Annotated in this window: 51 protein-coding genes; 25 read left to right on the top strand and 26 right to left on the bottom strand. The window is 37.1% G+C overall.

Features of this window, described 5'->3' with window-relative positions; translation table 11 throughout:
* The first annotated feature begins 56 nt into the window (after nucleotides 1-56).
* The 9 genes from rfbC (at nucleotide 57) to JXQ92_RS11730 (ending at nucleotide 9876) form a co-directional block, all read left to right on the top strand.
* Nucleotides 57-602, top strand: coding sequence for a dTDP-4-dehydrorhamnose 3,5-epimerase (gene rfbC / locus JXQ92_RS11770; protein ID WP_421986816.1), 546 nt, complete (start codon nucleotides 57-59; stop codon nucleotides 600-602).
* Complete coding sequence (locus JXQ92_RS11765; protein WP_421986815.1) at nucleotides 599-1339, top strand: tyrosine-protein phosphatase; 741 nt, start codon at nucleotides 599-601, stop codon at nucleotides 1337-1339. Before rfbC ends, JXQ92_RS11765 begins: the two co-directional genes overlap by 4 nt.
* Nucleotides 1340-1349: 10 nt before the next feature.
* Nucleotides 1350-2336: an NAD-dependent epimerase/dehydratase family protein gene (locus JXQ92_RS11760; RefSeq protein ID WP_421986814.1), complete on the top strand. Its 987-nt coding sequence runs from the start codon at nucleotides 1350-1352 to the stop codon at nucleotides 2334-2336.
* Nucleotides 2337-2470: 134 nt separating this feature from the next.
* A complete protein-coding gene (locus JXQ92_RS11755; protein ID WP_421986813.1) occupies nucleotides 2471-3874 on the top strand; it encodes a tetratricopeptide repeat protein in 1404 nt (467 codons plus the stop codon).
* Complete coding sequence (locus JXQ92_RS11750; RefSeq protein WP_421986812.1) at nucleotides 3875-4642, top strand: phosphosulfolactate synthase; 768 nt, start codon at nucleotides 3875-3877, stop codon at nucleotides 4640-4642. It begins immediately after the preceding gene.
* Between the two features lies 1 nt (nucleotide 4643).
* A complete protein-coding gene (locus JXQ92_RS11745; protein ID WP_421986811.1) occupies nucleotides 4644-5579 on the top strand; it encodes a DUF368 domain-containing protein in 936 nt (311 codons plus the stop codon).
* Nucleotide 5580: 1 nt separating this feature from the next.
* A complete protein-coding gene (locus tag JXQ92_RS11740; RefSeq protein ID WP_421986810.1) occupies nucleotides 5581-6324 on the top strand; it encodes a shikimate dehydrogenase family protein in 744 nt (247 codons plus the stop codon).
* Nucleotides 6325-6372: 48 nt separating this feature from the next.
* Nucleotides 6373-8397 carry an excinuclease ABC subunit UvrB gene (gene uvrB / locus JXQ92_RS11735; RefSeq protein ID WP_421986809.1) on the top strand — a complete coding sequence of 675 codons (2025 nt, stop codon included), beginning with the start codon at nucleotides 6373-6375 and terminating at the stop codon, nucleotides 8395-8397.
* A gap of 135 nt (nucleotides 8398-8532) precedes the next feature.
* Nucleotides 8533-9876 (top strand): ammonium transporter, encoded by a 1344-nt coding sequence (locus JXQ92_RS11730; protein ID WP_421986808.1) that lies wholly within the window; start codon nucleotides 8533-8535, stop codon nucleotides 9874-9876.
* Nucleotides 9877-9942: 66 nt separating this feature from the next.
* On the opposite strand, the gene JXQ92_RS11725 is transcribed toward JXQ92_RS11730, so the two are convergent.
* The 9 genes from JXQ92_RS11725 to JXQ92_RS11685 all read right to left on the bottom strand — a co-directional run bounded on the left by JXQ92_RS11725 (nucleotide 9943) and on the right by JXQ92_RS11685 (nucleotide 19505).
* Nucleotides 9943-11061: a 6-bladed beta-propeller gene (locus JXQ92_RS11725; RefSeq protein WP_421986807.1), complete on the bottom strand. Its 1119-nt coding sequence runs from the start codon at nucleotides 11059-11061 to the stop codon at nucleotides 9943-9945.
* Between the two features lie 23 nt (nucleotides 11062-11084).
* Entirely contained in the window at nucleotides 11085-11438 is a 354-nt protein-coding gene (locus tag JXQ92_RS11720) for a hypothetical protein (RefSeq protein ID WP_421986806.1), read from the bottom strand.
* 19 nt (nucleotides 11439-11457) lie between these two features.
* Nucleotides 11458-11742, bottom strand: coding sequence for a hypothetical protein (locus tag JXQ92_RS11715; protein ID WP_421986805.1), 285 nt, complete (start codon nucleotides 11740-11742; stop codon nucleotides 11458-11460).
* 336 nt (nucleotides 11743-12078) lie between these two features.
* Entirely contained in the window at nucleotides 12079-12417 is a 339-nt protein-coding gene (locus JXQ92_RS11710; RefSeq protein WP_421986804.1) for a hypothetical protein, read from the bottom strand.
* Nucleotides 12418-12520: 103 nt separating this feature from the next.
* Nucleotides 12521-14410 (bottom strand): DUF3857 domain-containing protein, encoded by a 1890-nt coding sequence (locus JXQ92_RS11705; RefSeq protein WP_421986803.1) that lies wholly within the window; start codon nucleotides 14408-14410, stop codon nucleotides 12521-12523.
* A 30-nt stretch (nucleotides 14411-14440) separates the two neighbouring features.
* Entirely contained in the window at nucleotides 14441-16345 is a 1905-nt protein-coding gene (locus JXQ92_RS11700) for a DUF3857 domain-containing protein (protein ID WP_421986802.1), read from the bottom strand.
* Entirely contained in the window at nucleotides 16342-18288 is a 1947-nt protein-coding gene (locus JXQ92_RS11695) for a DUF3857 domain-containing protein (RefSeq protein WP_421986801.1), read from the bottom strand. Before JXQ92_RS11695 ends, JXQ92_RS11700 begins: the two co-directional genes overlap by 4 nt.
* Nucleotides 18289-18415: 127 nt before the next feature.
* On the bottom strand, nucleotides 18416-19021 hold the full coding sequence (locus tag JXQ92_RS11690; RefSeq protein WP_421986800.1) for a superoxide dismutase: 606 nt from the start codon (nucleotides 19019-19021) through the stop codon (nucleotides 18416-18418).
* Nucleotides 19022-19058: 37 nt separating this feature from the next.
* The gene (locus JXQ92_RS11685; RefSeq protein ID WP_421987368.1) at nucleotides 19059-19505 is read right to left on the bottom strand and encodes a nucleoside deaminase; all 447 of its coding nucleotides are present in this window, start codon (nucleotides 19503-19505) and stop codon (nucleotides 19059-19061) included.
* Between the two features lie 84 nt (nucleotides 19506-19589).
* Between JXQ92_RS11685 and aspS the strand changes: the two genes are divergently transcribed.
* The 8 genes from aspS to JXQ92_RS11645 all read left to right on the top strand — a co-directional run bounded on the left by aspS (nucleotide 19590) and on the right by JXQ92_RS11645 (nucleotide 29330).
* Nucleotides 19590-21335 carry an aspartate--tRNA ligase gene (gene aspS, locus JXQ92_RS11680; protein WP_421986799.1) on the top strand — a complete coding sequence of 582 codons (1746 nt, stop codon included), beginning with the start codon at nucleotides 19590-19592 and terminating at the stop codon, nucleotides 21333-21335.
* Between the two features lie 71 nt (nucleotides 21336-21406).
* Nucleotides 21407-23476, top strand: a complete 2070-nt coding sequence (locus JXQ92_RS11675) for a GAF domain-containing SpoIIE family protein phosphatase (RefSeq protein WP_421986798.1) — start codon at nucleotides 21407-21409, stop codon at nucleotides 23474-23476.
* Between the two features lie 23 nt (nucleotides 23477-23499).
* On the top strand, nucleotides 23500-23844 hold the full coding sequence (locus tag JXQ92_RS11670; RefSeq protein ID WP_421986797.1) for an STAS domain-containing protein: 345 nt from the start codon (nucleotides 23500-23502) through the stop codon (nucleotides 23842-23844).
* Nucleotides 23834-24256 carry an ATP-binding protein gene (locus tag JXQ92_RS11665; protein WP_421986796.1) on the top strand — a complete coding sequence of 141 codons (423 nt, stop codon included), beginning with the start codon at nucleotides 23834-23836 and terminating at the stop codon, nucleotides 24254-24256. Before JXQ92_RS11670 ends, JXQ92_RS11665 begins: the two co-directional genes overlap by 11 nt.
* Before the next feature lie 5 nt (nucleotides 24257-24261).
* Nucleotides 24262-26178 (top strand): peptidylprolyl isomerase, encoded by a 1917-nt coding sequence (locus JXQ92_RS11660; protein WP_421986795.1) that lies wholly within the window; start codon nucleotides 24262-24264, stop codon nucleotides 26176-26178.
* Nucleotides 26171-27043 carry a peptidyl-prolyl cis-trans isomerase gene (locus JXQ92_RS11655; protein WP_421986794.1) on the top strand — a complete coding sequence of 291 codons (873 nt, stop codon included), beginning with the start codon at nucleotides 26171-26173 and terminating at the stop codon, nucleotides 27041-27043. Before JXQ92_RS11660 ends, JXQ92_RS11655 begins: the two co-directional genes overlap by 8 nt.
* Nucleotides 27018-28358 (top strand): peptidylprolyl isomerase, encoded by a 1341-nt coding sequence (locus JXQ92_RS11650; RefSeq protein ID WP_421986793.1) that lies wholly within the window; start codon nucleotides 27018-27020, stop codon nucleotides 28356-28358. Before JXQ92_RS11655 ends, JXQ92_RS11650 begins: the two co-directional genes overlap by 26 nt.
* 6 nt (nucleotides 28359-28364) lie before the next feature.
* Nucleotides 28365-29330 (top strand): AAA family ATPase, encoded by a 966-nt coding sequence (locus JXQ92_RS11645; RefSeq protein ID WP_421986792.1) that lies wholly within the window; start codon nucleotides 28365-28367, stop codon nucleotides 29328-29330.
* Here the strand turns inward: JXQ92_RS11645 and JXQ92_RS11640 are convergent.
* Together JXQ92_RS11640 and pheS are read right to left on the bottom strand one after the other, a co-directional pair.
* A complete protein-coding gene (locus JXQ92_RS11640; RefSeq protein WP_421986791.1) occupies nucleotides 29327-30181 on the bottom strand; it encodes a 3-hydroxyacyl-CoA dehydrogenase NAD-binding domain-containing protein in 855 nt (284 codons plus the stop codon). The two genes, JXQ92_RS11645 and JXQ92_RS11640, sit on opposite strands and share 4 nt — an antisense overlap.
* A gap of 2 nt (nucleotides 30182-30183) precedes the next feature.
* A complete protein-coding gene (pheS, locus tag JXQ92_RS11635) occupies nucleotides 30184-31203 on the bottom strand; it encodes a phenylalanine--tRNA ligase subunit alpha (RefSeq protein WP_421986790.1) in 1020 nt (339 codons plus the stop codon).
* Nucleotides 31204-31280: 77 nt separating this feature from the next.
* Here pheS and galE point away from each other — a divergent pair, with 77 nt between their 5' ends.
* The 4 genes from galE (at nucleotide 31281) to JXQ92_RS11615 (ending at nucleotide 36157) form a co-directional block, all read left to right on the top strand.
* Nucleotides 31281-32321 (top strand): UDP-glucose 4-epimerase GalE, encoded by a 1041-nt coding sequence (galE, locus tag JXQ92_RS11630; RefSeq protein WP_421986789.1) that lies wholly within the window; start codon nucleotides 31281-31283, stop codon nucleotides 32319-32321.
* 80 nt (nucleotides 32322-32401) lie between these two features.
* Entirely contained in the window at nucleotides 32402-33727 is a 1326-nt protein-coding gene (locus JXQ92_RS11625; protein ID WP_421986788.1) for a UDP-glucose dehydrogenase family protein, read from the top strand.
* Entirely contained in the window at nucleotides 33724-34710 is a 987-nt protein-coding gene (locus JXQ92_RS11620) for a UDP-glucuronic acid decarboxylase family protein (RefSeq protein ID WP_421986787.1), read from the top strand. Before JXQ92_RS11625 ends, JXQ92_RS11620 begins: the two co-directional genes overlap by 4 nt.
* 37 nt (nucleotides 34711-34747) lie before the next feature.
* Nucleotides 34748-36157, top strand: a complete 1410-nt coding sequence (locus tag JXQ92_RS11615) for a capsule assembly Wzi family protein (protein ID WP_421986786.1) — start codon at nucleotides 34748-34750, stop codon at nucleotides 36155-36157.
* Nucleotides 36158-36162: 5 nt separating this feature from the next.
* Here the strand turns inward: JXQ92_RS11615 and JXQ92_RS11610 are convergent, their stop codons facing one another.
* Together JXQ92_RS11610 and JXQ92_RS11605 are read right to left on the bottom strand one after the other, a co-directional pair.
* Nucleotides 36163-37542: an exopolysaccharide biosynthesis polyprenyl glycosylphosphotransferase gene (locus JXQ92_RS11610; protein WP_421986785.1), complete on the bottom strand. Its 1380-nt coding sequence runs from the start codon at nucleotides 37540-37542 to the stop codon at nucleotides 36163-36165.
* A gap of 82 nt (nucleotides 37543-37624) precedes the next feature.
* A complete protein-coding gene (locus JXQ92_RS11605) occupies nucleotides 37625-39124 on the bottom strand; it encodes a capsule assembly Wzi family protein (protein WP_421986784.1) in 1500 nt (499 codons plus the stop codon).
* A 236-nt stretch (nucleotides 39125-39360) separates the two neighbouring features.
* Here JXQ92_RS11605 and JXQ92_RS11600 point away from each other — a divergent pair, with 236 nt between their 5' ends.
* From JXQ92_RS11600 to JXQ92_RS11590, 3 genes are read left to right on the top strand one after another with little or no spacing between them, the layout of a single operon-like run.
* Nucleotides 39361-40026, top strand: a complete 666-nt coding sequence (locus tag JXQ92_RS11600; protein WP_421986783.1) for a class I SAM-dependent methyltransferase — start codon at nucleotides 39361-39363, stop codon at nucleotides 40024-40026.
* Nucleotides 40023-40700: a hypothetical protein gene (locus JXQ92_RS11595; RefSeq protein WP_421986782.1), complete on the top strand. Its 678-nt coding sequence runs from the start codon at nucleotides 40023-40025 to the stop codon at nucleotides 40698-40700. Before JXQ92_RS11600 ends, JXQ92_RS11595 begins: the two co-directional genes overlap by 4 nt.
* Nucleotides 40700-42379, top strand: a complete 1680-nt coding sequence (locus JXQ92_RS11590) for a capsule assembly Wzi family protein (protein WP_421986781.1) — start codon at nucleotides 40700-40702, stop codon at nucleotides 42377-42379. Before JXQ92_RS11595 ends, JXQ92_RS11590 begins: the two co-directional genes overlap by 1 nt.
* Before the next feature lie 204 nt (nucleotides 42380-42583).
* On the opposite strand, the gene JXQ92_RS11585 is transcribed toward JXQ92_RS11590, so the two are convergent.
* From JXQ92_RS11585 to JXQ92_RS11550, 8 genes are all read right to left on the bottom strand, one after another.
* On the bottom strand, nucleotides 42584-42856 hold the full coding sequence (locus JXQ92_RS11585) for a hypothetical protein (RefSeq protein ID WP_421986780.1): 273 nt from the start codon (nucleotides 42854-42856) through the stop codon (nucleotides 42584-42586).
* 63 nt (nucleotides 42857-42919) lie between these two features.
* The gene (locus JXQ92_RS11580) at nucleotides 42920-43138 is read right to left on the bottom strand and encodes a hypothetical protein (RefSeq protein ID WP_421986779.1); all 219 of its coding nucleotides are present in this window, start codon (nucleotides 43136-43138) and stop codon (nucleotides 42920-42922) included.
* Between the two features lie 153 nt (nucleotides 43139-43291).
* Nucleotides 43292-44125 carry a class I SAM-dependent methyltransferase gene (locus JXQ92_RS11575; RefSeq protein WP_421986778.1) on the bottom strand — a complete coding sequence of 278 codons (834 nt, stop codon included), beginning with the start codon at nucleotides 44123-44125 and terminating at the stop codon, nucleotides 43292-43294.
* 18 nt (nucleotides 44126-44143) lie between these two features.
* Nucleotides 44144-44911 (bottom strand): WecB/TagA/CpsF family glycosyltransferase, encoded by a 768-nt coding sequence (locus JXQ92_RS11570; RefSeq protein WP_421986777.1) that lies wholly within the window; start codon nucleotides 44909-44911, stop codon nucleotides 44144-44146.
* Between the two features lie 21 nt (nucleotides 44912-44932).
* Nucleotides 44933-46075, bottom strand: a complete 1143-nt coding sequence (locus JXQ92_RS11565) for a glycosyltransferase family 4 protein (protein ID WP_421986776.1) — start codon at nucleotides 46073-46075, stop codon at nucleotides 44933-44935.
* 1 nt (nucleotide 46076) lies between these two features.
* Nucleotides 46077-47483, bottom strand: coding sequence for an O-antigen ligase family protein (locus JXQ92_RS11560; protein ID WP_421986775.1), 1407 nt, complete (start codon nucleotides 47481-47483; stop codon nucleotides 46077-46079).
* Nucleotides 47484-47499: 16 nt separating this feature from the next.
* On the bottom strand, nucleotides 47500-48654 hold the full coding sequence (locus tag JXQ92_RS11555) for a glycosyltransferase family 4 protein (RefSeq protein WP_421986774.1): 1155 nt from the start codon (nucleotides 48652-48654) through the stop codon (nucleotides 47500-47502).
* A 256-nt stretch (nucleotides 48655-48910) separates the two neighbouring features.
* Nucleotides 48911-49906, bottom strand: coding sequence for an NAD-dependent epimerase/dehydratase family protein (locus JXQ92_RS11550; RefSeq protein WP_421986773.1), 996 nt, complete (start codon nucleotides 49904-49906; stop codon nucleotides 48911-48913).
* Nucleotides 49907-50126: 220 nt separating this feature from the next.
* Between JXQ92_RS11550 and JXQ92_RS11545 the strand changes: the two genes are divergently transcribed.
* Nucleotides 50127-50909, top strand: coding sequence for a class I SAM-dependent methyltransferase (locus tag JXQ92_RS11545; RefSeq protein WP_421986772.1), 783 nt, complete (start codon nucleotides 50127-50129; stop codon nucleotides 50907-50909).
* Here JXQ92_RS11545 and JXQ92_RS11540 read toward each other — a convergent pair.
* The 5 genes from JXQ92_RS11540 to JXQ92_RS11520 are packed head-to-tail and all read right to left on the bottom strand — an operon-like array spanning nucleotide 50901 to nucleotide 57621.
* Nucleotides 50901-52178 carry an oligosaccharide flippase family protein gene (locus tag JXQ92_RS11540; protein WP_421986771.1) on the bottom strand — a complete coding sequence of 426 codons (1278 nt, stop codon included), beginning with the start codon at nucleotides 52176-52178 and terminating at the stop codon, nucleotides 50901-50903. The genes JXQ92_RS11545 and JXQ92_RS11540 overlap by 9 nt on opposite strands.
* Nucleotides 52179-52184: 6 nt before the next feature.
* Complete coding sequence (locus tag JXQ92_RS11535; protein ID WP_421986770.1) at nucleotides 52185-52973, bottom strand: 2OG-Fe(II) oxygenase; 789 nt, start codon at nucleotides 52971-52973, stop codon at nucleotides 52185-52187.
* Nucleotides 52973-53932 (bottom strand): glycosyltransferase family 2 protein, encoded by a 960-nt coding sequence (locus JXQ92_RS11530; protein ID WP_421986769.1) that lies wholly within the window; start codon nucleotides 53930-53932, stop codon nucleotides 52973-52975. The genes JXQ92_RS11535 and JXQ92_RS11530 overlap by 1 nt, the downstream gene beginning before the upstream one ends.
* A 30-nt stretch (nucleotides 53933-53962) precedes the next feature.
* On the bottom strand, nucleotides 53963-55036 hold the full coding sequence (locus JXQ92_RS11525) for an exopolysaccharide biosynthesis protein (RefSeq protein WP_421986768.1): 1074 nt from the start codon (nucleotides 55034-55036) through the stop codon (nucleotides 53963-53965).
* A 2-nt stretch (nucleotides 55037-55038) separates the two neighbouring features.
* Complete coding sequence (locus tag JXQ92_RS11520) at nucleotides 55039-57621, bottom strand: SLBB domain-containing protein (protein ID WP_421986767.1); 2583 nt, start codon at nucleotides 57619-57621, stop codon at nucleotides 55039-55041.
* Nucleotides 57622-57671: the final 50 nt, after the last annotated feature.

Raw genomic sequence — 57671 nt, 5'->3', positions numbered from 1 at the left:
AAAGGCATGGAGTTTATAAAAAAAGTCTCAATCTTTGGAAGCATAACATTTACAGCATGAGGGTAATAGACACTGATTTTGAAGGCCTGTATGAACTCGAACCAAAAGTTTTTGGCGATGATAGAGGCTATTTTTTTGAGTCTTTCCGTGAAGACTTTACTCACAGCCTAGGTATAAAAGAAAAGTTCATTCAAGATAATCAGTCATTTTCAGTAAAAGGGACGCTTAGAGGCCTGCATTTTCAGAGAAATCCTTCGGCACAGGCCAAACTAGTACGTGTAACAGCAGGTAAGGTATTGGATGTTGCGCTTGATATCCGAAAAGATTCCCCAACCTATGGAAGGCATCATACAGTCATCCTAGATGCTAAAAAACATAATATGTTCCTGATTCCAGCTGGGTTTGCTCATGGTTTTCTAGCCTTAGAGGACAGCGTTTTTACCTACAAATGCTCCAATTATTATAACCAAGCTTCTGAAGGTGGAATTTTATGGAACGATCCAAAGTTGAACATTGATTGGCAGATTGAAAGTCCTATTGTTTCAGAAAAAGACCAAGTTTTACCTAACTTTGAGACCTATTCAAAGAACCCATCATTTTGAGTTTATTCTCTTTCCTTAAAAACAATAAAAACATAGTACCTGATTTAGGATACCTGAAGGTTGATGTCCATTCTCATTTAATACCTGGTATTGACGACGGCGTACAGACCATTGAGGAAAGTATGTCCATTTTAAAAGAAATGGAACAGTTGGGATATGAAAAGGTGATTACTACCCCTCACACGATGGTCGGTTCATATGACAATACGCCCGAAATAATTTACGCTGGTTTAGAGAAAGTGAAAGCCGCCATTAAGGAAGAGAGAATTAATATAGAAGTAGAAGCGGCCACCGAGTATTTTTTGGATGAGACGTTTATGAATCGCCTGGATTCAGATGAAAAACTTATGACTTTTGGTGGAAATCGTGTTTTGGTAGAGACTTCTTTCATAAGCCCTCCTCCACAATTAAAAGAAGCGTCTTTTCAATTAACACTTAAAGGTTATAAAATGGTATTTGCCCACCCTGAGCGATATACATACCTTATAGAAAACAAAAATCTACTAGAGGAATTAATCGATAGAGAAATCATTTTTCAGTTAAACGCAGTTGCACTAACAGGGTGCTATTCTAAGCCAGTGCAAAAATTTGCTGAAAGACTCATTGATATGAAAGTGCCTCAGCTAGTTGGCACTGACTGTCACAATATGGGACACATTAACTTGCTTAAAGAAGCAACTAAAACCAAGTATTGGAAGAAATTATTAGACCTAGATTTATTAAATAATTCCCTTTAAGGAAACCAAAATGAAGGTATTTATTACAGGTGCCACAGGGCTTTTAGGCAGTTTCATTTGCAGAAACCTTCTGGCAAAAGGACATGAGATAAAGGCCGTAAAAAGGACAACAAGTAAAATGACTTTACTTGAAGATATCACCGACCAAATTGATTGGGTTGTAGGAGATATGAATGACACTGTCTTTCTAGAGGAATCTTTGACAGGGATTGATGGCGTTATTCACGCAGCAGCTATAATCTCATTCGATAAACGTTGGGAAGATAGGATGTACCATACAAATGTTTTAGGCACTGCCGATATCGTAAATGCGTCCTTAAAATGTGGGGTAAAAAAGTTCATGCATATCAGCTCAGTAGCCGCTATTGGCAGAAAGGTTGGCGAAAAGTATTTAGATGAAAATAATAGATGGGAAGAAGGTGAATTCGACTCAATCTATGCCAGATCAAAGTACTATCAAGAACTTGAAGTTTGGCGCGGGGCGCAAGAAGGACTTGAGGTTAAGATTGTAAATCCTTCAATAGTTTTAGGGCCCGGGCTATGGGGTGCTGGTGGTAGTACATCAGTATTTAACTACGCATATGACGAAAAATCATTTCATCCAGAAGGCACTGTAAACTATGTAGATGTACGAGATGTGGCCGAAATCATCGTCAAGCTATTAGAATCAGATATAAGCGATGAGCGTTTCATCCTAAATGCCGATACAATTGGCTACAAAGAGTTCTTTGGAAAAATAGCGACAGCTTTCGGCAAAAAAGGACCTTCCAAACAGGTAAAACCTTGGATGTTAAAAGTAGCTGTAGCCTTAGAATTTATTAGGTCAAGAATCACTGGTAAGGAAGCTATGATTACTAAGGATACTGCCATTCTATCAAGGGCACAGTTTCATTTTAAAAATGACAAAATCAAAAAGGAGCTAGGTTTTGAATTCCGAAGCTTAGACGAGAGTATAGCATGGACCGTGGAGAACTTAAAGGCCAAGAACAACCTTTAGCATCACGCAATACCTGATCAAAAAATTCATTATAGTACTCAGAAACAATTTTATAGATTTCTTTAACAGTTTTGTGACCTCAAAGTGGTAATAAAGAAAGGTTTTAGGTACTTTAAATAAACCAATAATAATCGATGCAGGAAGATTATCCGAGTAGAGAGGAGGAACGTGGGCTCATTGACAAGTTCGAGGAGCAACTCAAGAATCAGACTTTCAATTTTTTCGATGTTACAGAATATGAAACGATCATACAATACTATCTAGATCGACTTAAGTTTGGGCGTGGGCTTAAAGCATCTAAACTCGCACTAGAGCAGTATCCATTCAGTATGGAAATTAGCATGCTGGCCGCGCAGTGCTATTTAGGTAAAGAACAATTTGATGAAGCATTGAAAGTAATTGAGAATGCTGAAAACCTTCACCCAAACGATCCAGAATTACTTACTGTAAAAGGTAATATTTTATCAATAGTTGGCGAATTCGACAAAGCTATAGAAGTACTTCTTAGTACACTAGACCTAGCTGAAGATAAATCAGAAGTGTATTATAACGTAGGCCTAACTTATCAAACAAATGGGCGCTATTTAGAAGCCATCGATTACTATAAGCAGTCTATAGAAGTTAATATCAATCACGAAAGTGCTCTTTACGAACTAGCCTATTGTCTTGACGTAACAGGTAAACTTGAAGACAGCGTATCCTATTATAAAGCATTTATAGATAAAGACCCATATTCCGCATATGCCTGGTATAACCTGGGTATAGTTTATAACAAATTAGAAAAATTCGAGGATGCCGTAAAGGCCTATGACTATGCCCTTGTAATAGACGACACCTTCGCTTCGGCATGGTTCAACCTTGGGAATTCTTATATGAACCTTGAGCGTTTTACTGACGCGCTAGAAGCCTATAAAAATACGCTCACTAACGAAGGGCCATCTTCGGAGGTCTATTGTTGCATAGGAGCATCTTATGAGAAACAAGGTGCTTACGAATATGCCATAAAGTATTATCGCAAAGCATCGAAACTAGATCAGTTTTATGAAGATGCTTGGTATGGCATAGGATGTTGTTTAGCAGCACAAGATAAGTTTTACGAAGCTATTCACTTCTTAAACAAGGCGCTAAAATTAGATCCTGAAAATGCCAACTATTGGATGGGCGTTGCCGACGCCGAATACCATATAGGAAATATAGTTACCGCTGCAGAAGCTTATCAAGAAGCAGCACTTTTAGAACCAAATAATTCTGACATTTGGTTAGACTGGTCTTTTATTTATCATGATCAGGGCGAATATCATAAAGCTATAGCACTGATGGAAAGGGCTTTAGACGAGTCACCAGATGATTCTGACCTGATTTATCGCATGGTCGTATATCAAATCAGCGCAGGCCTTTACAAGGAAGCCTTTACTTATCTGGAAAATGCATTAATTTTGAACTTCGAAAATCACGAAGTCCTCTTTGAATTCTTTCCAAAGTTAGAAACACAAAAGGCACTTTATAAGATCATTGACCAGTATAGAGATAAAAAATAAATGCATTACTTTTTGAAGAATGTGCCCGAAAGGACACAGAAACCCAGAGAAAAAGGTTTTACAATGGCCATGGACAAAGGACTTAGCGTTCGCCAGGCCGAAGACTTTCTAAGTGTAAGTAGCGACTATGTCGATATTGTAAAACTAGGTTGGGCAACTTCCTATGTTACACCAAACTTAGAAGAGAAACTCGAGATTTATCGACAAGCTGGTATTCCATTCTATTTTGGAGGAACCCTTTTTGAAGCATTTATAGCTAGAAATCAATTTGATGACTATCGAAAATTGCTCGATAAATTTAAGATGCCCTTTGCCGAAGTTTCTGATGGTTCAATAGAAATGGATCATGACGAAAAGTGTGGATATATTAAAACGCTGAAAGAGCAAGTAACTGTACTTTCAGAAGTTGGCTCTAAAGACGAAGAAAAAATTATCCCTCCTTACAAATGGATCGAGTTAATGCAAAAAGAACTGGATGCAGGTGCTTGGAAAGTTATAGGCGAAGCAAGAGAAAGTGGGAACGTTGGACTTTTCAGAGCAACTGGTGAAGTAAGGTCTGGTCTCGTTCAGGAAATCTTGACGAAAATACCCTTCGAGAAGATCATTTGGGAAGCACCTCAAAAAACGCAGCAAGTTTATTTCATCAAGCTAATGGGCGCCAATGTAAACCTAGGAAACATAGCTCCTGCAGATATGATCCCTTTAGAAACCATACGTTTAGGTTTACGAGGTGATACTTTCAGTCATTTCCTTGACATGAACAAATAAGATGAATCGATTAGTAAGTCATTTGGTACTCTTCCTCAAAGGAATTGCCATGGGTGGTGCGGACGTGGTTCCTGGAGTATCTGGTGGGACCATCGCATTCATTACTGGCATCTATGAAAAACTTTTAGATTCTATAAAGAGTGTAGACATGGTAGCCCTGAACCATCTGAAGAAATTTCAGATCAAGGCACTTTGGGAGCATATCAATGGCACATTTCTCATCGTTCTATTCGCAGGGATTATTACTAGTTTTCTCTCGTTTTCTAAGCTAATCACCTTCTTATTGGACAACTACCCTATTCAATTATGGTCGTTTTTCTTTGGGCTAATCATCATTTCAGCTTTAATGGTGCTTAAGGAAATTGAAAAATGGAATGTAGGTGTATTCGTGGCCATTATTATAGGAGCAGGTGCAGCATATTTTATAACTTCCGCAGTACCTTCTGAAACCCCAGATTCCCCTTGGTTTCTATTTATTGTGGGTGCCGTAGCCATCTGCGCAATGATTCTACCTGGAATTTCAGGTTCATTTATTGTTTTACTTTTCGGTAAATACGAGTACATGATGACTGCTTTAAAAGAAAGAAGTATTGGTGATATACTAATCTTTATGGCCGGCTGTATTGTAGGTATTTTAAGCTTTGCAAGAGTAATAAGCTGGTTATTTAAGAAATATCATAACATTACTATAGGTGTGTTAAGCGGATTCATGATTGGCGCTTTGAATAAAGTTTGGCCATGGAAAGAGACGATTGAAACTTATACTGACCGACATGGAGAAATTAAACCTCTTAACGAAGTAAATATTTTACCCAACCAATTTTTGGCTAAAACGGGTCTAGAGCCTCATTTTATTGAGGCAGTTGGGTTTGCAGCAGCAGGATTCCTCATCGTGCTCTTTATTGAACGCTTAGCGAACTGGCTGACTAAAGATTAAAATGCGAAAATTTGGACTCATCGGATTTCCCTTAAGTCACTCGTTCTCAAAAAAATATTTCACAGAAAAATTTGAGAAGGAAGAAGTTCAACGTACATCTTATCAATTATTTCCCCTAAAGTCCATAGAAGAGTTTTCTAAGTTGCTTGAAGAGAATCAAGAACTAACCGGACTTAATGTTACCATCCCATATAAGGAACAGATTATCCCTTATCTTGATGAGATTGATCCTAAGGCAGAATCCATAGGAGCAGTTAATACCATTAAGATTATAAATGGTAAAAAGATAGGCTACAATAGTGATTACTACGGATTTAAGAGTTCTTTGACAAAATTTTTCGGCGCTAATTCAATACCAAAATCAGCGTTGATTTTAGGAACCGGAGGCGCATCAAAAGCTGTAAAAGCTGTTTTAAAAGATTTGAACATTAACTTTCAACTCGTTTCTCGAAGCTCAGGTTCGAATAAAGTTTCATATCAAGAAATTTTGGATTCCCCTAACCAGCTCGCAGCATCAAGATTAGTTATCAATACAACTCCTTTAGGAATGTCGCCTAACTATGAAAGCATTCCTGAACTTCCGTATGAGCAGCTGACCGAAAACCATTTCCTATACGACCTTGTCTATAATCCATTAATCACCCCATTTATGCAAAAAGGAATAGACGCTAATTGTTGGGTGAAAAATGGACTAGAGATGCTCCATGGCCAAGCTGAAAAGTCTTGGGAGATTTGGAACAAATAAGAAACTCTAAAGTTTCATGGAGTCAATCCTTCCTATTAGTTTTAATCTATGGACTTTAAACTCACTTCGGAATTTTCCCCGACAGGCGATCAACCCAAGGCAATTGAAGGCTTAGTAAAAGGCTTAGACGCCGGCGAACCAGCACAAGTATTGCTAGGTGCCACCGGTTCAGGTAAAACCTTCACCATGGCAAATGTTGTTCAAGAAACACAAAGGCCAACTTTAGTGCTGTGTCACAACAAAACCTTGGCCGCTCAGTTGTACGGTGAGTTTAAAACGTTTTTCCCCGAGAATGCAGTAGAATACTTTATATCCTACTACGACTACTATCAACCCGAAGCCTTTATCCCAAATAGTAACCTGTATATCGAAAAAGATCTTTCCATTAACGAAGAAATAGAAAAACTTAGACTCAGCGCGACTTCTTCACTCTTAACGGGTAGACGAGATGTGATCGTCATAGCCTCTGTATCTTGCATTTACGGTATCGGAAACCCTGAAGAATTTGGGAAAAACGTTGTTAAACTACAAGTAGGCGATAGCGTACCTAGAAACCAGTTGCTCTTTGCTTTAGTAGACATTCTCTATAGCAGAACTGAGGCAGAATTTAAGCGAGGAAATTTTAGAGTTAAAGGAGACACGGTTGATATTTACATCGCTTATGGGGATTTTGCTTATAGAATATATTTCTGGGGAGATGAGATTGAATCGATTCAGATGATTGATCCGGCTACCGGAAAGAAGATTTCAGAAGAAAAGATAATTACAATATTTCCGGCAAACCTGTTCGTTACAGGCAAGGATGTTCTTCAAACAGCCATAAAAGAAATTCAAAATGACATGGTCGAAAGAGTCGAGCAATTCGAAGACGATCGTAGATTTTTAGAAGCAAAAAGACTAAAAGAAAGAACTGAGTTCGACTTAGAAATGATGCGAGAACTTGGTTATTGTTCAGGTGTAGAAAACTATTCAAGATATTTCGATAGAAGGCAAAAAGGTCAAAGACCCTTCTGTTTACTAGATTATTTTCCTGATGATTACCTATTAATCATTGACGAAAGCCACGTAACTGTTTCACAAGTCCGTGCCATGTGGGGAGGTGATAGATCAAGAAAAGAGAACCTTGTAGAGTATGGATTCAGACTCCCTTCTGCCTTGGACAATCGTCCTTTAAAATTCGACGAATTTGAAGCACTTACCAATCAAGTAGTTTATGTAAGTGCCACTCCGGCAGATTATGAGTTGGCACGTACTGAGGGTGAAGTTGTAGAACAGATCATACGTCCAACGGGCTTATTAGATCCTATAATCGAAGTAAGGCCATCTTTAAATCAAATAGATGATTTGCTTGAAGAGATTGACATCAGGGTAAAAAAAGAAGAACGAGTTTTAATCACTACCCTGACCAAAAGAATGTCCGAAGAGTTGACGAAATACCTAGAAAGAGCCAACGTCAAAGTTAGATACATTCATTCGGAAGTAAGTTCACTAGATCGAGTAGAAATACTCAGAGAATTAAGACTGGGTATTTTTGATGTCCTTGTTGGCGTCAATTTATTAAGAGAAGGATTGGATTTACCTGAAGTATCGTTAGTCGCCATATTAGATGCAGATAAAGAAGGCTTCTTACGAAATCAAAGATCGCTCATTCAAACAATCGGTAGGGCCGCGAGAAATGAAAATGGTCATGTGATCATGTATGCTGATGTCACTACAGATTCTATGCAAAGAGCAATTGATGAAACCAACAGAAGGCGCAGCATACAAATAGCTTATAATGAAGAACATGGCATTACTCCTACGACGGTCAAGAAGTCTAAAGAGGCCATTATGAGCCAGACTGGTATTGCCGATTCTAAAAAAGGACACAAGTCTTACTATGTAGAAAGCGAGGAACATTCTATCGCTGCCGATCCTGTTGTCGCATACATGAACAAAAACGCACTTGAAAAAATGATTCAGAAGACTCAAAAGTCTATGGAGAAAGCTGCTCGAGAACTAGACTTCATGGAAGCTGCCAAACTTCGAGACGAGTTGAGTGAACTAAAGGAACTGCTAAAAACTAAAAAGTAGTAAATCAACGATTTCAATCGATTTCACGCAATTATCTTTTAACCAAAGGTAATAAAGGCCTATTATTACTTAATTTACTGTATATAAATATTTTAGGGCCGTTTTTTAGCCCTATTTCTAGACAAAATACAGAAAATGAGAAAAGAATGGATTCCTGGCTTCGCACTATTAATCATAGTGGCCTTTGTTTGTTTATTAGACTTTTCATCAGCCGAATCGATAGCATCCGAAAGTAATATCGATGCAGGTGATACCGCTTGGATGCTTGCAGCAACTGCCTTAGTATTATTAATGACCCCAGGCCTTTCTTTTTTCTATGGCGGTATGGTAAGTCGAAAAAACATTATCTCCACTATGCTTCAAAGTTTCATTTGCATGGGCGTGATTACTTTAGTTTGGGTATTAGGTGGTTTTAGTTTGGCCTTTGGTGATTCCATTGGAGGGTTTATTGGGGATCCTAGGACATATGCCTTCTTTAAAGGAGTTGGTGGCGGCACTCAGGCAGACCTTTCTCCAACTATCCCATTTATTTTATTTGCATTATTTCAGATGAAATTTGCAGTAATAACTCCTGCCTTGATAACAGGTAGTTTTGCAGAACGTGTCAGATTTTCAAGTTTCATGCTCTTCATCGTTTTGTTCAGTATTGTCGTTTATAGTCCATTAGCTCATATGACTTGGCACCCTGATGGGTTTTTAAGGAAATGGGGCGTCCTTGATTTTGCAGGAGGTACCGTTGTGCATATGTCTGCTGGTTTTGCAGCAATAGCCGCGGCAATTATTTTAGGAAGAAGAAAGAATCATGGTAACCTCCACAAGCCGGCTAATATTCCATTTGTACTCTTAGGGACAGGCCTGTTGTGGTTCGGATGGTTTGGATTCAACGCCGGCTCGGCGCTCGGAGCAAATTCTGATGCCGCGATGGCATTCGCTACGACAACAGTTGCATCCGCTGCTGCCATGCTTGCGTGGGTGATGTACGATGCGCTGATGGGAAGAAAAATTTCTGGCTTAGGGGCAGCCATAGGTGCTGTTGTTGGGTTAGTTGCCATAACACCAGCGGCTGGTTTCGTAACCATAGGTCAAAGTGTATTTATAGGTGTAGCAGGAGCAATTGTCTCGAATATTGTAGTCTATTATAAAAACAAAACAGGCATTGACGACACGCTTGATGTATTCCCTTGCCATGGTGTAGGCGGGATTGTCGGAATGATCCTTACCGGAGTTTTTGCGAAGGATGTTGGTCTTATCTATGGTGACCCTTCAACTTTTTGGAAACACATGGCAGCAGTATTTTTAGTAGGCGGGTATACTTTTGGAGCATCTTATGCACTGTTTAAAATCACTGACCTAATCATTCCAATGAGAGTTAATGAAGTCTCTGAAGAACTAGGGCTGGATATTAGCCAGCATGGAGAAAGCATGTCTAAGAGTAAAACTCCTGAAGAAATTTCGGAAATGATGCAAAAGGCCTCCTAAATGCGTTGAAAATCTTGTCATGAGCTCCCTCGAAAAATATCAAGGGAGCCCGTGTCAATACTCCAGTTATTTAGTTTTTATCTTTATTAAAATTGGATTTGATGATTCCTTAAAGTCTGAGAGAATGGTAAAAAAGTTTTCATTGATAGCAGATTGGAAAAACCTAGATTCCTGAACTTCGCCCAAATTCTGTTTTATATAAGAATACTTCTCAAAAGAGAGTATATCTATCAGCCCCCCATCATAATCTACAAACTGAGGCTTAATTGGAAAATTGAATACATCATTTTTAAAGTATATAAAATCAGAGATCTTCTGTGAATCACTAAATAAAACAGTTTTTACAGAGCCTTCTGGTATACCATACTCAATTAGTTTAGAATTTTTTGTGCCACTAACACTTAATGGGGCAGCATAGCCAAAGCCTTCCTCGGTGTCAGGAGTAGTCAAAACATAATCATTGTGAAATTCTCCTGACTTAAATTCGAATACATTTTGAGAATAACTTGGTACTAACAAGGCATAGTCTCCATATCCCGATAAAACATTCATCGGTTGAGTGTAGCTTTCCTTATTGTTTATATCTAAATGCCTTATAAAATCACCTTGACTGGAGACTATAAATGAACCTCTTTTTATCAAACCACCATCTAGTTCATTGTTAAGAATATCTGGGCTATATATCAAGTATTCGTTAGTACTTAACCAAGTAAATTCACGTAGATAGTAGTTAAACCTTCTATTGTAGATAGCCTCACCGCTTTCAAGATCAAACCCAACTAACTTTCCTTGTTTGAAAGAATAAACCTCAATAGAATTCATAGACTGGTTGATAGTGTAGTCTGTTATCGATACATACTCCATAGGACCATCACCTTGTGCGTCCACCGAATACTTATAAGACCCACTTTTATCAAAACAGAATAACCTCTCTTGAAGATTATCAAAGACAATAATCAATTCTTCAGTGAAAACTATGTTCCGAACTTGGCCGATCAAATTTCCAATGCTACCCTGAAGAGGGATTACATCTACTCCTTCAAATAACGAACTAAGTGCAAGGGTCTTTTTAGTATTATTAAGTTCAACTTTAACTAACTCATCAGAATATTCTTTACCTGAATTACAAGAGCATATTAAGACAAGAGAAATAGAGAAGAACACAAATAGCTTTTTACTTTCCATATTTCGAAAAAAGAAACCTTTAATCAGGTATGTTTGACTTCTACTATTGGGGCACAATGAGTATAAGATATGACGTTCAAACATTGAGAATTCATACCCTCGAAGTTACATGCACTTGCTTCACCAGCCTCATCAGCACTGGTATCCAAACAACAATCGATTCTTTGCCATCTAGAACCAGCATTAATACCAAAACCTGGCCCAGATGGCCCAACAGTTGCACCCAACCCAACTGAGAATCCTCCATAGACATTCATCCTTGACATTTTGTATCCAGCATTCCAACCCTCACATGAAAATGATTTAGACGAATTTTCGCTGACAAAAAAGATGAAGCAACTAAAAACTACTACATTCAATACATTCTTAATTCTCATAATATCTACTATTTAAAACTTAGCTAACCTTTTGGCTTTTAGCACAATCAGCACTGATTTTTTTGGAGCTAAAATTACATGCACTATTACTGTTTGTCTCAACGCAACATGTGATTTTAGTATAGCTGCGAATATACATACCGCCTCCAGCTCCTATAAATACCCATCCATTATCAACAATAACTTCTCCCGGACTATACCCACTTCTCCAATCTGCATCCGATTGAATGGACTCAGCATTTGATTTTGGAAATAAGAAAATTACCCCTAAGGCTATCATCATTGTAGCATTTTTAAACTTCATATCTATATTTTTACTGATTATATTTATACTAAAATAAATATAGAAGTTATTTTACTAAAAAATATCACTTTTAATATTTTATTATCCGCTAGGAATAATAGGTTTAGCGTAAATACTATTTTTTTTGAACTCATAAGGAAGAAATCAGATTAGTCAGCGTGGAGAAAGCCTGTCGAAGAGTAAAACCCCCTGAAGAAATTTCCGAAATGATGCAAAAGGCATCTTAAATACATCGAAAAACTTATCATGAGCTCCCTCGAAAAATGTCAACGGGGCCAGAATCAACGTTAGGGTTATCTTGTTTTTAGCTTTATTAAAATAGGATTTGATGATTCCTTAAAGTCTGAGAGAACGGAAAAAAAATTCATTATCAGCCGGTTGGAAAAAACTAGGTTCCTGAACTTCCCCCATGTTCTGCTTTATATAAGAGTACTTCTCAAAAGAAAGTATGTCTATCAACCCTCCATTATTGTCTACAAACTGGGGTTTCATTGGAAAATGAGATATATCATTTTTGAAGTATATAAAATCTGAAACTTTTTGCTCGTTGCTAAATAAAACAGTTTTTACAGAGCCTTCTGGTATACCATACTCAATCAGCTTAGAATTTTTTGTGCCACTAACACTAAATGGGGCAGCATAGCCAAAGCCTTCCTCGGTGTCAGGAGTAGTCAAAACATAATCATTGTGAAATTCTCCTGACTTAAATTCGAATACATTTTGAGAGTAAAACCTTTGAGGAAATTTTATAAAAATGATCTACAAGACGGATTAAACTTTACTTTTTTATTAAAGCTACTTTTTCATTTTGTTTTGCGACAATGAGATTAAAAAGCTCTCTTAATGGTCCATATTCACTGGGTGCAAAAAATGTCTTTTTTATAGCAAATCGAACAATGATATTAATTGTATTCTCTATTACTTGAGCCTGATAAGTATACATCCCTGCATTATCAGGGAGCACATAATTGGCTGAAATAGGCACTTCTTCTACATCAAAACCATCAGGGACATCAATGTTAAAAATGTAAGTATTGCGTATGGGCATAGTAAAGTCTATCGGCAATGTTCTCTCAGTTAGTTTAAAAGGGTTCTGATCAATCTCTTTGAACGTTACTGGATTAAAAAATAATCTATCTCCAATCGACTCTACCCAGTCCTCAGCTTCATATTGAAAGGATGTACTAAAATTTGATGCTCTTTCTTCTAAGCCTTCATTACTTATTGAATCGAAGGACATTTCTCCGTAAATGGCCTCAATCCACTCAGATATTTCGAGGGAGTCTAGTTGGCTAAAAACCTCTCTTGAATTGGCTGCTGCTGCACCCACTGAAGTAACTCTGGCACTCCCCTTTACTGATAAGTCTTCAACATTGATTGTGTACTTGGTAGTAGTTGCTTGCATTGCCACTTCTTGGTTCAAATTCATTGAAACCCATTGCACATCACCATTGTCTATAACTAGCCCTTCCCCATTAATACAAACATCAGGAAGAATATCGTATCGACGCATTTTACTTGTTGCATCCAAAAGGAACTCTTCTTCACCTATTTTAGCATAAACAACTAGGTTATTGAATTGCTGATAATTGATGAATTCTTTATTCACCAATCCATGGTCTAACGTGCTTAGAAAAATCGGTTTTGTGTCAATACCTGCTTTCCTCAAAAACATTAACATCAATAGATTAATGTCCGCCGAGGTTCCTCTCCCACTTTTCCAAATTGTTTTCGGCTTATCGCTAAATGAAAGTCCATATTCCCCTGTCCAATCAAAATGATTGGAAATATATTGGTGAATAGACTTTAAGCTTTTCAGGTTGTTTTCCCAACCTTTAGACTTTGGGTAATAATTTATCCTTTTGATTTTTTCTATTAATTCGCCAAAGCCCTTTGTATTCATAATTAGCTTATTCAGCTCTTCCCATGAGGGAGCAAAAAAGCTTTCATATTCAAAAGTGACTTTGGAGATATGATCATCAATTTTATTGACATATGGCTCTTCAACAAAAGCCGGTATATCGATCATTTTCAAGGTATGCCAATAACTATAATTTGTTCCATCGTCATATTCATATAAATCATTATAACCATAGAGTCTCGGCTTAAGGTTAAACCCACCAGGTATATTTAAGATAAACTCAGAATATTCTACCGGTATCTTAGACTGAAAGTACCATGGTAAGAAGTCGAACGGAGAGGTGCTAAATACCCTGTATTGATACTCCAGAATCACACCTTCAATAACATTTGGAAATGAAATTTGTCTTGAATATAGGCCTTCACTGACCATTTCATCTCGTATCTCGTCGTTTCCTACTTTAATTCTCTCGGCTTTTCCATTAATCAGGGTATGAGTAATAGCTTCAAGTTCCGTCCCCTTTTGAATGGAATAAGGAAGGGTTAAATCGGCTAAATAAAACCCTCTTTTATCAAAGATTTTGATTTGTGCATGATACTCGAAGTAAACCAGTCCGCGTTGAACATCGAAACCAATTTTACCTTTGTCATAGAGGTAGACCGCTTCAGCTGAACTATCCTTCTCATAATACTTCATTTCTAAATCATCTAGGCTCACCTGACCAAATGATCGGTCAAATGACTTTTCTTGAGCAAAAAGGCTTAATTGAAAAAAAATTAAGACAATTGCGATGATAAACTTTTTCATAAGAAGTAATTATCAGAAGAGCAGCAATGCTTATGTAGAACCAAGTAGTACTAATTTTGATTTATCTTGCCTTACAACTTTCCTTACAAAGCTTCTAAAATCAGAATATTTCTGTGCTGGGTACTCACCTGCCTTCATTACTAATTTTCTGATATAAGTGAGTTCCGTTGTTTCAGGGTTGAAATCATAGTCGAGACTATAAGAGCCGAAGTCCGACTCCAACTCATATGCTTCCATTTCAAATTCTAGCCTATAGCCTTCTGGGATTTTAATTTTAACGGTGTCGATATCCATATAACCATAACCAACAACAATTGGTGATTCTCGAGAATCATCTTTTGGCGGACTTGCTTTATACTTATTAAAAAGGTTTGGCGTAACAAAAAGTCGCTTCCCACTTTTTGTCGCAAATTTTCGTGCATTTAAAGAGATACGTTCTGTTAAGGATGGGTCTTCTGTGGTACGATCTTCAACATAATCGAATTTACCCAAATCAAATGCTGGGAGGTCTATAACATTCAAAAGGTACTTGCGTTGGTCTTCTGTGCTTTCATTCATTATTGAATAAAAATCATCGTATTGAAGGCCTTTATATACCGTCTCTAACTGTACTTCGGCATTTCCTTCGCTATCTACTGAAACCTCTACTTTCCGAATTTGGGAACTCTGTTCTTCATTATACTTTGGTGTTTTTACCAATGTTCCTTTACCTTCATTTGTAATCCATAAACCGTGTCTGTCGTCAGTAAATGAACCTAAGAAATTAAAAGGTGCAACTTGGCTAGTGCATTCCAACCATACTGTATCAGCTTTCATTGGCACACCAAGTATTACATGATTGAATTGGGAACTTGGAAATTCTATATCTATATCACCTTGAGATTGACCAGCACCAATAATCATATAGTTCGATTTTATACCGGCATATTTAAGGAGGCTATACATATAATTAGAAAGTGCTTTACAGTCACCATATCCATTTTTGATGACTTCGAGTGCTTCAAAAGGCTGAAACCCGCCAATTCCTAATTGGATACTAACATATCGGGTATTCTCTTGCATGTATTTATAGATCAGTCTAACTTTCTCTCTATCGTTGTCAACTCCTTCAATTAACTTATCAACTTGAGCTTGAACTTCTGGGGTGATCTTATCGCGTCCTTTATTGAGCTGTGCTATCCAAGAACCAAAATTATCCCAGGTAGACATATCTCCACTATAACCTTCCATTGCAAACTCAGACAAGCCCATTAGCACTTTTGGGGTTTGATCACTAATTGACTTCCCTCGGTATTCAAACTCTTTTGGCTTAAGGTTTAGCAGTTCCCACTGATAAGTATATTTTGACCCTGTTTCAATAACAGGCTCAGCTGCCCCATTGAACATTTTATATCTAAAATTATAGCTAGGCGGAGTTACAACTTCAAATGAGGCTTTCTCTACTCCGAGTTTTGATCGAAACTGAGGTACAAAAGACCGAAGTCCAATTAGCCCTTTATATTCTTTTACATATGAATAAACTACGGTAAAGGGATAATCAAATTCTTCTGGAACATAGCCTTTTAGTCGATTATCATCATAAAGGGAGCCAGAACCTGTGATATTTACGTCTTCGATTTCGCCAGGCCTCACCTTTTTAATACTCTTTCCTTTGCTATCGTAATAATTAATTTTAATCGATTTAAGCTTAGAGAGCTTGTCATAAGACTCTTGAAATACTGCTAAGTTGAAGGCGTCTTCATTGAAAACAGTTATTACTTTAGTTTCAGAGAATATTGCATTTGCTCCGTCAATAATCTGATACGTCTGTTTGCTGTTACGAATAACAGCATTTGCCCCTTTTTTAATATCTGCCGGAATTTTCGAAACTGCATAATCTTGGCCATAGCAGCCAAGGCCAATCATTAGTAAAACGAAAGAAGTAATTAATCTCATTGGTCTGCCTTCTCTTTTAGTACAATTTGCTCTTGCTGTTTAGATACTATTTGATTGAATAGTTCTTTAAAAGCAGGGTAATCACTAGGTAAATACATTGTCTTTGACAAGTTCATTCTAATCATAACTTGAACATATCCGTTTTGCTCTCCTGCAACAAACATATACTTCCCTCCTTTATCAGGTAAAACCATATTCATTGACTTAGGCAACTCTTCTACTTCGTACCCTTCTGGAACTTTCATCTTAAATATATAAGTGTCAGCCGTAGGGGCGGGAATTTCTATAGGGAACAGCCTCTTTTCGAGTTTAAATGGATTTTCATCTGCGACTTTTAAAAGTATAGGTGATACAAAGATTTTGTCTCCAATAATATTTATATCTGCTTCAGAAGAAAAGTCATAGTTTATGGTTAGGCTTTTATCTGGTATTTCTAAGTTATTGTATTCAAGGTTTTCTACATCTCCAGTTTTATAGTCTTCTAACACATCTGAATCTCCTTCCTCATCTTCAGAATCTTCTGTTTCAGCCTTTTGCTTTTCATTAAGTAACCCTCTTCTTATTTGACTGGCTATTGTACCCTTAAAGTTTATTTGCGCTTTGCCTTCAAGTGTTTCTACATCTTCATCAAAATTAAACTCCAGTGAGACTACCTTGGAACTAGCTTCTCTATTAACTCTTAAATCGATCCATTCCCCACCAAACTCCGTAATCATTAAGCCTTCGCCATTCATAGCTCGTGTAGGAAGTACATTATAAGGCCTAAACTTATCCGTTGCGTCTAATAGAATCTTCTTACCATTAAAAATCACACCTACTATTAGATAATTGAACTGCTTTATAAGTGGGAAATTCTTATCTAAATACCCATGGCTTCTTGTGCTCAAAACTACTGGGTAAACTTCAAACCCTGCTTTTTCTAAGAACTGCGCCAACAGGATGTTTATATCTGCATTATCGCCTTTTGCTTCTTCCCAGAGCTTCTTCGACCTATCAACTACACGATAAGACACATATCCATTCCATTCAAAATGATCTCTGATGTACTCATATATTCCTTTAAGGCTTTCTTCATTCTCTGCCCATTGTTTGTCAGCTGGATAAATCTTCTTTAACTGACCCGTTTTTTTGATTGCTTTGCCCAAGCCATCCGAATCTAGGAGTGACTTATTAATCACTCGCCAATTTTGTAAAAAAGCTTGAGTTGGTTCTCCTGGTATAGTCCACGCCTTTAACTCGAATTCAATTTTTGACCTAAAGTTTTCAATTGTAGAAACATAAGGTTCACGTTCCAGAGAAGGAACATCTTTCATGACCAAGTGGTATAAATTACCTTCTGTATTGACATAGGCCGCAGCATGATAACCCTTAATTCTTGGCAAATAAACCCCATACTTTGGTTTGTTCATTTTGAACTCAGTGTATACGGTTGGTATAGATAACTGAAATGACCAAGAGGGCATATTATAGTAATTACCAATTTTTTGTCTGTAGGTATATTCAATGATTGAACCTACAGTTACATCTGGAAAAGAGATCTTCTTTGATCTCCGATCATTGTCATATTTTTCGGTTACCCATTCTTTCTTGGAAATGGTGCGTTTCACCATCTTTCCATCTACTAGGTTGTAAGTGGCAGCTTTTAGTTTTTCAATTTCATTTACTCCTTTCGTATATTGCAATTCGATATCACCTCGGCTTAAACCACTTTCCTTCAGGAACTTAAGCCTAACGTGAATATCGGTAACCATCATGCCGTCATATTCATCTAAAAATGATTCCCCTTTTCTGATTAAGTAGACAGCTTCAGCACCTGAATCGAGCGGATATACTTCCATGGCTAAATCGTCCATGTCAATATCACCAAATTTGACTTTTTCTACCTGACTGAAGAGACTAATGGAAATAAGGGCAAAAAATGTAACAAGAACTGTGCGGATCATCAAAATATTATTTATGGTTGATTTTTGATAAATAAACATACATGTTTTGAGTAATCAAAATAATATTTCACAAATAAAAAGGCCAACTCTAACGAGTTGGCCTTCCAAAGTTTTGTAGGATTGAATTTTATTTTCCTGCAGCGTATCTTTTGCTCACTTCATCCCAATTAATAACATTGAAAAAAGCATTGATATAATCAGGTCTTCTGTTCTGATAGTTTAGGTAATAAGCATGCTCCCAAACGTCTAAACCTAAAATTGGCGTTCCACCACAGCCTACATTTGGCATTAAAGAGTTATCCTGATTTGGCGTTGAACAAACCTCAACTTTTCCACCAGAATGAACACAAAGCCATGCCCAACCGGATCCGAATCTAGTAGCTGCTGCTTTTGCAAAAGCGTCTTTAAAAGCTTCAAAAGAACCACAAGCTTCGTTGATAGCATTCGCTAAATCTCCCGAAGGCTCTCCTCCTCCATTTGGCGACATTACCGACCAAAAAAGACTGTGGTTATAAAAACCACCTCCATTATTTCTTACAGCACCGTTATCACTGTGATCAGCCAAAATATCTTCAATACTCTTGCCTTCCATTTCTGTACCAGCAATAGCGTTATTTAAATTATTAGTGTATCCCGCATGGTGTTTACCATGGTGAATCTCCATTGTTCTTGCGTCAATATGAGGTTCCAATGCGTCGTATGCATATGGAAGTTGAGGTAGTTCGAATGCCATAATTGATATTGATTTATTTTATCTAAAAATTGTAATTCTATCTAAGTCTAGCAAAAAACTCCTTCAATAGTTTTTCACTGTTTTCTTTTAACAACCCAGACGCTAATTCTGTTCTAGGATGTAGCAAATTTTTATCGTGCCTACTAAATCCACGTTTTTCATCATCCGCACCAAAAACAAGTTTACCGAGCTGAGCCCAATACAAAGCCCCAGCGCACATTACACAAGGCTCTAAAGTAACATACAAGGTACACTCATTTAAATATTTTGCACCAATAGCATTAAATGCTGCTGTAATAGCCAGCATTTCAGCGTGGGCCGTTACATCTGTAAGCATTTCAGTTTGGTTGTGAGCTCTAGCGATAATTCTCTTTTCTGCAACGACAACCGCACCTACAGGAACTTCGCCTTCTAGAGCAGCAAGTTCAGCCTGTTTTAATGCTTCCCCCATAAAATACTCGTCTTTATGTACGCTAAGCTCCATATTCGCCTCGGTTTTCGATGTAATATTAAACCCAATTGCTAAAACAATTACTAAATTTGCCACTCATTTTTAAAAGGTGTCGAAATGTTGAGATCACATACTTGTGGAGAATTAAGAAAAGCGCATGTAGGTACGGAAGTAGTACTCAGTGGATGGGTACAGCGTTCCCGCGATAAAGGCGGGCTTTTGTGGGTAGACCTAAGAGATCGCTATGGAATCACTCAACTTACTTTCGATGAAAGTAAAACTGATGCTAGCGTAATGGATACAGCAAGAAAGCTCGGTAGAGAGTTTGTTGTTCAAGCTAAAGGGCTTGTGGTAGAGCGCTATTCAAAGAATGATAAGATACAAACCGGTGAGATTGAACTTGAAGTTACGGAGTTGGAAATTTTAAATGCCGCTAAAACCCCTCCATTCATCATAGAAGACAATACTGATGGCGGTGAAGATTTAAGAATGAAATATCGCTACCTCGATTTAAGAAGAAACGAGGTAAGAAGTAAACTTGCACTTAGAAGTAAACTAGCTATAGCCGTTAGAAACTATCTTGCTGATCTTGAATTTATTGAAGTAGAAACGCCTGTTTTAATTAAATCGACGCCAGAAGGAGCACGAGATTTTGTAGTGCCGTCTAGAATAAACCAAGGCCAATTTTACGCACTACCACAATCACCTCAAACCTTTAAGCAATTGCTTATGGTGTCTGGTTTCGATCGCTACTTCCAGATCGTGAAGTGCTTTAGAGATGAAGACCTTAGAGCTGATAGACAACCCGAATTTACGCAGATTGACTGTGAAATGTCCTTCGTAAATAGAGATGATGTACTTGGCGTTTTCGAAGGCATGACAAGGCACCTTTTCAAAACGATAAAGGGGGTTGAACTAGATAAATTCCCTCACATGACTTATGCTGATGCCATGGAAAAATATGGTAGCGACAAACCGGATGTGCGATTCGGAATGGAATTCGTCAACCTAAATGAGCAGACTCAGCAAAAAGGCTTCAACGTTTTTGACCAAGCTGAACTTGTAGTTGGTATTTGTGCTAAAGGTTGTGCTGAATACACAAGAAAGCAACTCGATGCCCTAACCGACTTTGTAAGGAGACCTCAGATAGGTGCGAAGGGAATGGTTTATATGAAATGTAACACCGACGGGACTTTTAAATCATCGGTAGACAAATTCTACAGTCAAGAAGATTTAAAAGGCTGGGCTGAAAAAGCGAATGCAGAAGCTGGTGACCTTCTGTTAGTACTTTCTGGGGGGCAAAATTCGGTGCGCAAGCAAATGAACGAACTACGTCTTCACATGGGCGAAGCCTTAGGATTAAGAAATCCAGATGACTTTAGCCCTCTCTGGGTCGTGGACTTCCCACTGCTAGAGTGGGATGAAGAAACCGAACGCTATCACGCCATGCACCATCCTTTCACATCTCCTTTAGTAGAAGATATTGAAAAACTAGATACCACACCTGGAAATGTAAGAGCCAATGCCTACGATATGGTGATCAATGGAGTTGAAATTGGTGGTGGTTCCATAAGAATTCACGATAAGGAAATGCAAAAACTTATGTTTAAGCATTTAGGCTTTACTGATGAAGAGGCTAAAGCTCAGTTTGGCTTTTTAATGGACGCTTTTGAGTATGGTGCGCCTCCACATGGTGGTATCGCCTTTGGCTTCGATAGACTGTGTGCGATGTTCGGTGGTTCTGAAACTATCAGAGACTATATCGCCTTCCCAAAAAACACTTCAGGAAGAGACGTAATGATAGATTCACCTTCCCCTGTCGACGAAAACCAGTTGAAAGAACTTGGAATTGGACTATCTTAAACAATGATTAATTAAAACTCTTCGTTTTATAGAATCAACCAATACCTTATTTTGTAGCTTCGGATGAATTTATGCCTTTGAAAATCCATTTTACACCGAAGTTCTACATGCGCGCAAGCATGACAATGGCCGTATTTATGTGGGTCATTGCTACGCTTATCCAAATACTGGAGGTATTAGCGGCTAAGAGCTCTTTGGATTTAGAGATCTCCAGGTACATCCCCATTCTACTAGAAGACCTATTCTACATCTTCATAATTCTTTATTATCGATACAAAATACTATCAGTAGAAAGTGGTGGTTTTGTAGATTTATTATGGAGAGTATTTGCTATAGGATTAGTCACAACCGTGATTTCCCTATCGATAATGCTATTCAATTCAGAAATAGCCGATAGTAAACTTGGAGAAAATGAGTTTTTAAGTCTATTCTTATTCAATACTAATAAGGCGCTCATATCGGTTTTCCTTATATCTACGCTCACTGTTTGGAAGAAACTTATCCTCTATCAGAAATCTAGGAGTCTAGTCATTTATTGGAATATTTTCGAGTCTGTCTTGCTGATCTCCATCTTCTTTAACCTTACAGAATACACTTTTCAAGATCATGTACTTTTCAAAGTCCTGTTCTCGATTATGGCAGTAATGGCCATCATTTTGTCCGGGAATTTGAAATGGGTAGCCTACTTAAATTTTAAACAAAAGTGGAAAAGCGTGCTGATCATTTTACTGATCACCATTTATATCTTCTACTTCTTTAATTATCTATATGTAGCCTCTGATGAGTCGTTAGATAACCTCAATACCATTGATAATCTCTTCATTATTGTCGTATTCACCTTCTTACTCTTTTATAGCGTATTCTCTGTCCTGGTAATTCTTTTTAACCTACCAACTTCCTCAGTATTTGAAAAGAAAATGGAAGAAGCCATCAATTTTCAGCGATTAAGCCAATCTATACAACAAGGAGAAAACGAAGATCAGATATTCGATGTATTACTGAACTCATCCATGAATGCCGTTTATGCTGATGCCGGCTGGATTGAAGTTACACTAGACGATGCAGAACCTAAGATACTTTCGAAACACATAAGCCGAGAAAACCTTAATAAGGTAAAAGAGCAAATCCTGATTAGTAAAACACGAACCGTAATTAAAAACCCATTGGCGGTAAATACAGAATCGGATAGAGTATTAGTGACCCTTAAAAAGTCGAACTATAAATCTGTTTTTGTGGTGCCGCTCATTATTCAGAATGAGGTGAAAGGGTTCATGTATTTGCTCAACGAAGTTTCGGATAGCTTCAATAAGGAAATGATTTCCATCATTAACACGTTTGCCAGTCAAGCAAGTGTATCGATTGAAAACTTTAGACTGATGGGAGATGCGCTGCTAAACGAGCGTTACAAAGAAGAACTGAACATTGCCAAAAGTGTTCAAAGAGCACTTTTACCAAAAAAACTAGACCACGACAGCGCTTTCTCTATCCACGCATTTACAGAAGCTGCTGCCGAAGTTGGAGGCGACTATTATGATACCTATCAGCTAAGTGAAAATAGGTTTGTTATAGTTATTGGTGATGTCTCTGGAAAAGGTACCTCAGCAGCCTTTCACATGTCACAAATGAAAGGGATTTTCCAAAGCTTAGTGCAACTAGACCTTTCAGCAGAAGAGTTTTTATTCCATGCCAATACCGCTCTAAGTAAGTGTCTTGAAAGAACATCTTTCATAACACTGACATACTTTATTATCGATACTGACAAAAGAACTCTAGAATTTTCAAGAGCCGGCCACTGCCCTACATTATACTATCACAAGAAAAATAAGGAGACTAAATTTCTTGAAAATAAAGGCCTAGGGCTCGGGATTATCAGAAACTCTACTTACAAGAATTTTATACAAGTAAACAAAATGTCATTCGCGAAGGATGACATAATAGTACTGTATACCGATGGTATTTCAGAAGCATCCAATGCCGATCATGACGAATTTGGTTACGATCGGATGAAAAATCTTTTAAATCAAAATGCTCACTATGATCCAACGATGATCCAAAAAGTGTTTATCAGCAAGCTCTATGAGTTTTGCGGAGGTAAAGACTTGGACGATGATTATACAATGGTGGTGATCAAGTTTAATTAATTATCGTAGAATAGAATAAGACTATGATTGACATACAGACCGAAATAGAAAACAATTACCTAATAATATCCGTAGAAGGAGAAGCGGACGCGAGTTCATCTATTCACTTGGATAAAGCCATCAGAGATGCAATTGACCAAGAGAATACGAACTTACTTGTTGACTGTACCAAACTCAACTATATCTCTTCTGCAGGGCTTGGCGTGTTTATGTCATACATCGAAGAGATTTCTGAAAAATCAATCCACTTCATATTATTCGGTTTATCCGAAAAAGTCTTTAAGGTGTTTGGCATCTTAGGTCTGGACCAATTATTGACAATTAAAGAGAATAAAGAAGAAGCAGTTTCTGTAATTAATGGCATATAGTTTCGACATACCGAGTAGCAAAAACAAATTGAGGCAAATGCGTCAGTTTGTAACAGATGTGCTGAATAAACACAATGTCTCTGATATTGAGGTAAATATGATGGTGCTCGCCGTTGACGAAGTTTGTGCCAATATTATTATTCATGGCCACCCTGTAGATGACCAAAGTCAAGTTAGGCTCTTAATTGATTTTAAAGCCGACGGAATCTGGTTTAAAATCATAGATCATGGAAATGCATTTGACATCATGAGTTATGAGACACCTTCTCTAGAAGACCTTATCAGAAGAAAAAATAAAGGAGGCATAGGTATTATGTTGGTAAAGAAAATAATGGACGACATTCAATTTAAGACTAGTCCTTCTAAAAACACGCTAGCACTTTATAAAAAAGTAGCGTTTACAAACCCTTGATTCAGATGAGAATAGTATGTGCATTTCTATTATGCTTTTTAAGCATAAGTCAAGCCATCGCATACCAATCAAATAATGTTGTTTTGGCTACGATAGACGATGTAGAAATATCATCTGGTGAACTGCTGTATGCATATAACAAAACCAATGCTTCAAATGACAGCCTCAACTACGATTCACTCCTCAACTATTTAAATCAGTATATAAACTTTAAACTTAAAGTGCTTGAAGCGCGTGCCGAAGGCTTTGATACACTTACCGCTTTAAAAACTGAACTTTCAGGGTACATATCCCAAATCAAAAAACCTTATTTATCTAGTACCAGCACCGAAAAAGATTTAGTAAAAGAAGTCTACAACAGAATGCTTGTCGAAGTTGAAGCAGCTCATATCTTGATACCGGTTAAACCAGATGCATTACCTAAAGACAGCCTTAAAGCATATAAATTAATTGATAGCTTAAGAGTAGCAGCAACAAGTCGGGCTAAATTTGAGGAATTAGCCAAACGATATTCAAAAGATGGATCTGCCCCTAATGGTGGAAACCTAGGGTGGTTTTCGGCTTTAGATATGGTTTCTCCTTTTGAAGATGCCGCTTATGCCACCCAAGTATCGGAAGTATCTAAAATAGTTAGAACCCGTTTTGGTTATCACATTCTACACATTAATCGTAAGAGATCTTCAAAAGGCAAACTCAAAACAGCTCATATCTTTTTTGCCCATAGCAACAACAGAAATATAGAAACGGAAACGCTTGCAAAAACTGTGTACGACTCTCTACAATCTGGTGCAGATTGGAATGAAATGGCAAGAACCTATTCAGAAGATAGTAAGACTAAAATGAACGGAGGTGAATTGCCCTTAGCAAGAATAAAGCAGCTTCCTGACGATTATATGGATATAGCCTATAGCTTAAATAAGGTGGGCGAATTTTCAGCACCTCAGAAAACTAGGTTTGGGTGGCATATTGTACGCCTAGATCTTCAAGAACCAATACCATCTTTAAAAGTTCTAGAAGCGCAGATTATTCAGGCCCTTAAAAACTCTAGCAGAAATAACCTTGATGAACAGCAGGTATTAAAAAAGCTCAAAGAGGAAAATGGATATTCAAAAAACTCAGAAAACTATGAGTTGCTAATAACAGCGCTTGCTGAACCCAACAGTAATCAACTAGATAAACTGAAAACCTCGACCCTTTTCTCAATAGGCAATAAACGCATTTCAGGACTAGAATTCATCAACTTCTTACCATCACAAAACATTTCCTTTAAAGCAGATATTCTAGAGTCGTTTTACAAAGATTTTGAAAGGCAGAAAATCATATCTTATGAAGATTCAATAGCGCCCACTAAATACCCATCCCATGGTTATTTGCTTAAGGAGTACGAAGAAGGGCTTTTGCTTTTTGAGGTTATGCAAAAACGAGTCTGGAACAAAGCAATGGAAGATACAATAGGTACGCAGCGTTACTTTGAACGAAATATCAAACAATATAGAGTCGAGAAAAGGTATCAATTACAAACAATCAACGGTCTCCCTGATAATAGAGTTAAACTATTAAAAGAAGCATACGAGCAAAATAAGGATGTAGAAAACTTAGAGGCCCTTGCCAAGGAAATTTTAACCGATTCTGAGGTGTCAAAGTTAAAAATTGTGAAAAGAACAGTTAAGGCATCTGAAATCTCTAATTTTGATTCAAATGGTTTAGAAACAGGCAATTGGGGCTTTGATAAAGCCAGAAATGAGCATTACCTAATCGAAAAAGTTATTCCTGATGGATATTATGATTTTAACGAAGTAAGAGGGTTAGTAATTTCTGACTATCAAGACTTTTTAGATCGTGAATGGGTAAATACACTAAGAAAAAAGAGAAGTGTTGTAATTAATAAAAGAGCTTTAAAAAAATTAGCAAGTATTGAGTAAGCACCTTTTCTATATAGTATTAATCAGCATCACGCTTACTTCGTGTGATTATCTATCGAGTACTAAAGATGGTAACACTTCTAATGGCAGAAATATAGTAGCCAGTGTTGGCAGTTCATATCTCTATAAAGGAGATATTGCCGCCCTCATATCTCCCAGTACCTCCCAACAAGATAGCATTAGAATTACAGACCAGTTTGTAAAAAATTGGGTTAAAAAAGAGTTATTGGTAAAAGAGGCAACAGACAATGTTCGAATTGACCAATCGGAGATTAACAGAAAAGTGTCTGACTATAGGTATGCTTTGATTTCCTATGAATATCAGAGGCTTATTGTTCAGAATTCACTAGACACACTTATTACCAACCAAGAAGTAGCATCTTACTATAATCAGAACATAGATAACTTTACGCTAAGACAGAATATTCTACGCGGTCGTTTTCTGAAAGTAAACAAAGACGCCCCCAAGAAAAATGATATTCGCCGATGGTTGAAATCAAACCGGCCACAAGATTTAGAATCACTAAAATCTTACGCCTTTCAGTTTGCAGATAATTACTCCTTGGAGGATTCTGTATGGTTAAAACTGGATGACATTATTAAAAACTCGCCTTTTTCGACAATTTCGAATAAGGTGCAATTTCTTAGAAGAAACAGGTATGTAGAAGAGACGGATTCTGACTACCTTTACTTGCTGAAAATAGACGAGTATAAAATTTCTAAGGAAGCATCACCGTTAGAGTTTGTGCAAGAAGAGATCAAGGATATAATTCTTAACAAAAGAAAAGTAGCCTTGGCAAAAAGCTTGGAGAATGATATTTATGAACGTGCAAAGGAAAATGAAGATTACAAAATTTATCGCTAAATCAGTTGTCTTAGCTGTGCTTCTAGCGCCAATTTCTGTTTTCGGGCAGGGTGAAGTAGTTGATAAAATTATCGCTAAAGTTGATGACAAGATCATCTTGAAAAGTGAACTTGAATCATCTTACATTCAATTTTTAACAAGTCCACAAGCGCAAGAATTTCAAGGAGACGCTCGCTGTGCTCTACTTCAAAACTTCGTTGAGAGTAAAGTGCTCCTAATCATGGCCGATCTTGACTCTACTTTCGTGGAGCCAGCCAGAATGGATTACGAAATGCAAGGTAGAGCTCAGCAAATCATACAGCGTTTCGGTTCAGAAGAAGCGATCTACAAAAATTACGGTAAAACTTTAGACCAAATTTTAAATGAATTGCGCCCTTCTATTGAAAACCAAGTACGAATGGAAATGCAGGAAAATAGCATTCTTCAAGACGTAGTGGTCACCCCTAAAGAGGTGCGAAAGTTTTTCCAACGCTTCCCAGTCGATAGTTTGCCTTTGTACCCAGTAGAATATGAAGTGGGAGTAATCGTGAAAGAACCCGACGTAAGTGAAGGCGAAAAAGAAAAAGTTCGTAATAAGTTGATTGCGTTAAGAAACAAGGCGCTGAACGGCGAAAGTTTCGAGATTCTAGCAACGTTCAATTCTGAAGGTCCTTCAGGCCAGAATGGCGGTAATCTTGGTTTTTCTGCTAGAGGTTCCTTAGATCCGGCATATGAAGCAGGTGCGCTTGCGCTTAAACCCGGTGAGATTTCTATGCCAGTGGAATCAGACTTTGGCTTTCACTTGATTCAACTTGTTGAGAAAAGAGGTAATGAATTTCAAACTCGGCATATACTCATGACGCCAAAACCTAATGCTCAAGATGTTGAAGATGCAGATGAGTTTTTAAAAGACCTTCGAGATAAGATTTTAGCCGACAGCATAACTTTTGAAGAAGCTGCGAAACTTTATTCTGATGACAAGAGTACAAAGACTAACGGTGGCTTTTACATTGATGAATTTGGTTCTTTGAGAATCCCGGCGCAGCGCTTGGATCCTGAACTTTTTTTTGAAATAGATAAACTTCAAGAAGGTGATATTTCAATGCCACAGAAAATTCAGGTAGGAGAAGACGCTCAAGTTTCGAGAATAATCTATTACAAGAGAAGATTGGCACCTCATAGAGCTAACTTAAAAGATGATTATGAAAAGCTAAAAGCCGCTGCTACACAATTAAAGAAAGCTGAAAAGCGAGCAGCCTACTTAGAAGAAAAAATGAAAGAAGTGTATCTTGACATTGATTCTGAGTACAATCGCTGCGGAATTATCAACAACTAGTAAATAATGAGTGACTCTACATCCGATGTCGCATTAGCCGACAAATTCTTTGAAGATTTCAAAAAGCTAAAAAACGAAGTTTCCAAAGTGATTATTGGTCAAGACGAGGTAGTCAACCTCTTGTTGACATCTATCTTTTGTCAAGGGCATAGCCTCCTTGTCGGAGTCCCAGGTCTAGCTAAAACTTTACTTATTCAAACCATTTCTCAAGCCCTTGACTTGAGCTTTAAAAGAATTCAGTTTACTCCAGATTTAATGCCTTCCGACATATTAGGGGCAGAAACTATCGATAAAGACAGAAATTTCAAGTTTATCAAAGGTCCAATTTTCGCGAATATCATTTTGGCAGATGAGATCAATAGAACTCCTCCAAAAACACAGGCCGCACTTCTAGAATCAATGCAAGAATACACTGTTACAGTAGCCGGTCAGCACTTCGATCTTGATCGCCCATTCTTTGTATTAGCAACACAGAACCCAATAGAACAAGAAGGAACCTATCCGCTTCCTGAAGCACAATTAGATAGATTTCTTTTCAATATAACATTGACATATCCATCATTTCAATCTGAAGTCGATATTGTTAAAAACACGACTTCTGATGTTAAAAATGAAGTTTCACATGTGCTTAGCGCTCAAAACGTGATTGATTATCAAAAGCTGGTGAGAAGGGTTCCTGTAGCGGATAACGTTGTAGAGTATGCGGTTGGATTAGTACACAAAACAAGGATTGTTAGCGAATCTGCTCCGGAAATCACTAAAGAATATGTAGAATGGGGAGCCGGCCCAAGAGCTTCTCAAAGCCTTGTGATCGCCGCTAAGTGTCATGCACTAATAAACGGTAAATATTCTCCAGATATTGAAGATGTTCAGGCAGTCGCTAAACCTATATTAAGGCACAGAATTGTAAGAAACTTCAAAGCTGAAGCTGAAGGTATTACAATAGATAAATTGATCGAAAAGCTACTTTAGTCGTAAGTATAAAACCCTTTTTTACTTTTCCTTCCATGATGTCCTGCATCAACTTTTTGTTGTTGTATTCTAGATGGTCTGAATTTTGAATCTTGATGAAAAGCATTAAACATTGATTCAGTCACTGAATAATTAGTATCCACGCCAATTAAGTCCATTAGGCGAAAAGGGCCCATTCTGAAACCAGAACTCTCAATCAGTCGGTCAATTCCTTCTACATCACATACGCCCTCTTCCAAAACTTTCAACCCTTCTACATAGAAGTGCCTAGCTACTCTATTTACTATAAATCCGGGAGCATCGGCTGCCATTACTGGCACTTTACTCAGTTTATTTGCCAATTCATAAACCGTATTTGCAACTTCTTTACTAGTTGCAGCGCCAGAAATAACCTCTACTAACTTCATAATATGAGCAGGATTGAAAAAATGCATCCCTACAAAGCGCTCAGGATTGTTTAAACCAGCCCCAATTCGAGTAATAGGTATTGAAGATGTATTTGTAGCAAGAATAGTCTTTTCTGAGTTAAGCTCTTCAAGCCTTTTAAATAGGCTTCTTTTAACATCCAGATTTTCAACAATAGCTTCAATTACGATATCAGCTACCAAAGATTTATCGTCATCAGAATATGTAATCCTATTTAACGTATCTGCTTTTTGTTCTTTAGTTAGTTTTCCTCGTTCAATTCCTTTTGAAAGGTTAGATGCTATAATTTGCTCTGCTTTTTGCAAAGCTGATTCCTCTAAATCATAGAGCACAACATTATAACCTGCAAAAGCACTTATTTGAGCTATACCCTGGCCCATTGTTCCGGCCCCGACAACAGCTACAGAGGAAATTTCGTCAAGCATGATCATAAGGAGTTAAACTGTTTTAGAAAACGCACATCATTTTCAGTAAATAGCCTAAGGTCTTTGACACCATATCTAAGCATTGTTATCCTTTCTATACCCATTCCAAAAGCAAAACCTGAGTAAACCGACGAATCTATATTACAGTTTTCAAGGACATTTGGATCGACCATTCCAGCACCACCAATTTCTACCCATCCTGTATACTTACAGATATTGCAGCCTTCGCCATGGCAAATCTGACAAGAAATATCTATTTCAGCACTCGGCTCTGTAAATGGAAAATAAGATGGTCTAAACCTGATTTGAGTTTTCTTGCTAAACATTTCTTTGGCGAAATGAAACAAAGTCTGTTTGAGGTCAGAAAAAGAAACATCCTTATCCACATATAAACCCTCCATCTGATGAAATACACAGTGTGCCCTCGCCGAGATGGCTTCATTCCTAAATACTCGTCCAGGTGATAGTGTGCGAATAGGCGGTTCTTCGTTTTCTAAAACTCTAATTTGCACACTAGATGTATGTGTTCTTAAAGCAATATCTGGATTCTTTTCAATGAAAAATGTATCCTGCATTTCTCTTGCCGGATGATTTTCCGGAAAGTTAAGTGCTGTAAAATTATGCCAATCATCCTCTATCTCGGGCCCAGAAGAAACATTGAATCCAATTCTTTCAAAAATTTGAATAAAACGTTGTCTAGTGGCCGTTAGTGGATGAATAGATCCAAAAGAAGATTTTGCTGCCGGAAGTGTAAGATCATCATAAGACTCTTCATTACTATCTCCAGAATTCAATGACTCAATAAGCTCTTGAAACTTATTCTGAGCCAAGTTCTTAAGTTCATTTACTTTCTGACCAAAAGTCTTCTTTTCATCATTGGGTACATTTCTCATTTGCGCAAACAAATCGCCAATGATATTTTTTCTACCAATAAACCTTAATCTGTACGCTTCCAGGTCGTCTGAAGTAGCCACCTTGAAAGAACTTATCTCATCTGAAATAGACTTAAACTGATCAGCCATAAATAACTCTCTTATTATGCAACAAAAATAACAGTACTAAGGGATTAAATCAGACTATAACTCTATTTTTGAATCGTATGAAAAATATTCTCGTAACAGGCGGCGCTGGGTATATAGGATCCCACGTCGTGGTAAAACTTCACGAACACGGATATAACCCAATTATCATCGATGACTTTTCCAATTCTCAACACTCAGTAATTCAAGGGATTAAAAATATTACTGGTAAGGATTTCAAAGTTTACGAAGGTGACATCTTAGATCAAAGTCTTTTGAAGAAGATATTTGGCAATCATAAAATTGAAGGTATTATTCATTTTGCGGCGAAGAAAGCAGTTGGTGAATCGGTTGAAAAACCACTCTATTACTACAAAAATAATGTTTCAGGTTTAGTTTCATTACTTGAAGTAGTGAAAGAATTCAATGTAAAGAATTTAATCTTTTCTTCCTCTTGTACCGTTTATGGACAACCAGATAAATTACCTGTGACAGAAGAGACACCTAAAAAACCTGCCAATTCACCGTATGGTAATACAAAACAGATTGGTGAAGAAATTATTGAGGATACTATAAACTCAGGAACAACCTTGAAAGCCATCGCTTTAAGGTATTTTAACCCTATTGGAGCTCATCCTTCTTCAGAAATTGGAGAATTACCGTTAGGAACGCCGAATAACCTAGTTCCTTTTATTACACAAACTGCCGCTGGCCTTAGAGATTCATTAACAGTATTTGGAGATAATTATGACACTCCTGATGGAACCTGCATTAGGGATTACATTCATGTTATGGATCTAGCCGATGCTCATGTACGCTGTATAGAATACTTGGAGGTGGAGAATAGTGATCAGCATTTCGATGTTCTAAACATTGGCACAGGTAGAGGAAATACTGTTTTAGAAGTTATAAACGCTTTCGAATCAGTAAGCGGGCTAAAACTTAACTTCAAAATTGGTGATAGACGTGCTGGAGATGTAGAGCAAATTTTTGCGCAGGTCGATAAATCAAGGCAAATACTAAAATGGGAAACTCAGCACTCTTTGACAGAAGCTATGAGAGACTCCTGGAAATGGCAGCAAAAGCTCTCGAACAAGTCATCGTCAGATTCTGTCAGTTAACGAATGAATGTTAACTTTGGTCGATCAATAATTAATAAGAAATCGCACAAGATACATTTGTATCAAATATTATTATTATTATGAAAATCACAATAGTTGGAACCGGATATGTTGGCCTTGTTACAGGAACATGCTTTTCTGAAGTTGGAATTGATGTTACCTGTGTAGATATCGACCAAAAAAAGATCGATAACCTGAAAGAAGGTATCATGCCCATTTATGAACCTGGATTAGAAACTATGGTTCTAAGAAACGTCGAAAAAGGAAGATTACATTTTTCAACGAGTTTACAAGAGAGTATAATAGCTTCTGAAGCTGTTTTCATTGCGGTAGGAACTCCTCCCGGTGAAGATGGCAGTGCTGATTTAAAATATGTACTGGCCGTTGCTGATGAAGTGGGTCAACACATGAATGATTATATAGTTGTTGTTACAAAAAGCACCGTACCCGTTGGAACAGCTCAAAAAGTTAAAAATACTGTCGCTAAAGCTCTTGAAAACAGAAATTCGAAATTGCAATTTGATGTTGCCTCAAATCCAGAATTCTTAAAGGAAGGAGCTGCAATTCAAGATTTTCTTAAGCCTGATAGAATAGTGGTAGGGGTAGAAACTGACAGAGCTCAATCTATAATGGAGAAATTATATAAACCTTTTCTTCTTAATGGACACCCAACAATTTTTATGGACGTTCCTTCTGCAGAAATGACCAAGTATGCAGCCAACTCAATGTTAGCGACTAAAATCAGTTTTATGAATGACATTGCTAACTTATGTGAGATCATGGGAGCTGATGTCAATATGGTTAGACGAGGGATTGGAAGCGATTCAAGAATAGGAACAAAATTCATCTACCCAGGAGTAGGTTATGGAGGATCTTGCTTTCCAAAGGATGTAAAAGCACTTATAAAAACAGCTGAGGAAAATGGATACCCAATGCGGGTTCTACAATCCGTTGAGGATGTTAATGAACACCAAAAATCAGTCCTAGTAAATAAAGTAAAAAAACACTTCGGTAATGACCTGAGCGGCATGACTTTCGCAGTGTGGGGCCTTTCCTTCAAACCTAAAACGGATGATATGAGGGAAGCACCTTCAATCGTAATTATTAATCAGCTAATCGCATTAGGAGCAGAAGTGAAAGCCTTTGATCCAGTTGCTATGGAAGAAGCTGAGAGAGATTTGAAAGATACTGTTACTTATTGCAAGGATGAATACGAAGCATTGGTCGATGCTGACGCACTCCTTTTAGTTACCGAATGGCCGGAATTTAGAGTGCCCAATTTCAGTGTGGTAAGTAAATTATTAAAGAATAAGGTGATCTTCGATGGACGTAACATTTATGACCCAGTCGAAGTAAAGGATTTAGGTTATGCTTATTATGGTATCGGTTTAAGTCAGGAACAATGAAAAAGAGAATACTTATAACTGGTGCTGCTGGATTCTTAGGGTCTCACCTCTCCGATCGCTTTATAAAAGAGGGTTTTCATGTCATCGGAATGGATAACCTAATTACAGGTAGCCTAGATAACATTGAGCACTTGATGCCGCTTGAGAATTTCGAGTTCCATCACCATGATGTTTCCTCTTTCGTACATGTGGCCGGAAAACTAGATTACATCCTTCATTTTGCATCTCCTGCGAGCCCGATAGATTATTTAAAAATCCCTATTCAGACATTAAAAGTAGGTTCGTTAGGCACACACAACTTACTGGGCTTAGCGAGAGCTAAAAAGGCTAGAATGCTTATTGCATCTACCTCCGAAGTCTATGGAGACCCTTTAGTACACCCTCAGGTAGAGGAATACTATGGAAATGTTAATCCTGTTGGGCCTAGAGGTGTTTATGATGAAGCCAAACGATTTCAGGAAGCCATAACTATGGCTTATCACACCTATCACAACCTTGAAACTAGAATAGTAAGAATATTCAATACATATGGGCCGAGAATGAGACTTAATGATGGGCGCGTTTTGCCAGCTTTCATTGGTCAGGCACTTAGAGGTGAAGATCTAAGCATATTTGGAGATGGCAGCCAGACTAGATCCTTTTGTTATGTAGATGATCAAGTTGAAGGAATATTTCGATTACTAATGTCAGATTACCCATACCCAGTTAATATCGGTAACCCTGATGAAATCACAATATCTCAATTTGCGAATGAAATAATCAAGTTAACAGGAACTCAGCAAAAGGTTATTTATAAAGATCTACCTAAAGATGATCCAATGCAAAGACAACCCAACATATCTAAAGCAAAAGAGATTTTAGACTGGTCACCGAAAGTAGATCGATCTGAAGGTTTAAAAATTACCTACGATTATTTCAAATCTCTTCCCAAAGTAAACCTGCACAAAACGGAACATAAAAACTTTTCTTCTTTTATTAAGTAGCCTACAACCTTTTTAACGTTAAGGTAGTCTAATGCATATGGTCAAGTTTAGGCTTATTATAATATTGATTATTGGGTATTCAAGTACTTATGCCCAAGAAGGCGCGAATGACAGTATTAAATCTGTTAGTCACAGCCTAAACGTTGAAAGTGGGGCACTTATAAGTGTAAGAAGCGAACTCCCTTTTTGGGTTAAAGGAAATAATTCAAACAGGTTTACAGATGAATTTGCTAATTCTCTTTATCAAATTTATTCATACAATGGAAACACCAAAATTATTGAAGGTTTAAGAGCTCAGTGGAATATTGAAACCATTTTTGGTGTCCGCGAAACAATTAACGGAAGCATAATTCAGGCAAATGGAGGCATTCAAACAAGGTTTCTTTCGTTAAACATAGGACTTACCGAGGAAGAGTTTGGCTTAAATGACAGTACGCTCTCTATTGGAAATCTAGTTTATGGTAATAATGCTCGTCCTATCCCAAAAATATCTTTATCTACAAATGGGTGGAAAAAGCCTCCGCTCTTAGGCAGGGTAGTATCTTTTAGAGGATATTTGGCTCATGGGCAGTTCGAGAATAACAGATACCAGAGTAACGCCTATCTCCATCAGAAGTATTTCTACCTTAGATTCTCAACTATTTCACAGAGGCTAAGCCTCATTGGTGGACTCAACCACAATGCACAATGGGGAGGTAACAACCTCTTAAACGAAACATCTCAGCCAACTGGCTTTATAAATTATGCCCGAATTTTTGTAGGCTCTTCTGGAGGAGCAGACGCACTGTTAACCGACCAAATAAATGCCTTGGGAAATCATCTTGGGAGTTATGATCTAAGAGGCTCCATGAAATTCAAACATTTCACTTTAAGCAATTATTGGCAATTTCTATGGGAAGATAAGTCGGGACTTACACCTTTTAACTGGCGTGATGGACTAATGGGTATCTCATTGGATCTGAATAATTCTGAGCTGATAAATAAGTTAGTGTTTGAAATTGTGAGAACTAACAATCAAAACGCACAGAAAACTGCTGACGATGGAACACCAATTTTTGAACCAGACAATTTTTTGAATAACGGTGTTTATAAATCTGGGTGGTCATTTCAAAACGTAGTCATTGGAAACCCTATATTCTTAATCTTAAATCCGGAAAGCCAATCTATTTCAAGGATTAAAAATAGCATCAATGCGTTAAATATTGGTGTAGAAGGTAGGGTCAAAGGACTACACTATAAAATTAAATACACAGATTTCAAAAATAAGGGCACAAAGTACGAAATAATTACACCTACACTTAGAATGAAATCAGTGGATATAGACATTAACTATCAAATAGATGGCTATTCCAGAATTAGCGGAAGAATGAATTATCAAAATGCCAATTTTGACGGAGGGAATAATTTAGCCTTTCAGATAAGTTACTCAAAGTCATTTAATTTTTAAAGACATCAATACGCCTTCTCCTGACCTTTAACTACCCCATAAAAAGTCCTGAGGATTATACTCAAATCTAACCAGAAAGACCAATTTTGTAAGTAAAACCTATCCAATTTCACCCGCGAATTCATCTGATAGAATTCGTTGATCTCGCCTCTGTACCCCATTGCTTGGGCAAGACCTGTAACACCTGGTTTATATTCATGCCGCTTAGCAAATTTTTCGACTTTACCACGATAAGTCTCATTTAACGAAATAGGATGAGGGCGGGGACCAACTATTGACATTTCTCCAAGGAATACATTCAAAAATTGAGGAAACTCATCAAGGGATGTTCTTCGTAAAAAAGCACCGAACTTCGTTACCCGTGGATCATTTTTTGAAGCCCAATGTGTATCCGCTTGATCGTTCATCTTCATGGTACGAAACTTCAAACAATAAAACCAACTTCCATCCTTTCCTTCTCTTTTCTGTCTAAAGAAAACTGGCCCTTTACTTTCAAGACTGATTATCAAACCAAAAATCGGGTACATCCAAGAAAGGAAACCAAAGATCATGACTAAAGAAAAAATAAAATCAAATGATCTTTTGAAAACTTTATTGGCAACATTATCTAAGGGAAGGTTATTGATATCAATAATTGGGATACTTTCATACCTTCGAAGAACAAAAGTCTTCAGTAAGTCAGTCTTTATTTCAGGTAAGAGCTTAATTTTTTTTGCGTACCGATCCGCATAAGAAATCACTTCATCTCTAATCTGCCTATTTAGATTCGCGCTTATATAAATGAAATCAATAGATGAGATATCTAGGGAATACAAATCCTTTAAATTACCATTAAGTGGGTATTTAGAGGATTTAGTTTCGTCACTAATGCTATAAATACCACTGCACCTTAAACCATAATGTGGTTTACGCTGAATAAGGTCATACAGGTTAAAACCGAGTTGATCATATCCAACAATCACAGCGTTCCTTATATTGCCTCCAAAAGTTCTATATCTGTCTAATACCAGATGTACGAATACCCTGTAAATGGTAAGCCACACAAATAGCAACAGTATCAAAGTAGTAGAAAAATGTCTATTAATTGGATCCCGTGATGTGAACAACCATAATAGAGAAACCACAGAAACGAAGATGAACACGCTGGTAAATGCTTTCTTGAATGTATTGTAATAACTTACTGCCCTTCCAATCTTAAAGTCCTTCCTTAGGTAAGAAAGGGCTGGCCACGTTACCATATAAATGAAGAACGCATTATTAAATGATGGGGGTATTATCAGGTTTCCAAAAGCAATATAAAGGGAGATAAGGAATAATAGCGCAATTACAATTAGCTCACCCGTGATGAAAAGTGGGGGGAAATATTTATTAAAACGTTTTCTCAATTTGGGTTAAAATAAATTCGAATCACTCACGCTGATTTTTTAAAATTAGAGAAAATGAATCACAGCGCAACCATTAATAGTTTTAATCTTTGGTAAAATTATATGTTACTGAGAATTCAGAGCCAAACGCATTATACAAGTCTCCGAAATCGTACGCTATCCTAAGCTCCAAAAAAATTGGCATCTTTCGAAAGGTTTGATCATAACGGAACTTTAATTGAGTATAGACCTGATCTCTACCAGGACGAAAAACATACTCGAAATCATCATTTGTGATTGGACCATTCCAATTAAACCTGCCCTCATAAAGGGCAGTATATGTACCGAAGTTATTCGTATATGTAAATAATCCATGGTAGCTTAACACATTACTAAAACGTCCTTTTAGGCCTATATTTACCGCTCGAATCCTATTATTAACAATCGATCTTGCATAATCAGGAAACTCACCGAAAAAATTTCTCGCCCTATTGAAAGTTAGAAACAGCGGGTTTCCGATAACTCTATTTTTATATGTCCAACCATCTCTATAAAGCCAATTATTATACATATCATCCCTTCCGCCAAAAGAATAACCAAAGTTATCATCTTGTGAAACAACATCTCCAATCGGGTCAGGCACACCAGGGCCTCCTTGCCATTTGGTTTGCATATACTCGATGTAAACCTTATTTAATACCGAAGATTCCCTAGACAATTCCCACTCTAATCCAAAAAGATAATCGGTAAGACTGACATATTGTAGACCGCCTTGATCTTCAAAAGGCTTTTGATAATTAATTGTCAATTTATGCCCACCTATTTCTTGCGTTACAGTTGTTTCTATTATACCTAAATGATTACCAAGACCATTGCTTTCTCCCTCAGTGGTCCCATCTGGATTGGGTATACCAGAACCAGCAAAAACTCTTAAATAATCACTGAAAGAACTTGGTTGAATTCCATGTACGGGTGAATTCCCACCAAATTGAGCAAAATGGATTACTCCTGATGACGCGGACCATCCAATTTCTTTTGATAAGTCTAGCTTTAAGTAAAAAGACTTAGAATGAAGTTGAGCATTAGCAACATGTCGCTCATCTTCGAACCAGCCGTGACTCAAGTGCCCTTTAATTTTAAAAAAACCTGCTGTGAACGGTACATCTATAAACTCATTTATAGACAAACCTATTTGCGGTATGGGTAGAGCATTTTGGCTCATTCCTAGTGAGCCAATTGAAAGGTCATTCTCCAAACCTCCGACAGTTCGTTTATACCTTCCAATAATCAATTCAAGTTCATACCCAGAAAGACTGAAGTAATGAGTAGAAAGCACATCATTTCTGAATGAAAACTCAGTAGAAAAATCTATTGTTTTACTTAAAGGACTTTGATAACTCAGTTTACCAGAGACAAAAAAGCGCTGATTTTCGCTTACTTCTCCCCATCTATTGTTTACTAGATAATGAGGAAGAAAGCCGGCATTACTGCTTAATATAGAACCCACTGACACCGAGACATTCAAAGAATCATTTATTTGCGCCTTGAGCAAGTTTCCATTCATTAATAGGATAAAGGTTATCCAAAGGGTTCCTCTGACCATCCGAGTATTTAGGAGCATTGCTGAAAAAGAGTAACTCATCATGGATAGGTTCTTCACAAATGACTGGTCATTAAATTTTCAATTTAACGTAAATACGCAGGCTATCGCATTCAAAAAGCATTCGTATTAATAATTAAATAGTATTTTAGTCCGAATTCGGAAATTAGCTATTTTTACAAGCTTAAACTTAACTTCTGAATAATGATCATAACTTATATTCTCAGCTAAAGATAATCATGAAAAGTCAGTTCTTAAGGCTTTCAGAAAACAAAGGAAGTCTTGGAGATTTTTTTCGCGCAAAACGATTTAAATTCTTTGAGCAATGCATTAGAGGTTTACCCAAACCCGTAAAAATTTTAGATGTTGGCGGGAAAGAATCATTTTGGACTAATAGAGGGTATGATGACCAAAAAAACATACAAATCACCCTAGTGAATCTTGAGAAAGAATTAGTACAATCTTCTAATATGATTTCACTCGCCGGAGATGCCACAGATCTTTCATCTTTTAAGAATAATGAATTTGATGTAGTATTTAGCAATTCGGTAATCGAACACCTTTATACCCTAGAGAGTCAAAGAAAAATGGCTCAGGAATGTTCTAGAGTTGGTCATTTTTACTTCATTCAAACACCGAATAAGCATTTTTTCTTGGAACCTCATTTCCGCTTTCCATTTTTCAATAAACTCCCACATTCAATAGCCTATTTTATTTTAACAAAAACAAAGCTTAGTCTCGGACAAAAGTGGAAACCAGAAAATGCACAGATAACTATGGATGAAATTAGATTACTATCAAAAAACGAATTTAAGGGCCTTTTTAAACACTCTGAAATTTACATTGAGTGGTTTTTGATTTTTCGAAAATCGTTTACTTTGCACAATTTTAATATTGAGAAATGAAGCACAAGCTATTAGTCATACTCGTTTTAGCCATAATGGCTAGTTGTGCAGAACCCGAATTCGATAGAGAAATATTTGTATACTTCAATGATTTTGAAACAGGCGATTATACTGGTATTGACAGTGTCTACATATCAGAATTTGACGATAGCAAAGTGATGGGTAATTTCAATAACTCCGGCTTTAGTTTAAAATTGAATGACTTACCGGATCATGACTATATCAAATTAACTTTTAATTTATACATTCATGATTCGTGGGAAGGAAATTCCAATGATTCTGGTAGTGGAGAATTAGACCATGATGCATGGATTTTAGAGTTCGACCCTGATAAAAAGATTAGCCCAGCCGAAAAGATATACTTTGAGACAACTTTTTCAAATGGGCTTTGTATTCCAGGCTGGTGTTTTAATCAATCATACCCAAATGAATTTCCATTTAATCAAGAAGCAAGAGCACTAGCTTTATCAAGAAATATGCAAGGTTGGTGCTTATGGCAAACTTCTCCCATAGGTACATCCGTCTATCGGATAGAAAAAGTCTTTCCGCATACACGATCGTCTACAGTTTTGGCTTTTTACGACCGTCTAAAAACAGATGATTCTTTTGATCCAATTTGTGACGAAAGCTGGTCTTTGGATAACCTGAGTATATCTATTTTAACTACCAAATAATGAGACGCTTTTTAATAATTATCTGCCTAATATCGGTTTATAATTTCACTATTTCACAAACCCTGCCGATTGGATCACCAGTTGTAGAAGACTACTTGAGAAGACAGCAGCTCTTAGGTCGTTTCGACTCAGCATTCTCATTTAATTATCGCCCGATAAACCTCACTAAAAATGGTATTAGAGTAGATAGTTCGGTTTTTAATGACTCAGATTACTTTGGTCAAGCTATTAGTTTATTTAAAGGTAAAGGCGTGCTAAAAACATTACCCATTGAGTTTAAGCTAGCATATGATCATAAGCACCCTGATAGTAGGAACGATGGAGCAATGATAAGGTCAAGAGGTCTTCAGACTTATTTAAGCGCTGGGGTTTACTTTGAGACGGGCCCACTGTCAATCCAATTGAGACCGGAATTTATTTGGGCCGAAAATAAGGACTATCAAGGATTCCCTCTTTGGCCTAGGCACTGGGAAAGCACTTGGCAAACTCGTTATATTTGGTTTAACAGAAGTGATCTACCAGAACGTTATGGAACATCTGCATATACTCAGATTACCCCGGGCCAATCAAGTATAAGACTCAATCAATGGGGTTTGTCTTTAGGAATATCAACAGAAAATATATGGTGGGGTCCAGCAAGAAGGAATAGTATTATGATGAGTGGCAATGCTCAAGGGTTCCCGCATATTACCCTTAATACTCAACGACCAATAGACACAGTTATTGGACAATTTGAGGGACAAGTAGTTACTGGTAGGTTAGAAGGATCTGGATTTAGACCCCCAGCTGCCGACCAAATATTACGCGGAAGAATTCAGTATGTCCCCAAGCCGGATGATTGGCGATACTTTCAGGCCATGACATTTAGCTATTCACCAAAATGGATCAAAGGCTTATCTCTTGGCTTCACAAGATGGGTGCAACAGTATAGTGAAGTCGCCAAAAATTCTAACGACTATTTCCCTGCATTCTCAAACCTATTCAGAAAAAATGATAATAATGTAACCCGAACCGAGATAGACAGAGACCAGGCCGCAGGACTTTTCGGAAGGTGGATATGGTTTGATTCCCAGGCAGAGTTCTATTTTGAATTTGCTAAAAACGATGCAGCAGCAAATTTACGAGATCTCTTAGTAGACACCGATCATTCAAGGGCATTGACTGTAGGCGTAAGTAAATTATTTCCGACTGATAAAAAGGATGTTTATTGGCAATTCAACTTTGAGTGGAATCAAATGTCTCAAACGGAAAGTAGAATTTTACGGAATTCTTTGAGTTGGTATATTCATAGTAGAGTTCGACATGGTTATACAAACAATGGAGAAGTCCTTGGCTCAGCTCTCGGACCTGGTGGGAATGCTCAATACCTCGAAGTTGCCTGGGTAAAAGGGTTCGAAAGAATAGGAGGTGCTTTGGAACGTTATGTTCATAATAACGACTTTAACAACTCAGCCTTCCCGAATGATTTTACTCGTTACTGGGTAGATTACAGCATTAATGGATTCTGGGAAAAACGGATAAACAGAATGATTTTAAGCGCCTCACTTTTTTATACTCATTCCTTAAATCATCAATGGGAAGTTAAATTTGACCCTAATGACCCTACGGCGTTTCCAGATACCCCAGGAGTAGATCGAAGTAATTGGAATTTAGACCTTAAACTTTCCTATAGCTTTTAATTATAGAATGAACAATTCATAAATCCATCCTTTTGACCCAGCTTTGATGGATTTCTTGAAATGTCTCGATTAAAGACTTTGTTATACACCAACTGGGATAATGTATTTGCATTTTACTCAAGTCAGAAATATAACAAATATGATCTCCCGACCTATTTTGATCACTATACGTGTACTTCATAGTCTTACCAAAAACTTCCTCTATTAATTTAAAAGCTTCCAATATCGAAATCGAGTTTTGTCTCCCTCCACGTAAACGGCAAATAGGCATTCCAAAATATCTTCCATATTCTTGGACCATAACATCAGCTGAAACCTTAGAGGCACCAAAAATGGAGTGCTTTGATTGATCAATAGAAAACCTTTGGATATACCATTATAATCAGACTCATCAGCATAGTCCCATCTAAACTCCTTTTCAATAAGGTTTAATGAATTTGGCCCGTCTGCATAGACTTTGTTAGTGGAAATATGCACAAAATGGCACTTCTATCGTATATCGCCTTAGAGCTTCCAAAAGGTTTAATGTACCAACGGCGTTTATATGAAAATCATCGAAAGGGTGCTAAGCAGCAAGTCATGGCTTGGTTGAGCCGCCGCATGAACAACTGCATCTGTCTGAATTCTAGAAATCAAGTGAATTACCTTATCCCGGTTTCTTATATCTATGGAAGTGTCTTTATAATTTGGATAGGTTTGAGCCAGTCTCTTTATGTTCCAGGTAGTATCACCACCCGATCCAAAAAAATCTTTACACATGTTATTATCTATCCCATGAACTATCCAACCTTTTTCGGAAAAAACTTACAACTTCACTTCCTATTAATCCACCTGAGCCGGTTACAATTATTTTTTTCATGCTTTAAACGAGACCGCTGATTTTCTTCTGTTTTTATTTTGATAGACGTTGATTCAATGATACTTAGGAGGCTTCATTTTTAATCCCATCACCTTCTCAATTCTAATAATCGCTTCAATATTTGGTGCCAACCAATTAATTCGCGTCCCAACCTTGAGCAAGGTTGACCAAATAACACCTCTAATTCCATTGTCCTTTGTAACCTTCTGATATTCGAAAAAATCAATGCTCAATTTAAAATCATCCGAAATAAGACTGAAATACTGTTTAATCTCCTTTCTCGAATATTCTTTCCAATGGTGTCCATAGGTAACATAATTCAGGATTTCAGGTATTTGAAGGCCAATTCCTTTTAAAAGAAGTAAGTTTTTACAAGACCTCAATAGGTTTGGCAAGGCCAGTGAATTCGGAGTAGTTAGATAAATTGAGCCATTCGATTTTGTTATACGATATATGCTGTTCCAAAAATGTACTGGATTGAATGTGATATGTTCAAATATTTCTGTGAAGACAATAAGGTCAAATTCGTCATTGACAGCTCCCATAGATTTAAATGTCTCTAAATTATTCTCAATTACAGGTTCAAGGTCAAATTGCTCAGCTCTAGACTTTACGAAACTAATATCCCAAAAAATCTGTATATCCATCGATGAGACGTCATAGCCAAGTTTTTTTAAAATAATAGATGAGTGTAAAAAGTGACTGCCAATATCTAAAACTTTAGAGCCTAATGGAATTCTGCTTAAAACTGATTTAGCCATTCTAAAAAAGCGTACTTCATGAAAATTAAAGTAATCGAGATCACTCTTATTTCCCGAATTCAAGACTTCCTCTTTAAGTTCTGTAATAACGCTCAGTATTTTCTTCGAATCTTTATTAGAGGACATAAATTTGGCAATGAATGGTTAGAAAGGACGCCTTAAAAAGTAGCGAAACTTCAGAAATCTAAAGATAAACATAGAATTGGTGACAAGGTATCTATTAGCTAGTCTTTTAGGTTCTTGAGTAAGTCGGTAAAACCACTCGAGACCATTCAGTTGCATCCATGCTGGTGCTTGTTTGATGTTTCCCGCATGAAAGTCAAAAGCCGCTCCAACGGCCATCATTACCGCATTAACTTTGTCTTTATGATTAGCCACCCAAAATTCTTGCCTTGGACAACCCCGACCAACTAAGACAATATTAGCACCACTTTCATTAATCTTTTGTACATCTGATTGATCTTCTTCTTCGGTCGCCTCACGAAAACGATCCTCATGAACCCCACAGACATGCACGTTTTTATATTGAGTATTGATGAATAACCTGAAGCTTTTTAGAGTATCTTTCGTACTTCCATATAGGTATACTTTCAGGCCATTTTTATCTGCTTTCTCAAGAACATGCAATGTCAATTCTGGGCCATATACTCTTTCCTTCATTCCCAACTTATAGAAACTATTTAAGGCCCATCTTACGGGCTGACCATCAGGAACTATTAAATCTATTTTATCGATTAAAGATTTAAGATCGGGGTTTTTAACAGACTCCATTAAGCCATGGACGGCTAGCGCAGAAACACCAAAACTATTTCTTTTTTCGGCATTCTCAATTATAATATCAGATGCACTTTCATAATCGACATCTGCGTACTTTGGAACAAAAAGCTGATATGTAGAATAGTTGAGACTCACTTCGGATGTGCCTAAAGTTAGCTATGATTTTAGGGCTTGTTTAACAACTTCGTGAAATTTGTGTGCAAATATTTCTTGAGTAAATTCTTGAGACCTAATTGTACCTTTTTCGATCAGATCTTTTCTAAGGTCAGGGTTCGATAGCCTTTTCATTTGATGAAAAAGATCATCGCTTTTCTTAGAATCAAAAACTAAAGCCGACCCTCCTGAAACTTCAACTAGAGCTCTTTGATCAGATATAATTACGGGTATTTCAGATCTCATTGCCTCAATTACTGGAATCCCAAAGCCTTCTTCTTTTGAGGGGAAGACATATGCGAAGGCATTCTTATAAATACTTCCTAGTATACCATTATCAACGAACCCTGGCATGATGACTCGTCCTTGTATATTTAGATTTTCTATCTGTTTCTTGAGATTATTGAAGTCATCGTGAAACCACCCAACAGCTCTTGAACCAGCTAATAATAGATAAAAGTCTTTATAGTAATCTTCCTCTATTAGCTTATTAAATGCGTCAACCAAGACACTAAGATTTTTTCTTTCTTCAAATATGCCTACATGTAAAAAGTACCGTGCTTTGTGAGGTAATCCGATTTTCGCAAAATCAAACGATTCGTGCTTTATTTCAAGTTTTTTCGGTGCTTGATAAGCAACATGCATTTTACTTCTCTCAAAGCCCAATGCTTCAACTTTCTCCTTTATATAGTCGCTTGTAACTATGATCTCAGTTTGTTTTTCAATTCCTAAATGAACAGATTTTAGAAAATACCACCTCCAAATTGGATTGTATTTCCCTTTTAAATCCCAATAGAACGTATCGTGAATGACTGTCACACTCTTGGCACCAAACTTGAAAAAAGGGAGTAAATAATCCGTTGTAACAACTAGATCAGCTCTTTTTAACAGTATAAGAAGTGGTAGGTAAACTTGCTTCCATACAAAGTATAATAAGTGGTTAGTGACTTTCTTAATGCCATTTACCTTACCTCTTAAAAAACCAGTCTCATTTATCTTCCTCCAATTGGGACAGATCATATATTCAACATCATCGTCGGCAATGTTCTCTAAACCTTCACACAACTGAGTGGTATAAGTCCTAATCCCAGTTAGAGCTTGAATGAGGTGAAACGAGTCCACTATTACACGAGTCTTTCTTTTCATACTAAACTCCTGTTACTCGCAACTTTGAGGTTTTAATTTTAGTTGCCTGATACTGTGTTTCGGCATAACCGATAAGCCACCAAGAAACTAAGCACACATATATATACACTTCAGCGTTTGCTGTAAATAGCGGCAAAATTAACCCAAACTTGACTGAGGCGGCCACAAATGGTACAATGGACTCTTCTCGACTAGTGGCTCGACGAAATGCCTTCCATGAATTTCGGATACCCAATGACAGTATCCCTATGTAGAGCAACATCCCTATAACTCCCATTTGAACACCGTAAACTAAAAATTGATTTTCACCTCCAACAATTAAGTCTTTCTCAACGCCTCCAGCATTTCCACTCATAGCCAGACCTATTCCCATAGGGTTAGCAATAATACTCTGTACAGCATTCAACCAATCTACAATATGTGTCAAGCTAGATGAATTCTGAAAAGTAAGTGTATCAATGATGAAAAATAGCACCTCATCTGAAGCAAACAGTATGATGTAAACTACAAATACCACGAAACCGACAAAAGCAGCAATTAAAATTTGATAATACTTCATCAAAAAAGCTATAAAGCCGAGCATAAAGAAGAAAGCGACAAAGGAAGCTCTTGAATAAGCAAATAAGACAGCAATAAAAGAGCAAGCTAATATCAATATGTATTTGTACTTGTTTGGTTTATGTGGAACTGAGATCAAGTAGATCAGACTGGCTGCACAAGGAATGAGCATCGATGCAGAAAGTTCGAGAGGATTGGCAAAAAAAGAAGCGTACCTAGGATTTCCTCCTTCAGCCTCAAAGGTCCAAGTCAAGCCATAAATTCCAGTTGGTTCTTCACCTTTAATGTCAAGATTATATTTGGCATACCCTGCAATGGTATGAAAATGTGTCCCTAAAAATTTTTCAAATGTCACGAGAATAGAAGCCAAGACTGTGACGAAAAAGATTATTTGAAATAATCGATTCCAGTCTTTGAAATTCATTTTTACATTCCTTCCGAAAAAATAGAATGCTGCTATCAAAGCTATGTTCTTCACATAAATTGCTCTGTTGGTCATTGTAGCTTCACCAATACCTGCTAAAAAGAAAAGTGTCGTTAAAAGCAGGAATGCAATTAGTAACCAGTCCAAAACTGAAATTTGCCAATATCGCTTCACAAAGCTTTTCGAACCGAAAAACCAGATGCCAAAAGCCGAAAAGATGATAACTTCTTTAGAGTATTGAATTATTCTAGAAATTAACTTGGAGTCTATCTGTTCATAAGTAAATGACAAGAACAAGGCGTAAATGGGAAAGAGAATAATAGCAAAAAACAAGACTTCTTTCATGTCGCCTTTTACCACTGCCTTCATTGTATAAATGTAAAGAGCAGCGTAAGCTATTAATAAGAAAATTGCTATTACTATCACCTTCTATTAGATCTAACTACGCATTGAGTTTCAACAAGCCATTGTACACTTTCATTAAATTTTTATAGCCTTTTTCGATGGAATATTTTCTTCTAAAATCCTCGAAAGCATTTTGTCCTAATGTTCGTGCCAATTCTGGGAATCTTTGGAGTTCCGCTACAACTTGAACCAAAGTCTCACTGTCGTCATATTTGAGCCCATTGTACCCGTCAATAATCATTGAACTCATAGCACCGGTATCTCTACTTACTACCAATTTCTTGTGTGAAAAGGCTTCTAATATTACGATTGGCATACCTTCATAATAAATCGAAGGGAATATAACTGCTTTACATCGCTGCATATACTCTAATACAACCAACCTTTCTTGCTCTCCAAGGTACTTCACATTATTTAACCCGTCAAACACGGTGACATCGTCAGATTTACCAATTACTACAAAATTTGAAGACGTACTCGATTGAAACAAAGTTAAAAGGTCTTGAAGCCCTTTTGAATCATGTACTCGACCTACAAATAAGAAGAAATCCTCTCTCAATATTTCAGTATTTGGCTCTGAAATAAAGTTCGGTTTCACCACTGCTTTATCTTTAGGTATTCCATTACCAGAAAGAATTTTTTTCTTCTGGAATTCCGTTAGGCAGATATATTGGTCAATTAGGTGATGCCAAGTCCCTTTACTTCTATGGTGCTGAATCACATTCGCCTGAACTGCCGTGGCTAAATATGAATTTCTATAACACTTGTATTTTATCGAGTTGTAAAGGCTTTTATTAAGGCACTTTTCACAGACCTTACCCTCCGTAAAAAGCAAACTATTCGTACATATTAATTTGTAGTTATGCAAAGTCTTAACAACTGGCAGATTATTAGACTTACAAACTTTATATACGACGGGCGTTATGAGTGGAAAAGTATTATGAACATGACAGATATCGGGTTTTTCATCTCTGATCAATGACGTCAACTCAGCCGCAATGATATTTGAAGATTTTAATTTTGTATACGCTTTTAGCCGTTCGAATTTAGAGTAACTCTCAAAATCTGAGTTGTTTTTGATAAACTGAATGACTCTATGACCGTTTTGCTCCAGAACTTGACGCTCTTCCTCAACAACAGCCTCCTCTCCTGTTTTGCCTATATATGTGTTATGTACCTGAAGAATCTTCATCCTTAGATTTGGTCAATTACTGCGCATTCCATGCGGTCTAATTAGGGCAAAATAGACGATAAAATCGACAATACTAAAACATTTGAGTCTAGGATCTGAGATGATAAAAAAACAAGGCTAATTAGACTCTTGTGACACCTAAATGTATAATGACTTAGAAGTACTTAATAGTACTCTTCTTATCAATCCATTTATCTATGATAACAGATTACGTTTATGGCTAAAAAAGTATTAGATAAACCAATACTTAAATATTTTAAATCTTCCAATAGCCATAAAGCCCCTTGCTCAACTCTAACTCGTTCCCGGCAATACTAGACCTAGGAGGTTGCGATTTAGCCCAAATCCACATCTTAGTCAAGCCTTCTTTCAAATTAGTATTGTCCTCAAAGTTTAATATGTCCATAGACTTTTGGGAGGTAACAAAGGCCTCCTTTACTTCGTGTCGCTCTTCAAGATAAACGATACTACCGCCATTCATTACCTCTAACAATACTCCTGCCGCGTGATTAATTGTATTTGAAACGTTTGAACCTAGGTTGATTATTTCTTTTGAAGCTTCTTTTAAAGTAGCTGCATTCCACAAGCTTGGTAAAATATCATCAACAAAACTAAATGCCCTTATCTGAAGGCCATCACCGAATATAGAAAGCGGTTTTTGTTCAATGTGCTGACGCATCCAAATACCGAGCACATTTCTGTATGGATCCCAAATGTTCTGTTTAGCTCCATACAAGTTATGTGGTCTAATTATGCACCAATCAAGTCCATGCTGTATTCCAGCAATCCTTATATCCATTTCAGACGCAAATTTCGCAACCCCATAAGGATCAATTGGGTTTGGAACATCTTCTTCATTAAAAGGACTACGACTGTTACCGTATACTGCCATTGAACTGCTGAACACAAGACGTCCAACTTTTGATTTTATACATTCATTAACAATACTCGCGGTAGAAATTAAATTGTTATTATAATTGAATTTTCTAATAAACGGTGACAGGCCTTCAGCAGCATAAGCAGCAAAATGAAAAACTATTTGTGGTGAATGAACTCGAAAAATATCCGAAATACTGTCGTCATTACAATCTACTTGATAGAATGTGATTCGCTCGTCTATATTTTCCTTATAACCACCACTTAAGTTATCGATACCTATTACTTCAATTCTTGGAATGTATTCCAAAATCCAATCGGCCATTCTACTACCTAAAAAACCGGCAATACCAGTGATTAACACACTCCTTATCATTTGATTTATACAGTTTTCATAATGTAGACTACTTATACCTTAGTCCTCAAGTATGCAAATCTAATTGAAAAAGAGGCCTTTGCAGTTTGATCTTTCATTCTTAACGAAATCTCTGAAAAACATATTAAATAAAGACACTTGATCAAAGTATTAAAGTATTTTAGGCTTCAACTTCAAAAGACCGGAAGGCATACTTCACTAAGGATATAGAAATTTCTCGATGACAACAGAATCACTAATAAAGAGTACCTCAGACCTTGAAAAGTACTTTAATAACAATAGTAAAAGGCTTATTCATAAGTGGAAACATTATTTTGACATTTATGACAGGCATTTTAATAAGTATAGGGATAAAGAACTCGTCATATTAGAAATAGGTGTTTTTCACGGGGGTAGTTTACAGATGTGGAAAGACTACTTTGGAGATAAAGTCAAAATATACGGAATTGATATTAACCCGAGGTGTAAGTCTTTAGAAGAAGATGGAATAGAGATTTTGATTGGCTCACAATCAGATAGAGACTTTTTAAGAAGTATCAAAAAAAGTGTTCCTCGCCCCGACATTTTAATAGACGATGGAGGCCATACAATGAAGCAGCAAATAACAACCTATGAAGAATTATTCGATTTTGTGAAGGACGATGGAGTATACTTGTGCGAGGATGTACATACTTCTTATCAGGTAGCGCTTGGGGGAGGATTTAAACGAAAAGGAACATTTGTAGAGTATAGTAAAAACTTTATTGATTGGTTGAATGCCTACCACTCAGAACAAAGGGGGTTAAAAGTCTCAAGCTTCACTAAATCTGTTAACTCAATTCACTATTATGATAGCATCGTCATTGTCGAAAAGGCAGTAAGGCAAAAACCAATTGATCTCAAATCAGGAGAAGCTTCTTTTGACAACGATGGTTTTGATGAAAATACTTACCAAGTGTTTAAAAGAAAGGTTAGAACTATTATTAATCTGGTACTACGTTTTTTTAGACTTCCTTCATTTTAAGTGTTTTTTGGACAATCGCTGGTTCAATGTCCTTTTTAACATAACCCTATGGATAATGAAATTTAGAAATTCAGAAATTACTGCAGCAACGGCCAACCCGTAACCTCCAAATAATACACAACCAAAAGTTGAAATAATAATCATTGAGAAAGTGGAAAGCCAAATTGCTCTAGACAACACACTCTTCTCCTCCATTACAATAATTCTGATCGTATTGTTTAAGTTAAGCGTAGCTAAAAATGGTAAAAAAGATAGTATTTGAAGGACTCTTGCGCTAAATGGTATATATTCTTGAGACAATATATATATCAACCATGGAGCTCCGATAGCAAAAACAAGTCCTATTGCGAATGTTATATATAACCCGTTTCTGATCGTTTTCTTTAGATAGGCCTCCAGTTCCTTTTCGTCATTATCATACAAGCGTGAAGCATTCTGCAGAATTGATTGGGCAATAAAGGCAGGTATTGATCTGAGGAGTATGGCAACCCTGTGGGCAAGTGAGTAACGTCCTAATTCAATGTCTGAAACAAAATTACCTAATAGTATAAAGCCACCATTGACCATAACATATGCCGCAAACGTGTACGAAAAAAATTGAAAATTTTCCTTTATTCTTTGCCATACTCTCTTAACCGTTACTAAATAAAAACTAAGTTTATTCAGTACGTATATCCGTACCAATAAAAAAGAATTGGTTGTTAACATTATTGACCCTAGTAAAAAGTTAACCCAGCGTGTATCCTCCGGAGATTTCACCACAATCCATAACCCTAAAAGGTAAGCCACTTTTGTAATGAAATTACTTAACGCTATTGGATAAAGTCTGTCTAAACCTTGTAAAATAAACATTGGAAAGACTGCCTCTGCTAAGAGTATTATTGAGGAAAAAACAAGAATTGATTTATAACCTTGAAAAAGATTTAAGAAAGTAACTGCTACAAAAAGAGCTACTATAGAAACCAATGATAGTAACAGTCTCGTTATAATTACCTCATTAATTAGTCTCGACTGCTCCGCAGGGTTATTTACTAATAGTGCTAGCCTTTTGGGACCATTGATATTAAAACCATAACCAACCAACATACTGGACAACAACACAATAGTCAACGCCAAGTTAACTAGGCCATAATTACCCTCACCAAGTCTCGTGTAAAGTAAAGGAGTGGCGATAACTGCTACTATAACATTGATTCCTTGATTAAGAGAAAGGTTAATAAAGTTGCGAACTGAGGCAGCTTTAGAAATTGATCTAATCAAGTCCTTCACGACATGCTATGTTTTATAAGTATCCAATGACTTACGTAAATCTGCTCTTTTCTTTATTAGTTCTAAAACCCCTTCATCGTTCATCTGATCTTCTGTTGGGGCATAAAGGGCGCGCGATCTCGTCGGAGCTGTAGATGACGGCTGTGCTAAATAATAAACTGCAATAGAGTTTCTCGTTTGGCCTTTCGGCGAATCAACTTCTCTTGTAATACCATGCCATGAGTCACAAGTCGTGTCAAACAAAACCGCTCTATTAAACAATACTGAGGTCTCTTGACATAAATCTCTTGGACTAGTTGCCTGCTCATTATTGGACCAAAAACCTAGGTGTCCTCCCCACGTCTCTTCCCACGATTCTGAAAGATAAATAATAAGGTTCAACTTTCTTTGAAGGCCTAGTTTTGGATGAATACTATAATCTAGATGAGGGTTAAGTTTACCACCACTTTCATGTAAGTGCCACCCTCCCCCATGCAACCCATGATCTGGAAATAGCTGAATTCCAACTAATTCACTTAAGACATTTACAACTTTGGATGAATTTAAGAACTGCAAGAATCTATAGGTGCTCGAAGGATAAGCATTCCAATCATTCAATGCCATTTTATGTTCTAGCGCGTTATTATATACGAATAATCGTTTGTCATCTTTCTTTGGAAAATCAGAAGCTAACTCTTTTGCAAGATCAGCATCTATAAAATCATCAAGGACCAGAAATGGAAAAGGATCAGCCGAAAGAAAAGAACCTTTACTATTAGCGATCCTATTCAAGTCAATAGGTGTGTATTTATCCATTATTTATACAGATCAATATAGTGCTTATGGTTTAGTAGTTCAGGATTCAAAGGTTTACTAATACCATGATAAAACCCATGTATACAAGCCTTGAATTTTCGAGGTCTCATTCTTACCGCAAAATAAACCACATAACTAACGATTTTCAGTAATTGAAAGATAAAGCCACTGAGTTTATAAAAATAATTTTTTTGTAGTCTTAATAGAATCAAATGATTCCTGTTGACTAGATAGTGGAAATAAGGTTTAATTACCCCTTCTTTATTTTTGTCATCGCCCCTAGCCGCAGCTAAAACAGCATGATAAATAATAGACTTAGGACAATACTTTAAATTGTAACCAGCCTTCCGAATTCTTAAGGATAATTCGACATCATCGTAGCAGCCATAAAAGAAAAGGTCACTCAACATACCAACTTCCTTAATAACTTCAGTTTTAACCAAAAGCGCACAACAGGTAATCCAATCAACGTGTTTTTCTGTATTGAATTCAAGAGAATCCTCCTTATTATTTCCCAAAGATTGAGAGTATGTCAATGCTGGAAAATATTTTCCTCCAGCATGCCAGATCAATGATCTATCATGATTATAATAAATCTTAGGCTGTACCGCAGCGACCATAGGGTCTTGATGTATAGAATCGACTAGTTCCGAAAGAAAATCGGGATCTACCAAAGTGTCATTATTCAACAGAAGAACATATTCATTGTCTTTTTCAAGGGCATATTCAATCCCAACATTATTACCTCCTGTAAAGCCTAAATTCTCTCCATTTTTAATGTAAGTAACATTGGGGTGAGTCAATTCCAATTCTTTCAGCGAATCATCCGAAGAAGCATTGTCGACAACAACTATTTCAACATTATCATAGTTAATCTGATCCAGCGAAACCAAACAGTCATTGGTATAATTAAATGAGTTCCAATTAAGTAATACTATTGCAACACTAGGCCTATTCATCTTGTTGAATACTTTAAGCAGACGTATTTTTCAGGGTATATCTTTGGTAATGGAATAATAGATTCTCTTTGTAGAAACAAAAATTACGGATAAAAAACCACCTACTAATAGCCCTATAATAAGTGCTTTATACCATTTCATTTTATCATCTTCCAATGGTAAAACTGGTGAATCAATAGTCTGTATTAATGGTTGATTATTTCTGTGAGCAATCTTCGCAATTTCGAGATTTTTAACCACCTCCTGATATACAGTTCCTGATGCCTGCACATCTATTTGCAGCTTTTGCATAGGTACTCTAGCACTAAGACTCAAGGGATTTAAGTTTGGGTTCTCTTCTTGAAAATTTGCTAGCAACATTAAACTATTATCAAGAACTTTTTTAACGCTGTCAGCCTGAATTCCAAGAATCTTCAAGTTCTCTCCTGTCTTTTTTGTTCTTGTCTCTTTGTAGAAGCGATTCACATGTTCTACTAGGATTTCATTAAAGTCCTTTGAAAAAAGTGCATCTTTAGATCGATAAGAAACATTCAATATACTCAGCTTTCTATTTGGTTTACCAACAGATAAATGGTTTTCTAAAATTAGCTCAGTTACCTCTTTAAGAATACTATCGTGCTTTACGACCATTTGATTGTTTGCTATTTCAAAATCAACATCCTCTTCTAACCAATCATTTAACTGTTTTGACTCCCTACCAAAACGTGTTATCAGACGTTCACCGTTACTTCCATCTGACCTAGTAAGTAAAGTTTTCTTAAGCATTCTATAAGACCTATAAAGCTCAATTATATTATCTAATTGAAATAGACTGCTGCTCTCCGTAAGGGCACCGACATTCACTCCAGCCAGACTAGCCAAAGATGAAAGTTGACCACCTATACCACTACCATTATCTGTTTCTAAAACAAAACTCGTCTCCGCCGTGTAAACAGTTGGTTTTAAGCTTTTATAGGCAAGGAAAACTGCACCCGAAAGCATACTGCCAAGGAGTACTATTTTCCATGATAATAGCAAGCCTAAAACCCATTGACGAACATTTATAATTACAGATGCCAGGTTCAACTTTTCCTCGTTAATCATATGATTGTCTTGCACTGACATACTTAGTTACCAGAATTGTTATTGGAAATTTGGCTAACAATGAGAGCAAGGGTTGCAAGTCCACTGGTGATTGCTACCACATCTTGAATTCTCACCGGAATTTTCAGAGGTCTGGCAGGGACGATAATCTCAGCACCCCTAGCTGCCTTTGGATAAAACCTAAACCATAAAAACCTTTTAGTTCGAGCAACTTCTCCATTTGCATAAACAACGTAAGTTCCATTTTTCTTTGCTCTGTTGTCGAACCCCCCTGCGCTATTTATATAATGCTTCAAGGATTTTCCTTCTTCGAACCTTACGGTAGTGGGGTAAAGGAGTTTCCCCCTTAATCTTACTGTTTCGATATTTTTCGGGATGACCAAAACATCCCCCTCTTCAAGCAATAAATCGGAAGGAGAACCGGGCCTTTTTACAATCTCGTCAAGTTTTATACCGATTGCTTCTGCCTGTTTAAATTGTGAGTTCCCCAGCAATGAATTCTTCTCTAAAATCTCTTTTAACCTTTCTCTTTTAGCAAAACTGGAAAGTGATTGATTATTCACATTTTGCTCTTCTAACCTTGTCAAATTATCCTCAATTCTTCGCATCAGTAAAAGCTCAGATTCAGTAAGCGTTTCAGGTTCATTTTGTAATCTTTGCTGTAATCTAACCAAGTCATCTATTTGAGACTCTATATCCGTCTCCTCTTCAAAAAATTCTGTACGCCTAATCAGTGTGGCTCCTTCTATAAATGCGTAGTTATTTAAACCGCCTGCTCGCTTTAAAATATCCGAGATCCTTTCCCCGTGATTTTTCATAGCATAATTGCCCGGGTACATCACTTGTCCTTCGATACTGACAAACTTTTGCAAATGGAAATTCGGATTGCGTCGAATAAAGACATGATCAAAAGGTTCTAAGACAAATGGCTCTGAATTAGTTAAACCTGCGAAGTCTGAACCAATATCTTTCACTATTACCTCTGACAAATCAAAATTTTCATCATTATCACTAACAACCCGTCTTGTTATTTCAACTTTTCTTCCCGTCGCTGATTCTTTAAACCCACCTGCAAACAAAATAACATCTTGTAAAGTCATACCTTCCGAATAAGCGAATACTCCAGAATTATTCACTTCACCGGAAATCTCCACATACCTTTCAGCCTTAAGATCATTTCTCGAAAGTATATTCAAGACATCTTCTTGCATCAATGGAATATCTTTATCCTCACCGCTTAGTACTTTTCCCAAGTTGAATGAAATAGTCTCTGTATTCAAATCACTAGTTGTTCTGGTGATATAGGCTTTTTCTAGAAAAGCATCGGGTCTTAGACCTTCATTGTTATCAATTAAACCTTTAACAGTAGTGTTCTCGTTAATTGAAAAATTGCCGGGACGAAAAACCGCTCCCTTCACAATTACCCTATTCTTATACCGATCTAGCACTCGTCCAACTTCAAAAACATCACCTGTTCTCGGTAAGAAAACCGCGAATTGACCAGTATTAACATCTGCTATTACCCGTTCATTATCAACAATCCGATTCACTTTGACTTCTTTCGAGTAAGCATTTTCCGAAAATCCACCTGAATAGTTTAATAACGTCTCGAAAGACTCATCCTGTTTCATTTCAAACCTCCCTGGTCTCTTGACGGCTCCTCTCAATTCAATTCGACTAGTGTAAGGACCAACTATAATGACATCGTCGTTTTCAAGTCGGATGTTCTTATCCGAATTCCCATTTATGATAAAGTCATACAAATCGACTACCGTGACCAATTTGCTATTCCTAAAAACTTTAACTTCTCTTAATGTCCCACTTTCTTTAATTCCTCCCGCTAAATAAAGGGCGTTAAATACTGAGCCTAACGAGCTCATTCTATAAGTTCCAGGAATCTGAACCGCACCTACTATGCTCACTCTTATAGTTCTTAATTGACCCAATGATATGGATAAAAATGTATTGGGGTTGTCACCTCCTAAACCAGTATAGGACTTTGCCAGTTTACCTCTAAGCTTTGATTTAGCCTGTTTAATTGATAAACCAGAAACACCGACAGGCCCAATGTTCTCTAATAGAATATTACCCTCAGGGTTTACTTCTGCCTGATAGTAACTTTCCGATTGCCCATAAATATCAATGAAAATTTCATCACCAGGGCCAAGCCGATAATCTTCTGGCGTCGGAATATTGAGATCATTCTGAAATGACAACAGCGAACTATTACGAAAAATATCTAAACCAAAAATATCCGATTCTAGGTTACTTAATCTCGTTAAAGAATCTTGGTAAGGCTTTCTTAATCTAGTTTCTTCTACTGGAGAAAGCGAAAGCGCAGAAATTCGCTCCAAATTGATCTCATTTAGTCTCGAGCTTAGCAATGAGATATCGCCTACTGATACACCTTGAGCTTTGGCGAGTTCAATAATATCGCTTTGAGAATAACCTGCAGCTGTGGCTTGTTGAATAAGAGATTGAACTTGGTCATCCGATAGTTCAGAAACCTTAATTGAAGAAAAATCTGGAATAGTCTGTCCAAGAATTACATATGGACAAAAAAAGAGGACTAGTGCTAAAGTCCATTTCATTTTATTATAGCGCATAGAGCAACAGATTCTTGATCTCTGCAAGATAAGATTTAATTAAATAAAAG

The organism is Roseivirga sp. (assembly GCF_049099775.1).
GTDB lineage: Bacteria > Bacteroidota > Bacteroidia > Cytophagales > Cyclobacteriaceae > Roseivirga.
This window is presented reverse-complemented; position numbering and strand designations above follow the sequence as displayed.

What these genes read in the sequence shown, in the direction of transcription:
- rfbC (WP_421986816.1), top strand. Translation starts at nt 57, where the DNA reads ATGAGGGTAATAGACACTGATTTTGAAGGCCTGTATGAACTCGAACCA.
- JXQ92_RS11760 (WP_421986814.1), top strand. Translation starts at nt 1,350, where the DNA reads ATGAAGGTATTTATTACAGGTGCCACAGGGCTTTTAGGCAGTTTCATT.
- JXQ92_RS11755 (WP_421986813.1), top strand. Translation starts at nt 2,471, where the DNA reads ATGCAGGAAGATTATCCGAGTAGAGAGGAGGAACGTGGGCTCATTGAC.
- JXQ92_RS11750 (WP_421986812.1), top strand. Translation starts at nt 3,875, where the DNA reads ATGCATTACTTTTTGAAGAATGTGCCCGAAAGGACACAGAAACCCAGA.
- JXQ92_RS11745 (WP_421986811.1), top strand. Translation starts at nt 4,644, where the DNA reads ATGAATCGATTAGTAAGTCATTTGGTACTCTTCCTCAAAGGAATTGCC.
- JXQ92_RS11740 (WP_421986810.1), top strand. Translation starts at nt 5,581, where the DNA reads ATGCGAAAATTTGGACTCATCGGATTTCCCTTAAGTCACTCGTTCTCA.
- uvrB (WP_421986809.1), top strand. Translation starts at nt 6,373, where the DNA reads ATGGACTTTAAACTCACTTCGGAATTTTCCCCGACAGGCGATCAACCC.
- JXQ92_RS11730 (WP_421986808.1), top strand. Translation starts at nt 8,533, where the DNA reads ATGAGAAAAGAATGGATTCCTGGCTTCGCACTATTAATCATAGTGGCC.
- JXQ92_RS11725 (WP_421986807.1), bottom strand. Translation starts at nt 11,061, where the DNA reads ATGGAAAGTAAAAAGCTATTTGTGTTCTTCTCTATTTCTCTTGTCTTA.
- JXQ92_RS11720 (WP_421986806.1), bottom strand. Translation starts at nt 11,438, where the DNA reads ATGAGAATTAAGAATGTATTGAATGTAGTAGTTTTTAGTTGCTTCATC.
- JXQ92_RS11715 (WP_421986805.1), bottom strand. Translation starts at nt 11,742, where the DNA reads ATGAAGTTTAAAAATGCTACAATGATGATAGCCTTAGGGGTAATTTTC.
- JXQ92_RS11705 (WP_421986803.1), bottom strand. Translation starts at nt 14,410, where the DNA reads ATGAAAAAGTTTATCATCGCAATTGTCTTAATTTTTTTTCAATTAAGC.
- JXQ92_RS11700 (WP_421986802.1), bottom strand. Translation starts at nt 16,345, where the DNA reads ATGAGATTAATTACTTCTTTCGTTTTACTAATGATTGGCCTTGGCTGC.
- JXQ92_RS11695 (WP_421986801.1), bottom strand. Translation starts at nt 18,288, where the DNA reads ATGATCCGCACAGTTCTTGTTACATTTTTTGCCCTTATTTCCATTAGT.
- JXQ92_RS11690 (WP_421986800.1), bottom strand. Translation starts at nt 19,021, where the DNA reads ATGGCATTCGAACTACCTCAACTTCCATATGCATACGACGCATTGGAA.
- JXQ92_RS11685 (WP_421987368.1), bottom strand. Translation starts at nt 19,505, where the DNA reads ATGGAGCTTAGCGTACATAAAGACGAGTATTTTATGGGGGAAGCATTA.
- aspS (WP_421986799.1), top strand. Translation starts at nt 19,590, where the DNA reads ATGTTGAGATCACATACTTGTGGAGAATTAAGAAAAGCGCATGTAGGT.
- JXQ92_RS11675 (WP_421986798.1), top strand. Translation starts at nt 21,407, where the DNA reads ATGCCTTTGAAAATCCATTTTACACCGAAGTTCTACATGCGCGCAAGC.
- JXQ92_RS11670 (WP_421986797.1), top strand. Translation starts at nt 23,500, where the DNA reads ATGATTGACATACAGACCGAAATAGAAAACAATTACCTAATAATATCC.
- JXQ92_RS11665 (WP_421986796.1), top strand. Translation starts at nt 23,834, where the DNA reads ATGGCATATAGTTTCGACATACCGAGTAGCAAAAACAAATTGAGGCAA.
- JXQ92_RS11660 (WP_421986795.1), top strand. Translation starts at nt 24,262, where the DNA reads ATGAGAATAGTATGTGCATTTCTATTATGCTTTTTAAGCATAAGTCAA.
- JXQ92_RS11650 (WP_421986793.1), top strand. Translation starts at nt 27,018, where the DNA reads ATGAAGATTACAAAATTTATCGCTAAATCAGTTGTCTTAGCTGTGCTT.
- JXQ92_RS11645 (WP_421986792.1), top strand. Translation starts at nt 28,365, where the DNA reads ATGAGTGACTCTACATCCGATGTCGCATTAGCCGACAAATTCTTTGAA.
- JXQ92_RS11640 (WP_421986791.1), bottom strand. Translation starts at nt 30,181, where the DNA reads ATGCTTGACGAAATTTCCTCTGTAGCTGTTGTCGGGGCCGGAACAATG.
- pheS (WP_421986790.1), bottom strand. Translation starts at nt 31,203, where the DNA reads ATGGCTGATCAGTTTAAGTCTATTTCAGATGAGATAAGTTCTTTCAAG.
- galE (WP_421986789.1), top strand. Translation starts at nt 31,281, where the DNA reads ATGAAAAATATTCTCGTAACAGGCGGCGCTGGGTATATAGGATCCCAC.
- JXQ92_RS11625 (WP_421986788.1), top strand. Translation starts at nt 32,402, where the DNA reads ATGAAAATCACAATAGTTGGAACCGGATATGTTGGCCTTGTTACAGGA.
- JXQ92_RS11620 (WP_421986787.1), top strand. Translation starts at nt 33,724, where the DNA reads ATGAAAAAGAGAATACTTATAACTGGTGCTGCTGGATTCTTAGGGTCT.
- JXQ92_RS11615 (WP_421986786.1), top strand. Translation starts at nt 34,748, where the DNA reads ATGGTCAAGTTTAGGCTTATTATAATATTGATTATTGGGTATTCAAGT.
- JXQ92_RS11605 (WP_421986784.1), bottom strand. Translation starts at nt 39,124, where the DNA reads ATGGTCAGAGGAACCCTTTGGATAACCTTTATCCTATTAATGAATGGA.
- JXQ92_RS11600 (WP_421986783.1), top strand. Translation starts at nt 39,361, where the DNA reads ATGAAAAGTCAGTTCTTAAGGCTTTCAGAAAACAAAGGAAGTCTTGGA.
- JXQ92_RS11595 (WP_421986782.1), top strand. Translation starts at nt 40,023, where the DNA reads ATGAAGCACAAGCTATTAGTCATACTCGTTTTAGCCATAATGGCTAGT.
- JXQ92_RS11590 (WP_421986781.1), top strand. Translation starts at nt 40,700, where the DNA reads ATGAGACGCTTTTTAATAATTATCTGCCTAATATCGGTTTATAATTTC.
- JXQ92_RS11580 (WP_421986779.1), bottom strand. Translation starts at nt 43,138, where the DNA reads ATGTGTAAAGATTTTTTTGGATCGGGTGGTGATACTACCTGGAACATA.
- JXQ92_RS11575 (WP_421986778.1), bottom strand. Translation starts at nt 44,125, where the DNA reads ATGTCCTCTAATAAAGATTCGAAGAAAATACTGAGCGTTATTACAGAA.
- JXQ92_RS11565 (WP_421986776.1), bottom strand. Translation starts at nt 46,075, where the DNA reads ATGAAAAGAAAGACTCGTGTAATAGTGGACTCGTTTCACCTCATTCAA.
- JXQ92_RS11555 (WP_421986774.1), bottom strand. Translation starts at nt 48,654, where the DNA reads ATGAAGATTCTTCAGGTACATAACACATATATAGGCAAAACAGGAGAG.
- JXQ92_RS11550 (WP_421986773.1), bottom strand. Translation starts at nt 49,906, where the DNA reads ATGATAAGGAGTGTGTTAATCACTGGTATTGCCGGTTTTTTAGGTAGT.
- JXQ92_RS11545 (WP_421986772.1), top strand. Translation starts at nt 50,127, where the DNA reads ATGACAACAGAATCACTAATAAAGAGTACCTCAGACCTTGAAAAGTAC.
- JXQ92_RS11535 (WP_421986770.1), bottom strand. Translation starts at nt 52,973, where the DNA reads ATGGATAAATACACACCTATTGACTTGAATAGGATCGCTAATAGTAAA.
- JXQ92_RS11530 (WP_421986769.1), bottom strand. Translation starts at nt 53,932, where the DNA reads ATGAATAGGCCTAGTGTTGCAATAGTATTACTTAATTGGAACTCATTT.
- JXQ92_RS11525 (WP_421986768.1), bottom strand. Translation starts at nt 55,036, where the DNA reads ATGTCAGTGCAAGACAATCATATGATTAACGAGGAAAAGTTGAACCTG.
- JXQ92_RS11520 (WP_421986767.1), bottom strand. Translation starts at nt 57,621, where the DNA reads ATGCGCTATAATAAAATGAAATGGACTTTAGCACTAGTCCTCTTTTTT.